We start from the raw sequence: 57047 nt of genomic DNA, 5'->3' as shown, positions 1-57047 counted from the left end.
TTGTTGATGATCTCCTGCAACTCCTCCGGCACCGAGGACGAGCCGTGCATGACGAGATGCATACTCGGCAGACGGCGGTGGATTTCCTCGATGACGTTCATGGCCAGTACAGCGCCGTCCGGCTTGCGGCTGAACTTGTAGGCGCCGTGGCTGGTGCCCATGGCGACTGCCAGCGCATCGACACGGGTGTCGCGCACGAACTGTTCGGCCTGCACGGGATCGGTCAGCAGCTGGTCGTGGCTGATGACGCCCTCGACGCCATGGCCGTCTTCCTGCTCGCCGCCGCCCATCTCAAGCGATCCAAGGACGCCGATCTCGCCTTCCACCGAGATGCCGCCCCAATGCGCCATGTCGACGACGCGGCGGGTGATGCCGGAATTATAGGCGTAGTCGGCCGGCGTCTTGCCGTCTTCCTTCAGCGATCCGTCCATCATCACCGAAGTGAAGCCGTGCTGGATCGCGGTGACGCAGGTGGCTTCGTTGTTGCCATGGTCGAGATGCATGCAGACCGGGATATCGGGATGGATTTCGACCAGCGCGTCGATCAGCTTGGCTAGCACCACGTCGTTGGCGTAGGCTCGGGCGCCGCGGCTCGCCTGCAGGATAACCGGCGATTTGGTCTCCTCGGCTGCCTCCATGATGGCGAGGCCCTGTTCCATATTGTTCATGTTGAAGGCAGGCACGCCATAGCCGTATTCGGCGGCATGATCGAGCAATTGTCTCAGTGTGATGCGAGCCACTCAGTAGTCTCCCGTATCCGGTTTCGAGCCAGTGTTTGCGGGCCGTTCGGTTGTCGACGAGCCCCTGATGCTTCTGGCCGGATTTCCGCGGCACCGCAACCGCTGGGCGCTCGGCCGGCAGCAATTCTTGTTACAGGACGCGACCAGAAGCGTCATGATATCCCAAAGAGATATAACATTATCACAAAAATTTGGTGGCTTGTGCGACGTTTGCTGTTATATCTCGGAACCGGATTGCACAAGGATGCCGCGGAAATGAAGAGCGACGGCCGCCGGCAAGGCATCATGGATTTTCTGATGGACATCGGCACCGCCAGTGTCGACGATCTTGCCTCACGCTTCGGCGTGTCAAAGATGACTGTCCACCGCGACCTCGACGAGCTCGAGGAAAGCGGCTTCCTGCGCAAGGTGCGCGGCGGCGCCTCGATCCAGCCGAGCAGCCTTTTCGAGAGCGATTTCCGCTACCGCCAGCGGCTGGCCGGCGACGAGAAGAAGCGCATCGCCGCCGCTGCCGTGACGATGATCGAACCGGGTCAGACGGTGATCATCGACGATGGCTCAACCGCGGGCGGCGTTGCTCGGCATCTTGCCGATCTGCGTCCGCTGACGGTGATCTCGAACAATCTGGCCGTCATCCAGGATTTGGCGGGCGTTGCCGGCATCAACCTGATTGCGCTCGGCGGCCAATACAACAAGAAGTTTCACGGCTTCTTCGGCCTGCTCGCCGAGGACACGCTGAAATCATTGCGCGCCGATGTCGCGTTCCTGTCGTCATCGGCCATCCATGGTGCCTCTGCCTTTCACCAGGATCAGGAAGTGGTCCAGACCAAACGGCTGATGATGGCCGCAGCAGCGCGCAAATATCTGCTGGTCGATCATGGGAAATTCGGCCGCACTGCCTTGCACTTCCTGACAGATCTCAAGGCCTTTGACACGGTCTTCACCGGCCGCGAGCCGCAGCCGCAGATGCGCGCCGCGCTGGATGGTGCCGGCGTTTCGCTGACAGTGATCGCAGAATAGGAGGGCACGTATGGTTTATTGGGTCGGCACCAGCTGGAAAATGAACAAGACGCTCGCCGAGGCGATGGCTTTCGCCGAGGCGCTGGCGGAGTTCGTCCCCGGTTTCGACGAGCGCATCCAGCCTTTCGTCATCCCGCCCTTCACGGCGATCCGCGAGGTCAAGAAAGCGCTGTCGCCGACGCGCATCAAGGTCGGCGCGCAGAACATGCATTGGGCCGACGCCGGCGCCTGGACCGGCGAGATCTCGCCGGTCATGCTGAAAGACTGCGGCCTCGACATGGTCGAGCTCGGCCACAGCGAACGGCGCGAGCATTTCGGCGAGACCGACAACGCCGTCGGTCTGAAGACTGCGGCGGCGGTGAAGCACGGTCTCGTGCCACTCATCTGCGTCGGCGAGACCCTGGCTCAACGCGACAGCGGGCAGGCCGCTGCGGTGCTGGCCTTGCAGGTGCACGGCGCGCTGCAGTTTCTCGAAGGCGCGGCGAAGGCGGCGACGATCCTGTTTGCCTATGAGCCCGTCTGGGCGATCGGCGACAAGGGCGTGCCGGCCAGTTCGGACTATGCCGACAGGCAGCAGGCGCTAATCAAGAAAATCGCACGCGACCTGCTGCCGGTGGTGCCGCCGGTGCTTTATGGCGGCAGCGTCAATCCGCAAAATGCCGCCGAACTGGTCGGCCAGCCCAACATCGACGGCTTGTTCATCGGCCGCTCGGCCTGGCAGGCGGACGGCTATATCGACATCCTCAAGCGCGCCTCGGCGGCGATCTGAATCACCAAACAGGAAGGAAACGGAACATGAAAATTGCCATTGGAGCTGATAGCGCCGGTAAGCCGCTGCTCGACGTCATTGCCGCTCACCTCGCTACCAAGCCCGGCCTCACGGTTAGCGACCTCAGCCAGTCGGGCTACTATGCCGACCTGTCACAGAAGCTCGCCCAGACCATCCTGGACGGCGAAAACGATCGCGGCATCCTGTTTTGCGGCACCGGCATCGGCGTATCCATATCCGCCAACAAGGTGCCCGGCATTCGCGCCGCACTCACCCACGACACCTATTCGGCCGAGCGCGCGGCAAAATCCAACAACGCCCAGATCATCACCATGGGCGCCCGCGTCATCGGCCCGGAACTGGCCAAGTCGATCGTCGATGCATGGCTTGCATCGGAATTCGATGAGAAGGGACCGTCGGCCGGCAATGTCCAGGCGATCGACAGGCTCGACGCGGCGAAGCGGGGTTAAGCCAGACTGTTCCACATCGCTCTGATAATCGTCACGGCCGATGCGGCGCCGGGGTCCATATGCCCGAGCGAGCGCTCGCCGAGCCGCGATGAGCGGCCCTTGGCGGCGATCATGTCCTTGGTCGCCTCGGCACCTCGTTCGGCCGCTGCAAGTGCAGCCTCCAGGCTCTCGGACAGGCTCTTGCCGGCTTCCTGCGCGGCACCCGCTGCTTGCGCAGCCGGCAGCCAGGCGTCGACCATGGTCTTTTCGCCGAGCTCGGCCTTGCCGCGATCCTGGATGCCTTGCGCCATCGCCCGGAGCATGGCGATGGTGTCAGCGTCCTCCAGAATTGCCTTGCCTTTGACGGCGGCGGCACCGCGCATGAAGGCGGTCGCATAGAGCGGGCCTGACGAGGCGCCGACCGCGTTGAGGAAGGATTTCGCCGCAGTGTTGAGCAGCGCCGTCGGCTCGGTCGCCGCGAGGTCGAGTTGCGCTAGTGCATCGCGCGCAGCTGTGAAGCCTAGTGCCATGGCGATGCCATGGTCGGCGTCGCCGATGACGCCGTCGAGTTGGCAGAGCCTGTCCTTGTCGGCGTCGATCGCCGCCGCGATCTCATCGAACATTCTTTTCAAGCCGACTGAATCGATCGAGGTCATGATGCTTTCTCAGCCGGCGCGGAACATGGCGCCGTCGCAAGGATGGTCGAGCATCGCCTGCAACTCGCCGTCGAGATGCATCAGCGTCACCGAGGCGCCGGCCATTTCGAGCGAGGTGCAGTAATTGCCGACCCAGGTCGCATGGACGGAAATACCGACGTCATCCAGCCTCTGCTTGACGCGTCGGTTCATGATGTAGAGCTCCATCAACGGCGTTGAGCCGAGCGAATTGACCAGAACGGCGACCTTATCGCCGCGCGCCGGCGCCATCTCGTCGAGGACCTTGTCCAGCATTTCGTCGGTGATCTCGTCGGCCGTTTTCAACTTTCCACGCGCGGTGCCTGGCTCGCCGTGGATGCCCATGCCGATCTCCATTTCGTCCGGGCCGATCTCGAAATTGGGCCGGCGGGTCTGCGGCAGCGAGCAGGGCGACAGCGCCACGCCCATGGTGAAGGTGTGATCGTTGGCCTTCCTGGCGATACGCTCGCATTCATCGAATGACAGCATCTGGTCGCATGCGGCACCGGCGGCCTTGAAGATGAAGAAATTGCCGGCGACGCCGCGCCGCTTCTGCCTCTGGTCGCGCGGCGCCGAGGCGACATCGTCGGTGGTCAGCACGGTGCGCACCTCGATGTCGTCCATTGCCGCCATTTCGGCGGCCATGTCGAAGTTCATCACGTCGCCGGCATAGTTGCCGTACATGAACAGCACGCCGGCGCCACCGCTGGCCGCCTTGGCGCATTCGAGGATCGGGTCCGGCGGCGGCGAGGCGAAGACATTGCCGATCGCGGCGGCGTCGGCCAGCCCCTTGCCGACGAAGCCGAGGAAGGTCGGCTCGTGGCCCGAGCCGCCACCGATGACGAGACCGACCTTGCCTGGGCGTGGGCCGTCGCGGGCGATGATGGAGCGCCGGCTGCCGTCCGCACTTCTGAGATGGCGCGGATGCGCGGCCAGGATGCCCTCCAGCATCTCATCGACGGAGCGGTTACCGTCATTGATGATCTTCTTGGTCTGCACCGGCATCCTCCCTGGTTTTCGTGAGATACTACAGCGCCTTACCGGGATTTCCACCCGCGACGGAGATTTCACGCCGCGATGCGTTCGCGTGCTGCCAGCAGTTGCACGCAGGCACTGGCCGCCTCTTTGCCTTTGACCCTGAAATGCTCGAAGAAGAAGCGGTGATGGTCCGCGCTGTCATGGTAGTTGTGTGGCGTCAGCACCGCCGAAAGCACCGGCACGCCAGTCGACAATTGCACATTCATCATACCGTCGATGACCACGCTTGCAACAAACTCGTGCCGGTAGATGCCGCCATTGACGACGAACGCGGCGCCGAGGATAGCGGCATAGCGGCCGGTCACGGCAAGCGTCTTTGCATGCAGGGGAATCTCATAAGCGCCAGGCACATCGAAGACATCGACGGCAAAGCGTTTCTCTCCGAGAACCGCCAGTTCCGCCTCGAATGCTTCAACGCATTGGTCGACGATATCGGCATGCCAACGCGCGCGAATGACGGCAACGCGGATCGCTTCATAGTCGTTGTGGGAATGCTGATTCATGGGTCCATCCTTCCGTTTCGAACCAGAATCAGGACGCACGATACGGAGTCTGAACCGCGAAAGCGGACCGTCTTCCATTTCGTTCTCTTCCATCCGGACTGTGACCGTCGGCTCCGGAATCACACCGGATCTGCTGACCTCTCCGGCTAACCGGAAAGCGCTCGCGGGCTTGGGCCGAGACCCTTACCGCCGGTGGGGACTTTCACCCCGCCCTGAGAACATTGACGGCGTTTGTATGGAAGGGTCGGAAAGCGCTGTCAACCACCGGCGTCGTCGTCGATGGCGCAGAAATAGCGATCCGTTTCGACCTGGTCACCGTTGAGGGCGAGGGAGGAGAGCGTCAAATAGCGATCACAGGTAAGGCAGGCAGCACCTTGTCCAAGGTGATGGGAAATTCACGCACTCGCACGCCGGCCGCGTTGTAAACGGCGTTGGCGACAGCAGCCCCCGCACCGCACACGCCGAGCTCGCCGAGACCCTTTGCGCCAAGCGGGTTGGCCTTGTCGTCGTCTTCCTCGAGGAAGGCGACCTCCATATCGGGGACATCGCCATTGACCGGCACATGATACTCGGCAAGATCGTGATTGACGAAGTGGCCGTAGCGCGGGTCGAGCACCGTCTGCTCCATCAGCGCTGCACCGATCCCCCAGGTCATGCCGCCGATGATTTGCGAGCGCGCGGTCTTGGCGTTGAGGATACGGCCCGCGCCGATCACAGCCAGCATCCGGCGCATGCGGATTTCACCGGTATCGCAATCGACAGCGACCTCTGCGAAATGCGCGCCATAGGAATGCTGCGAATAGGTCTTGTATGACTGGGTGGTGGCGCCCGCGGCTACGGAGCCTTCGGCTTCGAGCCCGTCGGGAGAGATCCCTCGGATAAGATCGGCCAGGCTCGCCGATCGCTGGCCGACCCTGACCTCGCCGTCGGCAAAGCTTGCCTCGGTGGCGTTCGCGCCGCGCAACGGCGAGGCTTCGTTCGACTGCGCCGCCTCCAGGATCTGTTTCTTGAGGATGTTGCACGCATCATGCAAGGCCGAACCCGCGCTTGCTGCGCCCCAGGATCCGCCGGAGCCGGCGGTACGCGGGAAGCGGCTGTCGCCGAGCTCCACCTTGACGGACGAGATCGGCAGGCCGAGGCTCTCGGCGGCAATCTGAGTCAGGATCGTATAGGTGCCGGTCCCAATATCGGTCATGTCGAGCCGCGCCGTCACCCGACCGTCCCGGTCGATCGCAACCCGCGCCGTCGCCGCGCCGATATAGTTCGGACGGATCGCCGCCGCCATGCCGTGACCGATAAGCTTGCGGCCCTCCCGAGTTCGGCCCGGTGTCGGGTTTCTCCGCTCCCAGCCGAAACGGCGGGCGCCTTCCTCCATGCAGGCGACGAGATTGCGGGTGGAGAACGGCACGCCGCGCTCGGGATCCTGTGCCGGCTCGTTGCGGATCCTGAGTTCGATCGGGTCCAGACCGGCGCGCTCGGCGAGCTCATCCATGGCGCATTCGAAAGCCAGCATGCCGGGCGCTTCGCCGGGCGAGCGCATCCATTCGCCGCGGTTGATGTCCAGCGGAACCAGGCGATGGCGGGTGAGACGGTTCGGCGCCGCGTAGAGCGAGCGCGCAAAAACTGCCGTTTGTTCGCAGTACTCCTCGAAGCTGGACGTTGCCGACCAGACATCGTGCGCGATCCCGGTGAGCCGCCCGTCAGTGTCCGCGCCGAGACGTACCTGTTGGACCATCTCTGCGCGATGACCGGCATTGGCGAACATCTGTTGTCGCGTCAGCGCGATCTTCACGGGGCGCTGCAGCACCTGCGCTGCAAGTGCGGCCAGGATCGTGTCGGCATGGGCAATCAGCTTGGAGCCGAAGCCTCCGCCGATGAAGGGGCTGACGATGCGCACTCGCTCGAGCGGGATGCGAAGCGTGCTGGCGACCCCGGCCCGGAAGTTCGCGAGGGTCTGCGCCGATGTTCGGATCGTCAGCTCGTTGCCTGACCAGGCAGCAAGCGTCGCATGCGGCTCCATCGGATTGTGATGTTCGAAGGGGGTCCCGTAAGTGGAATCGATCTTGATCGGCGCCGTCGCAAAGGCGCGCTCGAAGTCGCCGACCACGCTGTCGGTCTCGAAGCCGGCATTGGTCCGCTTTGGCGCGTAGGCGTCGGCGATATGTCCCGGTAGATCGTAGAGGCCCGGCTCCTCGTCGTAGCGTACTCTGATGAGGCCCGCAGCAGCGCGCGCCGCCTCGAACGTCTCCGCAACGACCAGCGCGACCGGCTCGTCGTAATACCGTACCTGATCGCTGTTGAGCGCGGGCCGGGGGCGCGCGAAGACCTCCGGCACCGTTGGCGTGACCGTTGGGCCGAAATCCGGCTGGGCCGGCGCATTCCGGTGCGTCATGACGAGCAGCACTGCCGGCGCCCGTTCGGCTTCGGCCGTGTCGATCTCGGCGATGCGGCCCTTGGCGACGGAGGCGCCGAGAATGTAGCCATAGGCTGTACCATCCAGCTCATTCTCGTAAGCGTATGTGGCGCCGCCCGTCACTTTGAGCGGACCGTCGATGCGGTCGATCGGCCGCCCGATGATGCCAGCATCGGCACGAGGTTTCACCCTTGAATGGGTGGCGGAGCCGGGCAGTCCGGGTATGGTCTCGTTCATAAGTCACCTAAAGATTTTTCATCTGGAGTTCGGAGGCATCGAGGCCGCGACGACGCGCTTCCTCGCACCTTTATGTTCGTCGCGCGGCGGCCGGAGCTCACGCGGCGATCTCGCCGAAATACTCGCGAAACTCGACCAGCCTCCCTGTTGGGCCGGCTCGCATGAAGATCGCATGCAGGCCAGTGTAGGGCGCGCCACCGATTGTCCCGCTCCCGCGATCGCAGACGATGACCCAGTCGGCGGCGAAGAGCTTGAGATCGACGGTCGATTTCGTGATCCTGTTCCCCTGCGCTTGATGCGCGGCGGTCCAGGCTGCGAGTGCCCGTTTGCCCTCTGGCGGTCGGTGTCGGCCTCGTTGCTCGCCGACAGGGAATTGGAAGGTCATCGTCTCATCGCAACAGTCAAGGAATGCCGTCCAGTCGCCAGAGGCCCAGCCGGCAAAGAAGGCGTCTACGGCGGCCTCGAGCCCGTGACGAGCTCCCGGGTCGGATGTGGCGCCCCAGGCTGTGGCGGCAGAGACGAGAAGGCCGCCACCCGCGGCCGCAACGGCGCGTCGCGTGAGTTTCATATCGATCTCCTGCTCGGCGCCGGCATCTGGAAACAGCGGTTCGGGGTCGTCGTCTCTGTCATCGCATCGCCTCATGCACTCTCGGCGGCAGCAGCCAGCGTGTGCCGTATCGTCCGTTTCGCCAGCGGGATCTTGAAACCATTGGCGCCATGACCGACGGCTCCGGCGAGCGCGGCTTCGGCCGCGTCGCTAAAGGCACCGTCGGATGCCGCCGCGCCTGCCAGCGCGCGCTCCGCCTCCGTCGCGCGCCAGGGTTTCGCTGCCACGCCGCCCATGGCGATCCGAGTGCTTCGGATACGGTCGCCGCTTTTCTCGACGATTGCTGCCACCGACACCAGCGCGAAGGCGTAGGAAGCACGGTCGCGCACCTTGCGGTAAACCTGTCGGCCGGGTGGCGGCGGCGGCAGGGCAACCGAGACGACTATTTCGCCGTGGCCGAGCACGGTCTCCACCTGGGGCGTCGCCTCGGGCAACCGATGGAAATCGCCGATCGGGATCGTGCGGGTCTCGCCGCCGGGCGAGACGGTCTCAATCCTGGCGTCGAGCCCGGACATGGCGACCGCCATGTCGGAGGGATGGACCGCAATGCAGGCTTCGCTCGCGCCGAGTACGGCGTGCATGCGATTGAAGCCCTGAAGTGCCGCGCAGCCCGAACCCGGCTGGCGCTTGTTGCAGGGCATGTTGCGGTCGTAGAAATAGGGACAGCGCGTGCGCTGCAGGAGATTGCCGCTGGTCGAGGCCTTGTTGCGTATCTGTCCGGACGCTCCCGCCAGCAGCGCTTGCGTGAGCATCGGATAGCGCGACCTTACCCGCGGGTCGGCGGCAAGATCGCTATTGCGGACCTGGGCACCGATCCGAAGTCCGCCTTCCGCCGTCTCCTCGATCCGATCAAGCGGCAGCCGGCTGATGTCGACGAGATGCGCTGGGCGCTCGATCTCGAGCTTCATCAGGTCGAGCAGGTTGGTGCCGCCGCTGATGAACTTGGCGTCCGGCCGGGCCGCAACCGCGGCCGCCGCCTGCTCAGCACTCGCCGCACGTTCATAAGTGAAGGACTGCATTGCTCATGCCTCCTCTGCCGCGTCGCGGATTGCAGCGACAATGTTCGGATAGGCGGCGCAACGGCAGATGTTGCCGCTCATCCGCTCGCGGATCTCGGCATCGGTGAGAGCGACGGAAGCCGCTGCCACGTCGGCGCTCGCATGGCTTGGCCAGCCGGCCCGCGCCTCGCCCAGCATGCCGACCGCCGAGCAGATCTGGCCTGGCGTACAGTAGCCGCACTGGAAACCGTCGCGGGCGACGAAGGCGGCCTGGACCGGATGCAGCCGGTCACCCTCGGCAAGGCCCTCGACCGTGGTGATCTCGTCGCCTTCATGCATTGCGGCAAGCGTCAGGCAGGAATTGATCCGGCGCCCATCGACGAGCACCGTGCATGCGCCGCACTGGCCGTGGTCGCAGCCCTTCTTCGAGCCGGTGAGGCCGAGATGGTTGCGCAGGGCGTCGAGCAGCGTCGTCCGCGGGTCGAGCTCGACGGCAAGATCCTTCGCGTTGATCCGTAACGACATCGTCATCGTCGGTAGCGGCGAGGACGATGCAGCCGCCGTGACGGTCTCGGCCGGCTCGGCGTCAACCGGTAGTCCGGTAGCCAGGAGCACCCCGGTCGCAACACCGCCTTCCAATACCATCCGACGCGTCGGCCCGCTCCTGTTGTCCGTTTTGGCCATGCATGATCTCCCAGCCGCAATGAAGCGCAGACGGCAACTTGACCCGAGCGAACCCTCGGGTTCTGTCACCCAACGACACTGGAGGTGGGAGTGCGGGCGGCGGCTTTCTTTCAAGAAACCGGCGGCACTATCAGGATTCTGGAGAAGAATTCACCCGATAGGCACGAGGCGTCATGCCCCTCAGACGTCGGAAGGTCGTGGTGAAGTGGCTCTGGCTTGAGAAGCCGAGCCGAAAGGCAATGACACCGATCGACAAACCCGTTTCGCGCAGCAGCGCCTCCGCTCGCCGCACCCGTTCCTCGATCACATAGGCGTAGGGTGCAAGGCCGGTCGTCGCCTTGAAGCGACGCGCAAAACTGTCGACGGCCATGCCCGCGGCGGCTGCCAGCTCGCTTAGCGAAATGTCGGAATTCATATGCGCATCGATGTAATCCCGAACGCGACCAAGTGCCCGGCGGCTGAGACAGCCGTGACGTACAAACCGCGGTTGCTCCCGGCTCAGGTTGGCCACGCGGAGACTGACGAGGGCGACCAGATGCTCGACATAGGCAGTGTCTGGCTTGTGGCCGAGTGCCATCTCGTCACGAAGCGAACTCAAGAGCGTGGCGACGACCGCGTCTTTCTTGTTTACCAGTATAGGCAGGTTCTTCAGGCGTTCGCATCCGGGAAGCCCGATATCGGGATCGATCCACAGGGCTGAATAGGAGAGGTTTACATCGCGATAGAAGCCCTGTCGTTCCGCGCCTGCCGGGACGAAGGTGAGGGCTCCGGGACGGTCCATTCCGTCGTAAAGGGATCGTGCCTCGTGCCGGATGGATGTATGGGACGTGCCGCCTTCTTCGGTCAGCACGATCAGATGATGAGGGGCTGTCCAGCGGAGCTCCGCCTCCCGGCACGCCCACCGCCGGTTGTCGAAGACGATCGAGGAGCTGACCCATGACGCGGTTTGCAGGGGCTCCGACTTCTCGTCCTGGCTCCGAACCCGTCCGTCACCAAGCAACGGTCTGAATGACATCGCGGTATCCCGCTGGTTCACTCGCCGAGCCGTGGGCAGCCCCGGCTTCGAGCGTTGGGCGCCGCCCCGCCGCTACGCATACGGCCGTCCATGTGGGACCGGCAACGGGCGTTTTTAACCGTGCCGTGTTCAAGAAATCGTGAGATCAGGCAAATCCGGAGCACCCTCCCGGAAAAGCCGATCATCCGCGCTCGGGAAACATCACCCTCAGGCCTTCGCGCGAGGCCGTAGCGACACCGCGTTCGGTGATCAAGCCGGTGACCAGCCGCGCCGGCGTCACGTCGAAGGCCGGATTGGCCGCCGGCGTGCCTTCCGGGGATACGCGGACCTGGGCGATCTCGCCGGAAGCGGTCTTGCCCCAGACCAGTGAGACCTCGTCGGGCGAGCGCTGTTCGATCGGGATGTCGGCCAGCCCGTCGCCCACGGTCCAGTCGATCGTCGGCGACGGCAGCGCGACATAGAACGGCACGTCGTTGTCGGCGGCCGCCAGTGCCTTGAGATAGGTACCGATCTTGTTGCACACATCGCCGTCGGCGGTGGTCCTGTCGGTGCCGACGACGACCATGTCGATCTGGCCGCGCTGCATCAGATGGCCGCCGGCGTTGTCGACGATCAGCGTATGCGGCACGCCGTGGCCGGCCATCTCCCAGGCGGTCAATTGGGCACCCTGGTTGCGGGGTCGCGTTTCGTCGACATAGACATGGACTGGAATACCGGCTTCCGTCGCCAGATAGATCGGCGCGGTGGCAGTGCCGTAGTCAACGGTGGCCAGCCAGCCGGCATTGCAGTGGGTCAGGATATTGACTGGTTCGCCCGGCTGCTTGCGCGCCGCGATCGCCTTGATGATTTCGAGCCCATGGGCGCCGATGGCGCGGTTGAGGCCGACATCCTCGTCGGCGATCTCGCCGGCACGCCGATAGGCAGCCGCGGCACGTTCTGCCAGCGGAAGCGTCAGCAGGAAGCGCTGCATTTCGTTCAGCGCCCAGCGCAAATTGATCGCCGTCGGGCGCGTTTCGTGCAAGGTTGCCCAGACGGCGTCGAGTGCTGCGTCCGACGGATCGTCGGCCATCTGCATGGCGACGCCATAGGCCGCGGTGACGCCGATCAGCGGCGCCCCGCGCACCCACATGTCGCGGATTGCCGTGGCGATGCCGACGACGGTATCGATCTTTTCGATACGGAAATCATGCGGCAGCCAGCGCTGGTCGATGATCTCCACCGAACGCCCGTCGTCACTCGGCCAGATGGTGCGGTAGTGGCGGTCGCCGACGTTCAAATCCTGCTCTCCCGTTCGATCAGCGCGGCCAACCGGTTGACCTCGTCGATACTGTGGATCTGGCGCCGGCTGACGGCGAGGTGACGGCCGAATTTCAGCGCCTTTGCCTCACATCTGGCGCGCAGATCCGGATCGGCAATGGTCTCGAAATCGGCATTGTGGGCAAGGCCGAGAATTCGCCGGTGAACCTCGACGCCGGCAAAGCCGAGCAGATCGGTCCAGATCGAATGCAGCATGTGGTCTAGCGCCTGCTCGGCGCCAAGCCTGTCGCCCTGATCTTCGAACAGGCTCTTCTGGTAGAGCATGCCGGTACGCTCGGTTCGCCACAGATGCGAGAACTCGGCGCGAAACACCGACCATGTCTCGACCGTAACGCCGATCAGATAGTCACGCATGGCGTCGCGGCTTCCGTCCTGTTCATGGCCGCGCTGCGAGAAGAACGCCATCCAGAAGTTGGCGAGCAGCATGCCGACGTCGAAGGCGATCGGCCCGTAGAAGGCGAATTCGGGGTCGATCATCCTCGTTTCGGTGTCGGTGACCATGATCGAGCCGGAATGCAGGTCGCCATGCAGCAGCGTCTCGGCATTGGCAGCGAAGATGTGCTTCATGCGCTGCGCCTCGACCTTGAGGTCGCGGTCGGCGCGCAGCTCGGCAACAATGCCGTCGAGCTGCGGGCTGGTGTGCCGGTTCATCTTGGCGTCGAAATACGGATCCGAGAAAACCAGGTTCTCGGTGATGTCGCAGAGTTCGACATTGTCGGCGAACAGCGCCAGATCGGCCTTGCGGTCCTTGGTCGCCATATGCAGGTCGGAGCCGCGAAACAACGTGCGGGCCATGAACAAGCCGATGTCTGTCGCGATGTTGGGCAATTGCCGGCCTTCGATCAGCGCCCGCCGCAGGATAATGTGCGGCGACAGATACTCCATGATGATCAGCGCCTGGCCTTCGTCGAAGTGATAGATATAGGGCACCGAACCCGGCGCCCGCGCCTGTTGCCGCGTCAGCGCATGGTATTCGAAGAAGGAGCGTTTTAGCGGCAGCGGCCAGCTGTCGCCGACCAGCCGGACGTAGGGCAGGGCCTGCTTGACGACGGCCGCACCCTCAGCACCCTCGACGATGAACACCAGGTTCAGATTGCCGTCGCCGACTTCACGAACCTTCCACTGGCTCGTATCCTTGCCGATCTGCGAACACAGGGCCTCGTTGGCACCGAGACGGCCCGCCAGTGTCTCGACCGACAGTGCTTCGAACGGCGATTTCCCAGTCATCCTCACCTCCCGCTCATGTGCTCCGATGATAGCGGAGCCAACGCGGTCGGGCCAAGCTAGGAAGCCTGCTGGCAATTGTCAATCGTGTTGACAATTGCCGATATAGCCCATAGCGTCATGTTCAGGGAGGAACGAATGGGCAATGATGCCGTGTTCCGCGTCGACGGCCTGAGGAAATCCTTTGGCCATATCGAGGTGCTTGGCGGCGTCTCGCTCGAATTGCGTGCCGGCGAAGTGACCGTGCTGATGGGCGCCAACGGCGCCGGCAAATCCACCCTCGTCAAGATCATCAGTGGTGTCTACGATCATGGCGGCGGCACGATGTCGCTTGCCGGTCACGTGTTCGACCCGAAAACGCCGGCGGGGGCGATCCGCGCCGGCGTCGTTACCGTCCACCAGAACATCAATGACGGTGTCGTCGCCGACCTCGACGTCGCCACCAACCTTACCCTCGACAGGTTGAGCGGCAGCGGCGTGCCGACCCTGTTCAATCCAGGCCGGGTGCGTCGCGAGGCAAAGGCGGTGGCCCACCGCATGGGACTGGCCATCGACCTCAAGGCCCGGATCAGCGATCTCTCTCTGGCCGACCGCCAGATGGTGGCGATCGCCCGCGCCATGGCGCACCGGCCGAAAGTGCTGATCCTCGACGAGCCGACCTCCTCGCTGTCCAGCTCTGAAGCCGACCGGCTGTTCGCGCTGCTCGACCGGCTTCGCCAGCAAGGCGTGGCCATCCTCTACATCTCGCACCGTATGTCGGATATAAGACGGCTTGCCGATCGCATCATTTCGATGCGCGACGGGGTCATCTCAGGCATCTTCGACAAGAAGCCGCTGGATTACGAAGGTGCGGTCAACGCCATGCTCGGCCGCAAGATCCAGCTCGAGCGGATCGTCGCCAGGAATTCGGCCAAAGCAATTTTCACTGCCGACGCGCTGCGGATTGCTGAAGGCGCCAGGCCGATCTCGCTGACCCTCGGCGATGGCGAGGTCGTTGCCATCACCGGCCTTGTCGGTGTCGGCAAGACCGTGCTCGCCGAGACGCTGTTCGGCCTGCGCCAGCCGCTGGCCGGGACCATGGTGCTGAACGGGAAACCCTATGCTCCGGCATCGACCGGCGAAGCGATTGCCGCCGGTGTGTTTCTCGTCGCCAAGGACCGGGGCGAAAACGGCATCGTCGGCGACTTCAACATCCAGGAGAATATCAGCCTGCCGTTCCACAGCCGCATGTCGCGTCTCGGTGTTCTCAAACGCCGTATCGAACGCGCCATTGCCCGCCAGCAGATCCAGGAGCTCGGCATCGTCTGCCGCTCGGAGAGGGACGAGATGGCGTCGCTTTCCGGCGGCAATCAGCAGAAGGTGATGGTCGCCCGCTGGATGTCGCAGGCGGCAAGGCTTTTCATCCTCGACGAGCCCTTTCAGGGCGTCGACATTTCGGCTAGGCGCGACATCGCCGCCAAGCTGCGGGCCAGCGCCCACGGCCGCGCGACGCTGCTGTTCGTCACCGAACTCGACGAAGCGCTGGAGACGGCCGATCGCATCCTGGTGATGTCGGAGCAGACGATCGTCGGCGAGCACCGCAATACCGATGTCGATCTCGAGCGTCTGCTGGCCGAAGTGGCGGGCGGGCCGTTGCACAGCGCAGCCTGACGGCGGGATGACGATGAGAATTGGAATGGAGAGGGCATGAATTCGGGTTGGATAAAGACGGTGCCGGCGTGCGGGAGCGCTGAATGATCCTGCGCGACAATGCTATTCGCTACGGCTTCATCGTTCTGTTGTTCGGGCTGATCGCCTATTTCGCCGTCGCTGCCGATGGTTTCGTCTCGCCGCAAAGTGCTGTATTCATCTTCCAGTCGGTCGCCATCACCGGCGTTCTAGCGCTCGGCGTCACCGCCACGCTGGTCGTCGGCGGCTTCGACCTGTCGATCGGCTCTGTCGCCACCAGCGCCATGATGGCGGCTGCCTATGTCATGGTGGTGCTGGGGCAGAACGCCGTCGTGGCGGTAGTCGTCTGTCTTGTGATCGGCGCCGTCGTCGGTCTGATCAATGGCTGGCTGATCGTCTATATGCGGGTTCCGGACCTTTTGGCGACGCTCGGCATGATGTTCCTGCTTGTCGGCCTGCAGCGCATCCCGACCGAAGGCCGTTCGATCGCCACCGGCATGACCATGCCCGACGGCTCGGTCGCCAACGGCAGCTTCGGCGCCGCGTTCCTGGCGCTTGGCCGCCATCGCTTCGATTTCTTCATCCCGAACCTCATTCCGGTGTCGGTCGTCGTTCTGCTCGTGCTGGCGGTGCTGATCTGGTTCTTTTTCGAATACACGCGTTTCGGGCGCATGATGTATGCGGTCGGCAGCAACGAACGCGCCGCAGAACTCGCCGGCGCGCCTGTCAAGGCATACAAAATCTGGGCCTACGTTATCTCGGGAGTTTTTGCCTCGATCGGCGGCATTTTGCTCGCTGCCCGGCTTGGACGCGGCGACATCGCCTCGGGTAATAATCTGTTGCTCGACGCGGTGGCTGCGGCACTCATCGGTTACGCGGTTCTCGGCGCCGCCAAGCCGAACGCCTTCGGCACGGCTGTCGGCGCGGTGTTTGTCGGCGTGCTGCTGCAGGGCCTGACGATGATGAACGCGCCTTACTACACGCAGGATTTCGTCAAGGGCGTGGTTCTCGTGGTCGCCCTTGTCTTTACCTTCGCCCTTTCCGGCAGGGGCAGGAGATAGGGTTCGACCGGGTCATATTTTGGGTTCAACAAGTGGAGGAAACGACGTGAACATCACAAGAAGGCTTTTGGGGAAGGCAGCGCTCGGGCTTGCCGGCGCAACATTGCTGATGCAGATGCCGGCAATAGCGCAGGACAGGCCGGCGCCGTTCGACAAGCCGGGTGCCGTCAAGATAGCGCTGGTCCGCTATCTCTCGACCGGCGACTTCTTCCAGGCCTACCTTTCCGGCGTCGAGGCGCAGGCCAAGGCGCTCGGTGTCGACCTGCGCGTGCTCGATAGCCGCCAGGACGCGGCGCTTCAGGCGGACATGGTCGACCAGGCTATCGCGCTCGGCGTCCAGGGCATCATCATCCAGCACGGACTGACGGAATCGATGAAGGATGCCGCCCAGCGTGCGGTCGACGCCGGCATCAAGGTCGTCGCCTTCGACGTCAATGTCGAAAACCCCAAGATCCCGCAGATCGAACAGTCCGACCGCGACCTCGCGCGCCTGGCGCTCGAACAGGCGGTCAAGGACAATGGCGAGAGCTGGAAGGCCGGCTATGTCTATGTCGCCGGCATCGCGCCGCTCGACCGCCGCAACGAGACCTGGGTCGAATTCAAGAAGAAATATTCGGGCATCAACGAAGCCGCCATGTTCGGCACGCTCGACAATCCGATCGCCAATTCGGTCGCCAACCAGGCCCGTTCGGTGCTATCGGCCCATCCCGACATCAAGGTGATGTTCGCGCCCTATGACGAATTCGCCAAGGGCGTGAAGATCGCGGTCGACGAGGCCGGGCTGAACAAGGACATCAAGATCTATTCGGCCGACATCTCAACCTCGGATATCGCCGCGATGCGCGAGCCGGACAGCGCCTGGGCGGCAACCGCCGCCACCAACCCGGCCGTCGTCGGCCAGGTCTCGGTGCGTGCGCTGGCGCAGCTCTTGGCCGGCGAGGATCCCGGCCACAACGTCATCGTGCCGCCGACGCTGATCACCCAGAAGGATCTGCTCGACAAGGACATTAAGAACATGGAGGACCTCTCGGCCAAGCTGCCGCAATTCGCCCATGCCGATGTCGCGATGCCGACCTGGATGCCGAACCCGAACGCGAAGTAGCGTTTCAAGCAAAAGGAAAGAGCGGACAACGCTATAAGCCTTTGGCGGACATGTGGAACTAGACGCGTACTCGGAACCAAGAGCCGCCTGCTGCAGGGTGTTGCAGGCGGCTCTTCTTGTCTTGCCGAAGATGTTTTCACCGCGGGTTTGCCGGATTTAATTGTCGCCAGTTCCGATTTTGCAACGTTGCAAAAATCATACGCGAAAGTATCGGTTTATCGGGAGTTTTGCGAAAGGCTGATGATGTCAGCGAATGAGATTGATGTTGAAGTCTTTAAGCAGATCGAACAGCAATTGCACTGGCCAGAGGTTCGTTCTTCCCGGGACGCCGTCTCCCCATTTTTGGGGGAAATTTCTTGGATTTTGGCAGTTCTGGCGGGTTTATGACAAAGCTGTAGTGATTGATTCTCTGTTCCAAGAAACGCACTCGGGCAGAGCCACTCTACCTGAAATCCGTGATTTCGCCGTCAAGCCCATCGCGGCGGATGCTGTCTTGGTTCTATATCGTAGTATCCGCCGATCAGATGGGGGGACGCCTGAGAGGAGGACTCTTCGGAGTTCGATCTGGAAGCTTTTTGATGGGCGATGGCAGATGCTCTTCCATCAAGGAACGATTGTTCCGTATGTGTCGTCAGTTTCGGATATTTGCGAACCTCGGAGAGGTAGCTTGTGAAGATTGAGGTTTTGACAGAGGCGACTCCGACCGTGACGGAAGCGATCTCCCAATTGGTGTCTCAACTATCAACGACGGCAGCCACCCCAACATTCGACAGCATCACTAGGGTCGTAAAATCGCCTGCTACTATTCTTCTCGTAGCCCGTTCGGAAGAGGGTGCCTACGTTGGCATGTTGACGCTCGTGCTCTTCGAAATCCCTACGGGGATCAGGGCTATAATTGAAGATGTCGTTGTTGACGCTGGCCGTCGAGGTCAGGGCTTCGCGGAAGCCCTGACACGAGAAGCGCTGAGGCAGGCACAAGAGGCTGGCGCAAGAACAGTGGACTTAACTTCCCGCCCGTCGCGAAAGGCTGCCAACGCTTTATATCAGAAACTTGGTTTCGAGCGGCGGGAGAGCAACGTGTATCGCTTCTCGTTCCCTTTCCAGTCGCAGAATTCCTAAGTTTCGCGACAGCTTCGGCTATTCGTTGAACAGATCGGAATGGGAGCCGGTGCGAGCTAGCTGGAGTTCATCGCCGGCAACTCGGTAGATCAAGAGCCAGTCCGGTTCTATGTGAGCGTCACGAAAGCCTTTCCAATCGCCTTTCAGCGAGTGGTCCTTATAGCTCGCCGGTAGCTCATCTCCGGCGAGCAGGAGGCCTAGCAGTTCGCGTAACTTGCCAAGATCTTTGCCCCGCTTCTCCGCACGTTTCACGTCGCGACGGAATTGCCCAGAGCGAACGGGCGTCAGCACGTCACATTCCCAAATCCTTGAACAACTCATCGGCCGAGGCGAAAGGCTTGCCCTTGCCACGTTCCAATTCGGTCATGGCCTTTCGAGTCGTTGCGTTCGGCACTTTCACCGGGAAGGGAAATTCCTTGTCGGCGGCGACGCGGACCAGCAGCAGGCGAATGGCGTCGGAAACGGACAATCCCATTGCCGCCAAGGCCTCCGTTGCCTGATCCTTTGTCGCCGTATCGATCCGAGCGCGGACCACGGTATCCGTTGCCATGTTGTGACTCCTTGAGGTCTGAGCCACAATGTAGCTACAAAATACCAATTTCGCAAGAGTGATCCCGATCAGGGGCTATCTCAACGCAGCCGCGATGTTGCCGCCGTCGACCGTCGTCACATCGGCGGTGGTCCGCTCGGCCAGCGCCTGATGCAGGAAGGCCTGGGCGACGTCTTCTGCCGTCACTTCCTGCCCGAGCAGGTTGCCCGACATGTACTCCTTCTCCGACACGCCGCGCGCGCCCGAGCGGCTGGCGATCATGGCGTCGGTCAACAGCCCCGAACGGATGCGGTCGGCGTTGACGGCATTGGAGCGGATGCCATGCGCGCCGTAGTCGAGGGCATATTGCCTGGACAAAAACAGCGTTGCCGCCTTGGGAATGCCATAGGCGCCGAATTTCGGCCCCGGATTGACCGCCTGCTTGGAGGTATTGAACAACAGCACGCCGCCGGTGCCCTGTTCCAGCATGATGCGCACGGCATTCTGCGCCGCCGACTGGTGGGCGAAGAAATTGAGTTCGAAACTCTTGCGCAAGGTGGCGTCGTCGAGCTCGCCGATCCGGCCCTCCCAGGCAGCACCGGCATTGGAGACGAGAATGTCGAGGCCGCCGTAGACGTCGACCGCTTTGTCGAAGGCGGCGCGCATCTGCACCGGATCGGTGATGTCGGCGCCAATGCCGATCGAATTGTTACCGGCCTTTTTTGCCGCCTCGGCAGCCCTTGAGCCATCGAGATCGACGACGACGGCATGGGCACCGTTGTCGGCGAACAGCTTTGCCGTGGCAGCACCGATCGCGCCGGCGCCGCCGGTGACCAGCATCACCTGGCCGGTCAGCGGCTTCGGCTTGTTGGCGGCGAGCTTGGCCTGTTCCAGCGACCAGTATTCGAGCGGGAACAGGTCGGCTTTGGAGAGCGGGCGGAAATCGCCGACGGCTTCGGCGCCGCGTACCGCCTCGATCCACATTTCGCCGACGTCGGAGGCGATCTTCGCATCCTTGAGCGTGCGACCGTGGCCGAACATGCCGAGGCCGGGCACCAGCGTCAGCCGCGGCATCGGGTCGAGCATGGTGCGCTTCACGTCGTCGAGCGCATCATTGGTTTCGAAATAGGCGCGATAGTCCTTGGCGAATTTCTCGACATGCTGGCGGATGACGGATTTGTAGTCGCCGACCTTGTCCGCGTCCGGCGCCGGCAGTGCCATCGGTCCGGTCTTGATGCGGATCGACAGGTCGGGTGTCGACACGCCGCGTCCGGCATAGTCGGCAATTTTTGCCGAATTGGTGAAATCGACGATCGCATCCGAGGTGCGGAAATCGCTGATCATGCGGTCGAAGCGGCCTTCGCCGCGTGCCACCGCCGCTGCGCCGCGCAGCATCGGCGCAATCTCCGCGGGCTTCGCCAGCCTGGCCGGCAGTGCCACCTTTTCGGTGCGCGGCTTGCCGTTCCCAGCGATGAAATCCTCGGCGACGTTCACATAATGGATCATCCGGTCATAGGCCTGCCTGGCATCGTCGCCGAAGGTGAAGATGCCGTGCTTGTCGAGGATCAGGCCTTCGACCGTCGGATCGGCGTCGAATACATCGGCGGCCGCCTTGGCCAGATCGAAGCCCGGCATGATGTAAGGCACGAATCCCATTTTCGCGCCGAACACCTTCCGGCTCAGCGCTTCGCTGTCCTCCTGGTCGACGATGGCCAGGATCGCCGTCGAATGCGTGTGGTCGACGAATTTGTGCGGCAGGAAGGCGTGCAGCAGCGTCTCGACCGAAGGGTTGGGCGAGGACGGATCGATGAGGTTCGCCCGCTGCAGCGCGACCATGTCCTCGTCGAAGAGCTTCTTGAGCGACCGCGCCTTCAACAGCGCGCCGAGCTTGACCGCCGGCAGGCCCTGCGGCTCGATGACGCCCATGTCCCAGCCGCTGCCCTTGACGCAGAGCACGTCCCATTCGTCGCCGACGAGATCAATGGCCTTGGTCTTGCACGATGTGTTGCCGCCGCCATGGAGGACGAGCCGCGGCTCGCCGCCCAGCAGCCTGGTCGTATAGACGCGCAGCGCCAGGTCGCGGGCCACACCCTTCTTTGCATAGTCGGCGACCAGCTTCTCCGCCTCGCCGTCATTCCACAGGTTCTTCATGTCAGCTTCGTCCGATTTCTCTTTTGTTGTGAACAGGAATACCGCGACGCCTTAATGACAATGCGTCGGCGGCTCTAGGTATCAGGCGACCTCTTTTGCTGCTGCTCCGGCATGGTCGAGCAGCCGTCGCGCCATGCGCGCGCCGACGACGAGATGGGTGCAGAGCCCGCCGGCGATCGCCGCGACGAGCGGTTCGAACTTGCTGTCCTCCTGCACCACCACAAGGCGCTTTTCGATGCTGCGCAGCGATGACAGCTCTGCCGAAATCAGCCGGCGGTTGTAGCTGCAGTCAAGCGCCTGGCCTCGGGCGTCGATGATCTGCCCGGCAATGACGCCGGCCGCACCCACCTTGCGCAATGCAGCCATTTCGCTCTCGGTCAGCGCGCCGCATTTGACCAGATGGCTGTCGGTGTCCACCGAGCCTACCGAATACAGCGCCAGGTCGCATTCGCCGATGCCCGACAATTGCTCGCGGATCACCGGCTCGGCGCGCAGGCCGCGTGCCAGTTCTTCCGTCGTCAGCACCAGCGGCGCGTAGAAATTCAGCCCCTTGGCATTGAGCCGGCGCGCGATTTCCATCGTGCATTGGTCCGGCCGGTACGAATAGGGGGCGCCCAGATTGCCGCAGAGCTGCACCACGGTGACGTCCTGCAGATCGGCATAGGACATGATGTCGGCGATGGTGTAGATGGTCCGCCCCCAGGCGACGCCGATGCGGTCGCCCTTCCTGACCAGCTCGAGAAAGACGCTTGCCGCCAGCACCGCGATGTCAGTGGACGGGTCGGCGACATAGCCGTTTTCCGGCGCTATCCAGACGGCGTCGAGTTGCAGTGCGTCTTCGAGCTTGCGCGCCAGCACGTCGTCGGTGAAAAGCTGGGTCGAGGTCGAGATGTTGACGATGCCGGTCTCGCGCGCCTTGCGCAGATACATCGCCACCGAGGCACGGGAAATCTTGAGTTGGCTGGCCACCTGGTCCTGGCGCAGGCCGTGTGCATAGTAAAGCCAGGCGGCCTTGTGGATAAGCTGTTCTGCCGGTCGGATCGCCATGCCATCTCCTCGCTGACATTATTCACGGCTCTCGACAAAAGTCAAACCTTAGGCTGCGCACCTGATCCGACACTTGGCATCCCGGATGTCAGTAATTGCGCATTTATTGTTATCTCGGTACAATAAACCGATCAGGAGGTCCGACAATGAACGTATCACTGGGAGAGCGTTGGGAAACCTTTGTTTCCAACATCGTCAAGCGCGGCCGCTACGGTTCTGCCAGCGAAGTCGTGCGCGAGGGCCTGCGCCTTGTCGAAGAGCGCGAGGAAAAGCTGAAGGCGCTCCGTGCCATGGTGGACAAGTCGTTTGCTGAAGGCGGCGAAGCCACCGAGCAGGATATTGACGCCGCCTTGGAAGCCAAGGCCAAGCAACTCGCAAGGGAAGGCTTTTAGGAGTGCCACGGCTGCGCATGCTGCCGTCGGCACAAGCAGATTTGGTCAATATCCTTGAATACCTCACTCGTGAAAGCGGCAGCCTGTTGATTGGCGGGCGTTTTGTGGATGCTCTGCGCCAGAAATGCCGTGATCTGGCGAGCTTGCCGGCGACGATTGGTCGTGCTCGTCCCGAACTCCGGCCGGACGTCCGAAGTTTCGCTTTCAGGGGATACGTGATTTTCTTCCGCTATAATGGCGACTTTTTCGAAGTGGCGAATATCGTGGAAGGGCATCGGGACATCGACGCTTTGTGGCCGGAGGGTGAGGGCGGGGAGGGGCGTCCCAAGTAATGGGCGAAGGGTCTGATGGCGGTGCACGAATCCAGTACGCGCTCAGGATCTGGTGGTAAGAAGGCTCGACCAGACATTCGGAGGACGGGATGGGCAATCCCTACGAACAGGATCTCGACAGGAACCCGGCCAACCACCAGCCGCTGACGCCGCTAACCTATTTTGAGCGGGCGGCAAAAACCTTTCCTGACCGGACCGCCATCATCCATGGCCGCCAGCGCACGACCTATCGCGATTTCTGGAAGCGCTCGCTGAGGCTTGCCTCGGCGCTGGCGAAGCGCGGCGTCGGCAAGGGCGACACCGTCACCGTCATGCTGTCCAACACACCGCCGATGCTAGAGGCGCATTTCGGCGTGCCGATGACCAAGGCGGTGCTCCATTCGCTCAACACCCGCCTCGACGCAGCCGTCATTGCCTTCCAGCTCGATCATGCCGAAAGCAAGGTGCTGATCGTCGACCGCGAATTCGCCGGCGTGGTTCGGCAAGCGCTGACGCTGGCCAAGGTCAGGCCGCTGCTGATCGATTACGACGATCCCGACTATGCCGCCGATGCGCCCTATGCCAAGGGCGAGCGGATCGGCACGCTGGACTACGAGGCGTTTGTCGCCGACGGCGACGAGGATTTCGCCTGGTCGATGCCGGACGATGAATGGGATGCCATTTCGCTCAACTACACCTCCGGCACGACAGGCAATCCGAAGGGCGTCGTCTGTCACCACCGCGGCGCGGCACTGATGGCCTATGCCAACACCATCCATGCCGGGATGGGCAAGCACCCGGTCTATCTGTGGACGCTGCCGATGTTCCACTGCAACGGCTGGTGCTTTCCCTGGACGCTTGCCGTGCAGGCCGGCACGCATGTCTGCCTGCGCTGGGTGCGGCCGAAGCCGATCTACGACGCCATCGCCGATCACGGCGTCACCCATCTGTGCGGTGCACCCATCGTCATGTCGGTGCTGATCAACGCCTTGGACGAGGACAAGCGGCAATTCCCGCAGACCGTCACCTTCAACACCGCCGCAGCGCCGCCGCCTGAGGCGGTGCTGTCGGGCATGGCCGATGCGGGCTTTGCCGTCACCCATCTCTACGGCCTGACCGAAACCTATGGGCCGGCCGTCGTCAACGAATGGCACGGCGAGTGGGACCTGCTGGAGAAAGGGGCGAGGGCGGCGAAGAAGGCCAGGCAAGGCGTACGCTATGCCGCGCTCGAAGGCCTGACGGTGATGGACCCGCAGACGATGCAAGAGACGCCGGCCGACGGCGAGACGATCGGCGAGGTGATGTTCCGCGGCAATATCGTCATGAAGGGCTATCTCAGGAACCGCAAGGCGAGCGATGAGGCCTTTGCCGGCGGCTGGTTCCATTCGGGCGACCTCGGCGTCATGCACCCGGACGGCTACATCCAGCTCAAGGACCGTTCCAAGGACATCATCATCTCCGGCGGCGAAAACATCTCCTCGATCGAGGTCGAGGAGGCGCTGTACAAGCATCCCGCCGTCGCTTCTTGCGGCGTTGTCGCCCGATCCGACGACAAATGGGGCGAGGTGCCGGTCGCCTATGTCGAGCTGAAGCCGGGCAAGGCGGCGACCGAGGCGGAGGTAATCGAGCACTGCCGCGCGCTGCTCGCCCGCTTCAAGGTGCCGAAAGCGGTGATCTTCGCGGAAATCCCGAAGACTTCGACGGGCAAGATCCAGAAGTTCCGGCTGCGGGAGATGGCAAAGCGGGCTTAGGGCCTGATCCGAAAACGGAACCGATTTCGGAAAGCATCTTTTCAAGATCCTTCGCAAAAAAACACGGGGCGGCGTTGCAGGCGCGCGTGGCGGAAACCACATGCGTTTCATGGGCCAACTCCGTCCAGGGATGTCACCATCTGTCATCAGCAGCCGAAATCGCGCCTTGACAGATGATGGTTTTCAATTTACGAGTGACGAAATTATAAATTCGTCAGTCGTAGATTGGCCAACGAGATGCTTGAAACCCTAGACACCACCGCCGATTCCGCCCGCCAGGAAAATGTCACGCGCATCCTGGATTGCGCGGAGCGATTGTTTCGCCACTACGGCTACGGCAAGACCAACGTCGCCGACATTGCGCGCGAACTCGGCATGTCGACTGCCAATATCTATCGCTTCTTCGCCTCCAAGGTGGAAATCCACCAGGCGGTTTGCGGCCGCATGCTCGAGACCTGCTACCGGTTGAGCTACGAGGCCTGCCATGGTTCCGGCACCGCCAGCGAGAAGCTCCGCCGCTACGTGCATACGCACTATCAGTGGACGCTGGAAACCATGATCGACCAGGAGAAGGTGCACGAGATGGTCATCGTCGCCATCGAGCGCGACTGGCACGTCATCGAAAAGCACATCGACAGCATCCATGAACTGGTCGCGGAAGTGATCCGCGAGGGAATCGCTACCGGCGAGTTCATCGATCAGGATCCGGTGATCGCTTCCCGGTGTTTCGGCGCTGCCATTATCAGCCTCTCTCATCCGCAGATAATGGCCCAGTGCCTCGCCAAGAAGAACCGGGCGACGCCGGACGAGCTTACCGAGTTTGCCATCAGAGCCTTGAAGAAATGACCATTGCCGCCCGTCGGGCGGTGATGTCGGCAATTCATCTCCACAGTTCGGGAGTACGAAAAGTGTCTTTGTCCAAGTCCATCACCTACAGGCGACCGGCCGCCGGCCTGGCACTGATTGTCGTTGCCGCTCTCGGCCTCGCCGGCTGCTCGCAGGAGAAAGCCGAGGTCACCGAGATCATCCGCCCGGTCAAGGTGGTCGAGATCGCCAAGGCGAGCGATACCCGTCAGCTTTCCTATTCCGGATCGGTGCGTGCCCGCACCGAGATGAATCTCGGCTTTCGCATCAACGGCAAGATCACCGAGCGCCTTGTCGACATCGGTGACCGCGTCAAGCCGGGTGACGTTCTCGCCCGCGTCGATCCCACCGACTACGAGCTCTCGGTGAGAAGCTCTCAGGCCAGCCTCGATGCTGCCGACCGTCAGGTCGAGACAGTCGAGCTTACGCGCAAGCGGGCCGAACAGCTCTACGCCAAGAATTTCGCCCCGAAGTCGCAGCTCGAGCAGGCGACGCTCGCCTATAATCAGGCGGTCGCCACGCGAGACTCCGCCCGCTCGCAGCTTGCCCAGGCACAGAACCAGGTCCGCTATACCGATCTCAAGGCGGACAAGAACGGCATCGTCACATCAGTTGCCGCCGATGTCGGCCAGGTGGTCGGCTCCGGCACGCCGGTGGTGACCGTTGCCATCGACGGCGAGAAGGAAGTCCTGATCGCTGTTCCGGAAACCGATATCGCCGAATTCAAGCCGGGCAAGACCGTCAAGGCTGGCTTCTGGTCCGATGAGGCGCTGACGCTCGACGGCAAGGTCCGCGAAGTCGCCGGCAGCGCCGATCCGCAGTCGCGCACCTTTGCCGTTCGCGTCAGCCTGCCCAACGATCCTCGCGTGCTGCTAGGCATGACCGCCTCCATCGAAGCCGCGGTGGACAACCGGCAGCAGCTGGTGTCGATCCCGCTGGCCGCGTTGGCGCAAAAGGACAGCCAATCGATCGTCTGGACAGTCGACCGCAACGGCGGGACCGTCCATGCGCATCCGGTCAAGGTCGCCGCCTTCACCCCCGACGGCGTCAGCGTCGCCGATGGGCTGAAGCCGGGGGACGTCGTCGTCGCCGCCGGCACGCAGTTCATGACCGAGAATCTGAAAGTCAAGCTGACCGGTGATGCAGCGCAACAGTCGGCGTCGGCCGATGACGCTGCAAGGCGCTTGCGCTGACGGCCAGGCAATTCACGGTTTCCGGGCGGCAGGCGCCCCCGATTTTCGAGATCTCAGGTCGATGTAACCCCCACGTCGATCCTCGCGTCCCACCGCGATGTAGATCTCTCAACTCGGAAAGCCACGCCGCCCGGAAGCCCACATCGGAAGTTCCTTGGGCATGCGAAAGCGCGTGCTCTGTTGATCAAATTGAAACGGACTGACGCCGATGACCATCGACACCAATGAAAAGCGGTCTTTCAATCTTTCGCGCTGGGCAATCGGCCATCCGAGCATTGCCCGCTTCCTGTTCGGGCTGATCATCGTCGCCGGTGCACTCGGCCTGATGCGCATGGGCCAGAAGGAAGACCCCGATTTCACCTTCCGCGTCATGGTCGTCCAGGCGATCTGGCCAGGCTCCTCGATCAAGGAGATGGAGGACCAGGTGGTCAACAAGATCGAGCGCAAGCTGCAGGAAACGCCGCACCTCGATTTCGTCCGCTCCTACACCCGCGCCGGCAGCGCCATCATCACCTTGCAGGTCAAGGGCGACACCAATCCAGCGCAGGTCGCCGATGCTTTCTATCAGGTGCGCAAGAAGGTCGGCGATATCGCCAATGAGCTGCCGCAGGGGCTGCTCGGGCCTTACTTCAATGACGAATTCGGCGACACGTTCATCACCCTGCATTCGATCAGCGGCGACGGCTACAGCTATCCCGAGCTGAAGAAATTCGCCATCCAGGCGCGCGACATGCTGCTGACGACGCCCGGTGTCGAGAAGGCCGTGATCATCGGCGACCAGCCGGAAAAGCTCTACATCGACGTTTCATCCAAGGTGCTTGCCGAACGCGGCCTGACGTTGACCGACCTGCAGAATGCGATCCAAGGCCAGAACAATGTCGACCCGGCAGGTTCGGTCGACACCGGCCAGCGTTCGGTGCGCATTTCGGTCGAGGGCGATGTTACCAGGGCGGCCGACATCCGCGAGCTTCGCCTGCGCGCCGGCAACCAGGTGACGCGCCTCGGCGACATCGCCACCGTGACCTCCGGCCTCGAGGATCCGTACCAGCGCAAATACCGTTTCAACGGTCACGACAGCGTCCAGCTCGGCGTCGTCATGGCCAAGGGCTTCAACGTCACCGACGTCGGCAAGGACGTCGAAGCGACCTATAAGCGCTTCGAAGAGGCGCTGCCCTATGGCGTTTCGGTCGATCAGATTTCCGACCAGCCGCATGTCGTGAAGGAGGCTGTGAGCGAGTTCATGGAAGCGCTCGGCGAAGCGCTGCTGATCGTGCTTTTCGTATCGTTCCTGTCGATCGGCTGGCGCTCGGGCCTGGTGATCGCGATCGTCATTCCGCTGGTCCTGGCCGCCACGTTCGCCATCATGTACGAGCTCGGCATCGACCTGCAGCGCATTTCGCTCGGCGCGCTGATCATCGCCCTTGGCCTCCTGGTCGACGACGCGATGATCGTCGTCGAAATGATGGAGCGAAAGCTCGAGGAAGGCTTGGTCAAGGTCGAGGCGGCGAGCTTCGCCTATTCCTCGACCGCCTTCCCGATGCTGACCGGCACGCTGATCACCACGGCCGGCTTCATCCCCGTCGGTTTCGCGGCCTCGACGGCCGGCGAATATGTGCGCACCCTGTTTTACGTCGTCGGCATCGCGCTGGTCGTGTCCTGGTTCGCGGCGGTCTATTTCACGCCATGGCTCGGCCACATGATCCTGAAGCAGCGCAAGCACGCCGGCAACCATCACGATGTCTTCGACACGCGCTTCTACCGCCGTCTTCGCTCGACCGTTGCATGGGCGGTGCGCCACCGCATCATCGTCCTGGTGATGACGCTGATGACGTTTGCCACCAGCCTGTGGGCGTTCCAGTTCATCCCGCAGAATTTCTTCCCGCAATCGTCGCGCCCGGAAATCCTTGTCGACCTCTGGCTGCCGGAAGGCACCAGCATCAAGGAAGTCGAGACCCAAGCCAAGGCGCTCGAAGCCAGGATGATGGACGACAAGGACAAGCGCTTCATCGCCACCTATGTCGGCGAAGGCGCGCCGCGCTTCTTCCTGCCGCTCGACCAGCAGCTTCGCAACCCGAATTTCGCCCAGCTTCTGGTGATGGCCAATGACGAACCGGCCCGCGAGCGGCTGATTGTCAAGCTGCGCACCATCCTGGCCAATGATTTCCCATCGATCCGCGCCAAGGTCGACCGCCTGTTCCTTGGTCCGCCGACCGGCTGGCCGGTGCAGATGCGCGTCATGGGTCCGGATCGCCAGGAGGTGCGCCGCATCGCCGACGAGGTGAAGGCGAAGTTCCAGGCAAATCCGCTGCTCGGCGCCATCCACGACGACTGGCTGGAGCCGGTGCCGACGATGAAGCTGGTGATCGACCAGGATCGCGCCCGTGCGCTCGGCGTCACCTCGCAGCGCATCCGCCAGACGCTGCAGGCGGCCATGTCGGGAGCGCCGCTCGATGACTTCCGCGACGGCGAGGAGACGGTTTCGATCGTCGCCCGTGAGCCGGAGGCAAGCCGTCACCTGCTGTCGGCGGTCGACTCCGTCTACATCCCGACCGATTTCGGCGGCTCCGTGCCGCTGTCGCAGGTCGCCAAGGTGGTCCCGGTGCTGGAGCAAGGCGTCGAATGGCGGCGCGACCGCTTGCCGACCATCAGCGTACGCGCCACGCTTCCGGACGGCGTGCAGCCGAACGATGTCGCCATGAAGATGTACAGCGACATGCAGGGCCTGCGCGCCAGCCTCGCACCCGGCTACAAGATCGAGATCCAGGGCGGCGCCGAGGATGCGGCCGAAAGCCAGGCCTCGATTGCGGCGAAAGCGCCGATCATGCTGGCCGTCATCGTCGTGCTGCTGATGATCCAGCTGCAGCATTTCGGCAAGGCCATGCTGGTGCTGGCGACCGGTCCGCTCGGCATCATCGGCGCGGCGGCGGCACTTTTGATCAGCGGCGCGCCGTTCGGCTTCGTCGCCATCCTCGGTGTCATCGCCCTGCTCGGCATCATCATGCGCAACTCGATCATCCTGGTCGATCAGATCGACCAGGACATCGCCGCCGGCGTGGAGCGTTCCGAGGCCATCATCGGCTCGGCGGTGCGCCGCTTCCGGCCGATCGTGCTGACGGCGCTGACGGCGGTGCTGGCGCTGATCCCGATCTCGCGTGGCGTCTTCTGGGGGCCGCTCGCCTACGCCATGATGGGCGGCATTCTCGTCGCCACGGTGCTGACCATCCTTGTCCTGCCGGCAGCCTATGCGCTGTTCTTCGGCAGGGAGCCCAAGAAGGTGGTGGAGCAGCCGGCCGAGACGGAAGAAAAGAACGAAAGGCCGCAACTGGCCCTGGCGGCCGAATAGCGGTCGAGCGAACGTCTTCCATAGATAACCCCGCCGAGGCGGGGTTATCAGGGTCGGGTCAGGCCGCAATCAGTTCGTACGGCCGAGCATCGTTATTCATTTTCTGTATTTTGATCGGTTGCTCGTCCGCGGTAGGAACGCTCCGACGCGACAACTCATCGATTCCCGCGTCAACAGGCAGCCCCAGCTTTTCGATTGCCAAACGACGCACCAGGGCCTCAGCCGAGCTGTCAATGTCGATTTCGTTGCGCTCCCATCGGCCAATCGACTGCTTGTCACGGTGGACCATGGCGGCCAATTCAGCTTGGGTCAGACCCATTTCGGAGCGCAGGAAACGAAGCTCGTCCCCGCTCATGCCCTTGGCATGGCTTACGATCCCAAGCGCGATTACTTGATGCAGTTCATTCACAGCAGGAATCGTGATGATGTCGTCGCCATCGTCATCCACCTCAACGGCGATGCCTTCGATGTAAACGTTGAGCAGACCGCTTTCTGTGTAGTGGTGTGCGTTATTCATCAGCTTCAACTCCAATTATCGAGCCCGCTTTTCGCTCGAACTCATCGATCCACATGACCGAAATAACTTTGACGAGACATCCGTTCTTGGAAGGGATGATAACGACCCCGATGGATCGACTCCCGCTGTTCGGTGTCTTGCACTCCACGCGATAACGGAAATGACCCGGCCGGGTTGCGGGCACAGGTGGTTGGTACACATTTCCAAACTTGAGCGCATGCAGCACATCAGACATGATCAAGCCGCGTTCGGAAAGCCGATCCTGCGCATGCAGCTTGTACGAGATGTTTAGTTTCAGATTTCTCGCGATAGATCTTATTTCAATCGTCGCACGGCCGGCATCCCAAGGTTGCGTGATCGTCACAAATCCCCCTTCTATGGCATTCCTTCCGGTGCATCATCTATCATGGTGATACCTTACATAAGTGCTGAACGTCAATAAACAAGCGGCATGCCATTGACGCCCGTTGGGTGGTGACAAATTCGCTACCGAACACAGGACGACACCGCTATTAAGACTAGCGCGTGGTTGGAGGACAGTCATGACCATAGCTCAGACAAAGGCACCGCTGCGGCTGCCGATCGACGGGCGCCATCGCCGGATGTTCATCGGCGGCGGCTGGGTCGATGCCCGCTCCGGTCGGACCACGGAGAGCCGCAATCCCGCCACCGGCGCGGTCATCGCCACGGTGCCGCGCGCCGACCGCCAGGACATCGACTTGGCGGTGACTGCTGCGCGCAAGGCGTTCGAGGGCCCGTGGAGCCGGTTCAAGCCTTACGAGCGGCAGGTGCTGCTGCTGAGGATCGCCGACCTCTTCGAAAAGCACTGGGAAGAGATCAGCCGCTCCGACACCACCGACATGGGCATGCCGATCATACGCACCCGCGCCAATCGCAACCGGGTCATCGGCATGCTGCGCTACTATGCCGGCGTGGCGACGGCGCTGCACGGCGAGACGATCGACAACTCGCTGCCCGGCGAAATCGTCTCTTTCACCCGCAAGGAGCCGGTCGGCGTCGTCGGCGCCATCATTCCCTGGAACGCGCCAACGGCGGCGTCGATCTGGAAGATCGGCCCGGCGCTGGCGACCGGCTGCACCATCGTGCTGAAACCATCGGAAGAGGCGCCGCTGACGCCGCTTTTGATCGCCGACATCATGAACGAGGCCGGCGTTCCGGAAGGCGTCGTCAACATCGTCACCGGCACCGGCACCGAGGCAGGTGCCGCACTCGCCGAGCATATGGGCGTCGACAAGATCGTCTTCACCGGCTCGACGGCGACCGGCCAGTCGATCGTGCGGGCCTCGGCCGGCAACCTCAAGCGCGTCTCGCTGGAGCTCGGCGGCAAGTCGCCGGTCATCGTCTGCGCCGATGCCGATCTCGACAAGGCGGTGCCGGTGGCGGCGATGTCGGTGTTCGCCAATTCCGGCCAGATCTGCATCGCCGGTTCGCGCCTTTTCGTCGAACGCGCCGTCCATGACGAGTTCGTCGAGCGGCTCGCGGCATACGCCAAGGGTCTCAGGGTCGGCGACGGCATCGACCCGGCGACCGAGATCGGTCCGCTCGTCTCCGAAAAGCAGCTGCAACGGGTCACCGGTTACCTCGAGGCCGGCACCGCGGAAGGGGCGAAACTCGTCACCGGAGGCACCCGGCTTGTGGAAGGCGCGCTTGGCGCCGGCAATTTCGTCGCGCCGACTGTCTTTGCCGGCGTCTCGGACGACATGAAGATCGCCCGTGAGGAGATCTTCGGGCCGGTGATTTCAGCCTTGCCGTTCGATACGCTGGACGAGGCGGTCGAGCGGGCCAACAACACGCCTTACGGCCTGGCTGCAGGGGTCTTCACCCAAAATCTCGCCACCGCCCACCAGCTGTCGCGCAAGATCCGCGCCGGCTCGGTCTGGGTCAATACCTATCACGCCATCGATCCGGCCGTGCCCTTCGGCGGCTACAAGATGAGCGGCTACGGCCGCGAGGGCGGCGCCGAGCACCTCGCCGAATATCTCAACACCAAGGGCGTGTTCATCAAGATCGATTGATTTGTCCGCCGCCCGCACAAAAAATGCTCCCCGACGCCGGTTTTGCAAAACAGAATTCCTTCCCATGGCCGCAAAGCCATCCCATGCTCGAGCAATTGGAGCGTTACGCTCGTCGTCATCGGTGCGTTTTTCCATGGCAGAAAATCGACAATTGCGGCTTGGCGCTTTCATGCGGCCCGTCAGCCTTCATACCGGCGCCTGGCGCTACCCGGGCGCCTATCCCGACGCCAACTTCAATTTCGCGCATCTCAAGCACTTCGCGCAAAGGCTGGAAGCGGCAAAGTTCGACGCCTTCTTCATGGCCGACCACCTGGCCGTGCTCAACATGCCGATCGAGGCGCTGCGGCGCAGCCACACGGTCACGTCCTTCGAGCCGTTCACGCTGTTGTCGGCGCTTGCCGCCGTCACCGATCGTATCGGGCTGATCGCAACCGCCTCGACGACGTTCGACGCGCCGTACCACATCGCCCGTCGTTTCGCCTCTCTCGACCATATCAGCGGCGGGCGCGCCGGCTGGAATATCGTCACCACATCCAATCCCGACGCCGCGCTGAATTTCGGCCTCGACGAGCATGTCGAGCACGACGAGCGCTATCGCCGGGCGCGGGAGTTTTACGATGTCGTCACCGGCCTGTGGGACAGTTTTGCCGACGATGCCTTCATCCGCGACGCCGAAAGCGGGCTCTATTTCGATCCGGCGAAGCTGCATGTGCTCGACCATAAGGGCGAATATCTTTCGGTGCGGGGACCGCTCAATATCGCGCGGCCGGTGCAGGGCTGGCCGGTCATCGTGCAGGCCGGCGCGTCGGAGGCCGGACGGCAGCTCGCGGCGGAAACGGCCGAGGTGATCTTCGCCGCCCATGCCGATCTCGCCTCGGGGCAGCGCTTCTTTGCCGACGTCAAGGGACGTGCGCAAAAACTTGGCCGGTCGCGCGACGACATCAAGATCCTGCCCGGCGCCTTCGTCATTGTCGGCGAGACCGTCGAGGAGGCGCAGACGAAGCGGGCCAAGCTCGACAGCCTCGTCTACTACGAGAGCGGCGTCGCCTCGCTGTCGATCGCGCTCGGCCACGACGCGTCGCGGTTCGATCCGGATTCAGTCTTGCCCGAAATCCCGGAAAGCAACGCCAGCAAGAGCGGCCGCGAGCGCGTCATCGAACTGGCGCGCAAGGAAAACCTGACCGTCAGGCAGCTTGCGCAGCGGCTGGGCGGCTATTCCGGTCTTGCCTTCGTCGGCACTTCGAAAACCATCGCCGACGAGATGGAGGAATGGCTGGTCACCGAAGGCTCGGACGGGTTCAACGTCATGTTCCCCTATCTTCCCGCCGGATTGGATGACTTCGTCGAGAAAATCGTGCCCGAATTGCAGCGGCGCGGCATTTTCAGGAGCGAATACGAAGGATCGACCCTGCGCGAAAATCTTGGCCTGAAGCGGCCGCCAAACCGGTTCTTCCAACCTGAGACGGCAGCGATCCGCAAAGCTGGCTAGAACCGGTAATGATTTTAGACCGTGGCAAGCATCCGTTCTTTTCGTTCGGCCCGAATGTCCATAGGGTCAGCAGCGGGCTGGCAGCCCGAAATCATCGCGAGGGCTTTGCATCATGACCAATCCGGCCGTTGTCGGTTTCTCAGGCAATTTCACCCGGCCGTCCAAGACGCGCGGCTTCGTCGATCGTATCGTGAACGAGGTAGCCGGCAGATATGGCCTGGCCGCCAGCACGCATGACGTCGTCGACCTCGGCCCCAGCCTCGGTGGCGCCAAATGGGCGCGTGAACTGGATGCGCAAGCGGGCGATATCCTCAAGCGCGTCGTCGCGGCGGACGTGCTCGTCGTTGGCTCGCCCACCTACAAGGGCAGCTATACCGGCCTGTTCAAACACTTCTTCGATCTTGTCGACCCAACGGCGCTCAGGGGCAAGCCGGTGGTGCTGCTGGCGACCGGCGGCGGCGACCGGCATGCGCTGATCATCGAGCACCAGCTGAGACCGCTGTTCGGCTTCTTCGAGGCCTTTACGCTGCCGACCGCGATCTACGCTTCGGACAGGGATTTCATCGACGGCGTGCTTGCGTCCGAGACGATCCAGGCGCGCGTCGGACAGGTCCTCGAGGATATCGGTGCAGCGCTTGGCGGTCGCTCCCGCGCCGGCACCGCTGCCGAATAGCCCCTAAAAAGAAAAACCCGCCTCAGCGGCGGGTCTCGGGGCGAATCAGCACCATGCCACAATTAGTAGCATAGCTGCCGGCACAAAGCAAGAACAAAATGCAGGAATCGAGCGCGCCTTGCGTGCCCGATCCCTCAACGCAGCCGTCAGATGACGAACAGCCAGTTGGCGAGCAGCATCACCACGACGCCGGCGACCAGCGTCAGATAGGGCAGCATCCCCGCCTTTTTCACCGCAAGGTCGGACGAGCTCATGCCGAGATCGGCCAGCATGTGGTCGGGGAATTTGCCCTTGTCCTGGATGTAGTGCCGGAAGCAGAACACCGGGATGATCAAGGCTGCCGTGATCAGCCCGGCCCACAATGCCATCGGGTTCCAGACCTTGGCGCCGGCGCCCATGAAGACCGCGTTGACGTAGGCAAAGATGGCGCCGAGGCCGAGCAGCCAGCTCGGCGCCCTCCATGGCCGCGCGATGTGGCCATTGTCGATGCGGTGGATCCAGCCGGCATTGAGGTTAAGGAAGTTGAAGATGATGTAGCCGCAATTCGACACGGCGAGGATGAAGAAGAAGCTTGTTGCGTCGGCCGAGGCGATGGCCAGCACGATCAGGTTGAAGATCAGGTCGGTCCACATCGCCCGCGTCGGGGCGCCGTGCTCGTTGACATGGCTGAGATAGCGCGGCAGCCAGCCGTCGACCGAGCCTTGATAGAGCGTGCGCGAGGAGCCGGCCATCGCCGTCATGATGCAGAGCACCAGCGCCAGGATCATCAGCATCACCAGCAGGCTGTGGATCAGCTGTCCGCCGCCGACCATACCGGCCAGCGCATCGGCAACGCCGGAGCCGTCGACGATCGGCGTCGCCAGCATGCCGTTCAAGCCGAGCACGCCCTGGAAGGTGAACGGCACCAGGATGAACAGCAGCATGCACAACAGGCCGGAATAGAAGATCGCCTTGAAGGTATCGGTGCCCGGGTTTTTGAACTCGGAGGTGTAGCAGACCGCGGTCTCGAAGCCGTAGGTCGACCACGCCGCGATGAACATGCCGCCGAGCACCAGCGTCCAGCCGGCGATGTTCCACGCGCCGGGCTCCGGCGCATAGGCTGCCGCGAGCGGCACCAGCGGCGAGAAGTTTGCCCAGTTGATCTGGCCGGTGACGATCGGCACCACGCCGACGATCAGCATCGGGATGATGACCAGCAGGCCGATATATTTCTGCACGTTGGCCGTGCCCAGGATGCCGCGATGCTGGATCGAGAAGATGATCAGCATCAGCACCGCGCCGATGAAGAAGGTGGCGTTGAAGGTGAAGGAAACCGGGCCAAGCGTGTGACCGTAGAGCGTCCAGTTACGGATCGCCGGCGTCGCCGCCGCGGTGACCGCGGTGATGGCGTCGGCGGCGCTGGTTCCGGCATGGGCCGCGATATAGGCGGCGACCTCCGGCGACGTGTCGGTGAACAGCGGCACCGGCGCCAGTGCGTTGAGGATATAGGCGGCGGCGATCGAGCAGCCGAGCGACAGCACCGGCGACCAGGCGAACCAGTTGCACCACACCGAAAGCGGCGCGATGAATTTCGAATAGCGCAGCCACGCGGTGGCGCCGTAGACCGAGGCGCCGCCGGATTTGTTCGGGAACAGCCCGGCGATCTCCGCATAGGTGAAGGACTGCAGGAAGCCCATGACCATGGATACGGCCCAGATCAGGAAGGCCAGTGTTCCGGTGGTGCCGGCGATGCCGCCGATCGAAAACAAGACAAGGGCCGGAACGCCGCTTGCCACCCAGAAGGCGCCGCGCCAATCGATGTTCCGGTGCAGCTGCCCTTCGGCAGGCGGCACCAAGGTGGTGACTATCGTGCTCATTTACGTGGATTCCCCATTTTTGATGTTCCCATCGGCAACAGCCGCAATCTCGCGAGGCGTCATCGACGCTCACGTTGAACGGCCTCAGGCGTTTTCCGCTCAGTAGTATTTTTTTCTTAGCAGTGAAGATTGACCCAAGGCGCTTTCACGTCAAGTGGTTTGTGACGCTGTGCACATTGCGTTTGTGAAACAGTCGAGCTTCGCTGGCGCTGCCAACGGGTGCGGTCTTTCCTTCTCCCCTTCTTGTGGGAGAAGGTGGCCGAGCGAAGCTCGGTCGGATGAGGGGTGTTCCAGATTGGCAAAACCGCACTTCGTCCAGCACCCTCAACCGTCTCGGCGCTGCGTGCCAATCCACCTTCTCCCACAAGGGAGAAGGGAAGAACCAGGCAGCGTCGGTCAGGAGCGCGGCCTGGTCTTTTGCGGGTCGTAATGGGCGAAGGCGACGACGCGCGCCGGCAGCCGCTTGCTGTGACCATCGAGCTTGCCTATCTCGACCTCGGTGCCGATCGCCGAATGCGTGACGTCGAGCCTGGCCAACGCGATGGTCTTGTTCAGCACCGGCGAACGCATGCCGGAGGTGACGACGCCGATCTGCGCCCGGCCGATATGCACGCAATCGCCGTGGCCGACGGCGACATTGGCGTCGACGTCGAGGCCGACCAGCTTCTTCTGCGGGTTTTCCTTGCGCCGGATCAGTGCCTCGCGGCCGATGAAATCGTCGCTCTTGGTCTTCAGCGGTACGGTGAAGCCGATGCCGGCCTCGAACGGATCCGTCCGGTCGGAAAACTCGTGAGCAGCAAAGATCAGCCCGGCCTCGATGCGCACCATATCGAGCGCCTGCAGCCCCATCGGCTTCAGGCCGTGCGGTTGGCCGGCCTGCCAGATCGCGTCGAACACCTTTTCGGCGTCGCGCGGATGGCACCAGATCTCGTAGCCGAGCTCGCCGGTGTAACCGGTGCGCGAGACAACGACCGGAATGCCGTTGCCGCCGCCGACGCGGGCGACGGCGAAACGGAACCATTCGAGTTCGTCGAACGACGGCTGCAGCGGCGAGGTCCAGATGATCTGCCGCAGGACGTCGCGGCTTTTCGGTCCCTGCACGGCAACATTGTGCATCTGGTCGGTCGAGGAGCGCACCAGCACGGTGAGGCCGAGTTTTTGCGCCGTTTCCCGCAGCCATTGGCCGGATAGATCGTCGCCGCCGACCCAGCGGAAATTATCCTTGCCGAGCCTGAGCAGCGTGCCGTCGTCGATCATGCCGCCATGCTCGTAGCACATGGCGGAATAGACGACCTGGCCGACGCCGAGCTTCTTGATGTCGCGGGTCAGCGTGTATTGCAGCAGCGCCTCGGAGTCCGGCCCGGTGACCTCGAACTTGCGCAGCGGCGACAGGTCCATGATCACGGCGTCCTGCCGGCAGGCCCAGTATTCATCGATCGGGCCTTGCCTGGCGAAGGAATTGGCGAGCCAATAGCCCTTGTACTCGACGAAGTTGCGGGTGTGCTTGGCAAAGCTCGAATGAAAGGCGGTCTCGCGGGTCATTTTCGGTTCCGAATCGGGCGTCATGCGTCTGGCGATCGCTCGCGAGAATTTGTGCTGGCCGGGATAGGTTCGCACATGGATGTCGGTCAGGTTCCAGCCATTGGCCGGCGTCGTATCGTCGGGGCAGGCGGACGAGACGCAGACGATGTCCGTGAGCGCCTTGAGTAGCACATAGTCGCCCGGCCGCGACCACGGCTCGTCCGATACCACGACGCCATGCGCGTCGATGGCCGTGTTGAAGAAGAAGTTGATCGCCATCCAGCCGGCGCGAGGCGTGACACCCTTGTCGGCCAGCGCGCGGTTGAAATTCTCCGAGCAGTTGGGATGGCCGGGATAACCGATGTCGTCGTAATATTTGGCCGCGCAGGCGAGCGCGAATGCATCGTGGCGGCCGCAAGTGTCCTGCACAACCTCGACCAGCGGCTCCATGTCCTGGTCGTAGTATTTTGAGTGCAGACCGGGCATCGGATAGCTCGAACCCATCAGCGTGCGCGTCGTCGTCACGTCGAGCGGATGATCGCGGCCCTTGTCCAGCTTGCGCGCCGAAAAGCACTGGAAGTCGGTGCATTGGCGCCCGTCGACATCGATGATCTGCAGATAGTCGCCCGCCTTGACGAAGTAGGCCTCCGCCGTCGCCGAATGGACGCGCAGGTCGAGCACGGGATCGGCCAGCGGGTCGACAAGCCTGGATTTCGCTGCCGGGCGGATGGTGGCGCGGCGGACGATGACGCTAAGCGGCGTCGCCGTATCGTGGCCGTCGACCAGCATCGGCCCGCCGGGCGCGGCAATCAGCATCGACCCATCGCGGGCGACGGTAAAAGCCTGTTCGGTACCGGCAGGGGTGGCGCCGCCGAAAACGCGAACCGCCTTCGCCTGGTCGAGCTGCACCTGGCGCCGCTCGAGCCCCCGGCGCAAGGATGCGAGGCTGTCGTCGCCTTCGGCCAGCAGCGCCTTGATGCCGGCGGCATTGCTGTTCGATTTCTGGCCGAGAATGCCGGGATCGGTCGCGTCGCTGCTGTCCCATGCCAGCAGCTCGCAGGCCTGCCCGCCCTCGACATCGCGCACGGTGACAATGTCGCCGGCCTCGACCTCGATCAGCACCGCGCCATTGCCCTGAACCGAGTAGCGCTCCATCCCGGCCGGCAGCGTAATCTGGCCTGGCCGCAGGATCAGGCTCGGCCGGGGCGGTCCGGCGACGACGGCGGGGTAGGGCGACTGGCTCATCTCAACCTTGGTTTCGAGAAACAAGTTTGCCTGTGTGTGAAATTATTTTAGCGGGAAGAATAGCAGGGGGATCGGATTTGGCAAGGTGAAGGTGGCACAAGCTCCCCCTTCTCCCCTTGTGGGAGAAGGTGTCGCCGAAGGCGACGGATGAGGGGTGTTCCAGGGCACGCCAGCCTCTCACTCCGCTGGAACACCCCTCATCCGTCTCGGCGCTGCGCGCCGATCCACCTTCTCCCACAAGGGGAGAAGGGAAGGTGGCGCACAATCCTACCCCAATTCCTCGGAATGCCCGATCTCGACGCCATACTCGGCGGCAGTGTCCAGCATCGTATGCGACAGGCTTTCCGCGAAGGTGGCGAACACCAGAAGATTGAACACCGCCTGTCCGTCCGGCCGGTCATTGGCGCGCCAGAGATTGATGCTGGTGTGATCGAGCGAGGTCGCCGCAGCGGTGCCGGCCGGGAACACCGCGGGGTGCAGGTCTAGCGACGACAGGTTGGCCAGCATCGCGCGCGCCTTTTCTCCGGAAACGCTGATCAGCGCGCGGGCATGCGACTGGTCGGACAACGAGGCGGATTGCGCAAACGCCTGGCTCAGCGGTTCGCTTGCGTGCTTGCCGCCATTGGACAGGACCAGGAACTGATCCGGTCCCGACCAGATCAGCGTAGCGTCGGGAGTTCGGGTCGCCTTGGGCGTTTCCGGGGCGGCAACGCCGAAGCGGGTTTCGGCGGCCTTCGCCAGTTCTGCCGCTTTGCCGCGCCGCGCCATCACCTGGATCAGGTCAAAATTGCGGATCTCGGTGAGCGATACGCCGGCCGCCGTGCCGCGCGCGCCATACGCGCCGACAACAAGCGCTTTCTCCAGCGGACTGCGGGCAATCCAGGAAAACTCAGCCACGCTGGCGCCCTCCATCCGGATCGTAGAAGACCGGGCTGCACAGCTCGACGTCGTAGTCTTCGCCGCGGAGCGGGTCATGCGCATGGACGATCTCGCCAATGCGCTCGCGGCCACGCTCAACAAGCGCCAGCCCGATCCACTGGTCGAGCATGGGCGAGAAGCAGACCGAAGTGACATAGCCCTGGTCGTTGCCGGGACCGGGCGTCTCGCCCTTCGGGATAATATGCGCGCCGGAACGCAGGCGGCGCGTCTTGTCGACCGGCTTGATGCCGACCACGACCTGCCGGTCTGGGGCAATCAGCGCCTCGCGCCCGGCCATGACGCGGCCGATGAAATCTTTTTTGGTCGACATCATCTTGCCGAGGCCGAGGTCGGCGGCGGTCGTCGTGCCGTTCAACTCCGGGCCGGCGACATGGCCCTTTTCGATGCGCATGACGCCGAGCGCCTCGGTACCGTAGGGCGTAACGCCGAACGGCTTGCCGGCCAGCATCAAATTGCGCAACAGCGCCTCGCCATAGCGGGCGGGAACCGAAATTTCGAACGCCATTTCGCCCGAAAACGAGATGCGGAACAGCCGCGCCTTGATGCCACCGCGAAGCGCGACTTCCCGCGCCCCCATGAAGGGAAAGCCCTCGTTCGACAAATCCTCCGCCGGATCGACGATTTCCCGAAGCAGGTCCCGGGTCTTCGGCCCGGCGATCGAGAACTGCGCCCATTGATCGGAGACGGATGTCAGCTGCACGTCGAATTCGGGGAACAGCACCTGCCGGCAGAATTCGAGATGCTGCATCACCAGCCCGGCCTTGGCGGTGGTGGTGGTCAGGAAATAGTGGTCCTCGGCCAGCCGCGACGTCGTGCCGTCGTCATAGACGATGCCGTCCTCGCGCAGCATCAGCCCGTAGCGGGCTTTGCCGACGGCGAGACTGGAGAAGGTGTTGATGTAGACGCGGTCGAGAAAGGCGCCGGCATCCGGGCCGTGCACGTCGATCTTGCCGAGCGTCGAGACATCGCAGAAGCCCACGCCGGAGCGCACCGCCTTGACCTCGCGGGTGACCGATTCCAGCCAGTCCTTTTCGCCGGCGCGCGGATACCATTGCGCGCGCTTCCACAGGCCGGTGTCGACGAACACCGCGCCCTGTTCGGCTGCCCAGTGATGCGACGGCGTCAGCCTCGTCGCATGGAAGTCTTCGTCGCGATGATGGCCGGCGAAGGCGCCGATGGCGACCGGCACATAGGGCGGGCGGTAGATCGTCGTGCCGGTTTCGGGGATCGATTTGCCGCTGATTGCCGCCATGATGGCGAGACCGGCGACGTTCGAGGTCTTGCCCTGGTCGGTGGCCATGCCGAGCGTCGTATAGCGCTTGAGATGCTCGACCGATTCGAAACCTTCGCGCTGCGCCAGCTCGATGTCGGACGCGGTCACGTCATGCTGGTAATCGACGAAGGCTTTCCCTTTGCCGGCCACATACCAAAGCGGCGTCAGCGAAAACGCCTCGCTGTCGGCGACCGGCGATGTGCCGGCATTGCCGCCGCGTCCAGCACTCTGCGCTGCCGCAGCACCCGCGGCAAAGCCCTGGCGCAGGCAGTCGCCCAGCCCGAAGGCGCCGTTGGCGGCGCCGACGGCCATCATGCCGGGCGGCGCACCATCCGGCACGAAGGCTGCGATATCGTCCTGCCATTTCGGCCGGCCGCGATGATAGGAGGTCAGCCCGACCGCCGGATTCCAGCCGCCGGACACGGCAAGCCCGTCGGCTTCGACTTCCGCCCGTGCGCCGCCGGTCAGCGCCACCACGATTTTCCGGACCCCGTCCTTGCCGCCTTCGACCCCGCTGACCGAGCCGTTGAGCACGGCAAAGCCGCCCTTGGCGGCAAGCGCGCGATGCGCGGCGGAGACGTCCGGGCGCGCATCGACGACCGCCGCGATCTGCAAACCGGCGCCAAGCGCGGTCTCGACCGTGCGCCAGCCATCCTCATTGTTGGTGAACAGCGCGATCCTCCTGGCAGGGGTAACCGCGTAGCGCGCGACATAGGTCCGCATCGCCGAAGCCATCATCACGCCCGGCGTGTCGTTACCGGCAAAGACGATCGGCCGCTCGATGGCGCCGGCGGCGACGACGCAGCGCTTCGCCACGATCCGCCACAGCCGCTGGCGCACCTGGTGCTCGGGCGGCGACGGCAGGTGGTCGTTGACCCGCTCGATCGCGCCATAGGTGCCGCCATCATAGACGCCGAACAATGTCGTGCGGGTCATGATGCGGACATCGGGCAGTGTGGCGAGTTCGGCCAGCGTGCGCGTAATCCATTCGGCCGCCGGCGCGCCGTCGATCATGCCGCCGTCGGCGAGCAGGCGGCCGCCAAGCGCAAAATCTTCCTCGCACAGGATGACGCGGGCGCCGCCGCGCCCGGCCGCCAATGCCGCCGCAAGCCCGGCCGGGCCGGAGCCGGCAATCAGCACGTCGCAATGCGCCCACGCCTTGTCGTAATGGTCGGGATCGGCGACGCCTGCAGCGCGGCCGAGGCCGGCGGCGCGGCGAATCGTTGGCTCGTAGATCGTTTCCCAGAATTTCGCCGGCCACATGAAGGTCTTGTAGTAGAAGCCGGCGACGAAGATCGGCGCGAACAGCTGGTTGACCGCCATCAGATCGTGGCGCAGCGACGGCCAGCGGTTCTGGCTGGCGGCTTCGAGCCCGTCATAGAGTTCGGCCGTGGTCGCCTTGGTGTTCGGCTCGCGCCGCGCTCCGCTGCGCAGTTCGACCAGCGCGTTGGGCTCCTCCGAACCAGCGGTCAGGATGCCGCGCGGCCGGTGGTATTTGAACGAGCGGCCGACCAGCTTGACGCCATTGGCGATCAGCGCCGAGGCCAGCGTGTCGCCTTGGAAGCCGGCAAAGCTCTTGCCGTCGAAGTGGAAGGCCAGCGGCGCGGCGCGATCGATGAGACCGCCGCTCTCCAGCCGGTGTGTTTGCGCGGGGCCAACCATCAGGCCCCAACCTCGGCGGCACCAACGCCTGCAGCCGGTTCGACCGCCGAAATCTCATGCGTCAGCGTGTTGCGGGCGACCTTCAGCCAGGCCCGGCAGCCGCCGCCATGGTACCAGTATTCGCTCATCGGCCCGGCGATGTTGTCGCGTAGATAGACGTAGTCGAAGACCTCGTCTTCGGTGGCGCCGGCCGCCGGACGCGTCGGCTTGGCGTCGCCCAGATAGGTGAACTCGCCGAGTTCGCGTTCGCCGCAGAAGGGACAGACAATGCGCATGCTTCTTCAGCCAGCCTTTAATGCAGGTTCGGTTGGGCGCCTTGGCCCTTTTCGTCGATCATCGCACCTCGCCGGAAGCGGTCGAGACGAAAGCGGGCAGCCTCCTTGTGCGGCTCGTCGCGCGCCAGCAGATGGGCAAAGACCAGGCCGGAGCCGGGCGTCGCCTTGAAGCCGCCATAGCACCAGCCGGCGTTGAGATAGAGCCCGTTGACCGGTGTTTTGTCGATGATCGGCGAGCCGTCCATCGACATGTCCATGATGCCGCCCCACTGACGCAGCAGCCGTATCCGGCCGATCATCGGCATCAGCGCCATTCCGCCCTCGCACACGTCTTCCATGACAGGCAGATTGCCGCGCTGGGCATAGGAATTGTAACCGTCTATGTCGCCGCCGAAGACCAGGCCGCCCTTGTCGGACTGGCTGACGTAGAAATGCCCGGCGCCGAACGTCATGACGTTGGTGATCAGCGGCTTGATCGCCTCGGAGACGAAGGCCTGCAGCACATGGCTTTCGATCGGCAGCCGCATGCCGGCCATCGCCGCGACGCGCGACGAGGAGCCGGCGACCGCCATGCCGACCTTGGCCGCGCCGATCCTGCCGCGGCTCGTCTCGACGCCGGTCACCTTGCCGCTGCCATCGCGGACAAAACCGGTCACCTCGCAGTTCTGGATGATGTCGACGCCGAGCGCGCTCGCCGCATGCGCATAGCCCCAGACCACGGCGTCGTGCCGCGCCGTGCCGCCGCGCCGCTGCAAAAGCCCGCCCTGCACCGGGAAACGTGCGTTGTCGAAGTTCAGGAACGGCATCATCTTCCTGACCGCCGTCAGATCGAGCAGTTCGGCATCGATGCCGTTGATGCGCATGGTGTTGCCGCGCCGCGCATAGGCATCGCGCTGCGCGTCGGAATGGTAGAGGTTGATGACACCGCGCTGGCTGACCATGGTGTTGTAGTTGAGGTCCTGCTCCATCCGCTCCCACAGCTTCATCGACAGCTCGTAGAAGCCGGTATTGCCGGGCAGCCCGTAATTGGAGCGGATGATGGTTGTGTTGCGGCCGGCATTGCCGGAGCCGATCCAGCCTTTTTCCAGCACGGCGACATTCCTGATGCCGTATTCGCTGGCGAGGAACCATGCCGTCGCCAGGCCATGGCCGCCGCCGCCGATGATCACCACGTCGTAGTGGCTCTTCGGGCTGGCGTCGCGCCAGGTGCGCTGCCAGTTCTTATGGCCGGAAAATGCCGCCCGGGCGAGGGAGAAGATCGAGTATTTCATGAACCTGTTTCGCGCCGGGCGTGCAACAATTCCGGATCAGATGTCGAGCGTGTGGTCGCGCTCCCACTGGGTGAAGTGGGAAGCATAGGAATTCCATTCCTGCTGCTTGAGCTTTAGATAGGCCGACGAGAATTCCTCACCCAGCGCCGCCTTGAGCGATTTGTCGTTGTCAAACTCGCGCAACGCGTCGAGCAGGTTGAGCGGCAGCTTCGGCGCGCCCTCGACCGTATGGCCGAACTGGTACATGTCGATATCGTAGCGCCGGCCGGGGTCGGCCTTCGAGCGGACGCCGTCAAGGCCGGCGGCGATGATCACCGCCTGCAGCAGATACGGGTTTGCCGCGCCGTCCGGCAGGCGCAGCTCGAAGCGGCCGGGGCCGGGCACGCGCACCATGTGGGTGCGGTTGTTGCCGGTCCAGGTCACCGTGTTCGGCGCCCAGGTGGCGCCGGAGATGGTGCGCGGTGCGTTGATGCGCTTGTAGGAATTGACCGTCGGGTTGGTGATGGCGGCAAGCGCGGACGCATGTTTCATAATGCCGCCGAGGAAATTCCTGCCCTTGGCCGACAGGCCGAGCTCCATCGCATTGTCGGCAAAGACATTGGTCTTGCCGTCTTTGTCCCACACCGAGATATGCGCATGGCAGCCATTGCCGGTCAGGCCCTGGAAGGGTTTAGGCATGAAGGTTGCGCGCAGGCCGTGCTTTTCGGCGACCGATTTCACCATGAATTTGAAGAAGGAATGCTTGTCGGCGGTCGCCAGCGCATCGTCGAAGGCCCAGTTCATCTCGAACTGGCCGTTGGCGTCCTCGTGGTCGTTCTGGTAGGCGCCCCAGCCGAGCGCCAGCATGTGGTCGCAGATCTCGGCGATCACATCGTAGCGGCGCATCACCGCCTGCTGGTCGTAGCAGGGCTTCGACGCCGTGTCATATTCGTCGGAAATCGTCTTGCCATCCGGCGAGATCAGGAAGAATTCGGCCTCAACGCCGGTCTTGATGTGCATGCCGTCGCCAGCGGCCTCCGCGATCAACCGCTTCAGCGTGTTGCGCGGCGCCTGCTCGACCGATTTGTCGTCCATGATGCAGTTGGCGGCGACCCAGGCGACTTCCGGCTTCCAAGGCAACTGAATCACCGAGGCCGGATCCGGCACCGCCAGCATGTCGGGATGCGCCGGCGTCAGGTCGAGCCAGGTGGCAAAGCCGGCAAAGCCGGCACCGTCCCGCTGCATGTCGGCGATCGCCTGCGCCGGCACCAGCTTGGCGCGTTGCCCACCGAACAGGTCGGTGTAGGATATCATGAAATATTTGACGCCCTTTTCCTTGGCGAAGGCGGCGAGATCGTTCCCCATTATAGTTCCTCGCTTACTGGCATTTGGTTTGTTTTAGAAGCCGTTCTTGCCCGGTATCCAGTTGGTGCCGGCCAGCGGCACGCCGGCCATGGCGGCGGCTTCGATCGTCAAGGCCACAAGATCCTCGGGCTCGAGATTGTGCAGGCTGTTCTTGCCGCAGGCGCGGGCGATTGTCTGCGCCTCAAGTGTCATCACCTTAAGATAATTCGCCAGCCGTCGGCCGGCCGCAATCGGATCGACCCGTTTCATTAGCTCGGGATCCTGCGTGGTGATGCCGGCCGGGTCGCGACCCTCATGCCAGTCGTCATAGGCGCCGGCGGTGGTGCCGAGTTCGTTGTATTCCGCCTCCCAGCGCGGGTCGTTGTCGCCGAGCGCGACAAGCGCTGCCGTGCCGATCGACACCGCATCGACGCCGAGCGCCAGCGCCTTGGCGACGTCGGCGCCGTTGCGTATGCCGCCGGAGACGATCAGCTGCACCTTGCGATGCATGCCGAGATCCTGCAGCGCCTGCACCGCCGGCCTGATGCAGGCAAGCGTCGGCTGGCCGACATTTTCAATGAACACTTCCTGGGTCGCCGCCGTGCCGCCCTGCATGCCGTCGACGACGACGACATCGGCGCCCGATTTCACCGCAAGCGCGGTGTCGTAATACGGCCGCGCGCCGCCGACCTTGACGTAGATCGGCTTTTCCCAATCGGTGATTTCGCGCAATTCGAGGATCTTGATCTCGAGGTCGTCCGGCCCGGTCCAGTCGGGGTGGCGCGAGGCCGAGCGCTGGTCGATGCCTTTCGGCAGCGTGCGCATTTCGGCGACGCGGTCGGAGATTTTCTGGCCGAGCAGCATGCCGCCGCCGCCGGGCTTGGCGCCCTGGCCGACGACAACCTCGATCGCGTCGGCACGGCGCAGATCGCGCGGGTTCATGCCGTAGCGCGACGGCAGATACTGGTAGACCAGCGTCTTCGAATGGCCGCGCTCTTCCTCGGTCATGCCGCCGTCGCCGGTGGTCGTCGAGGTGCCCGACAGCGTCGCGCCACGGCCGAGCGCTTCCTTCGCCGGGCCGGACAGCGAGCCGAAGCTCATGCCGGCAATGGTGATCGGGATTTTCAATTCGATCGGTTTTCTCGCATAGCGCGAGCCGAGCACGACGCTGGTGTCACAGCGCTCGCGATAGCCTTCGAGCGGATAGCGCGAGATCGAAGCACCGAGGAACAGAAGGTCGTCGAAATGCGGCAGCTTGCGCTTGGCGCCGGCGCCGCGGATGTCATAGATGCCGGTCGCCGCCGCGCGGCGGATCTCGGAAAGCGTGTAGTCGTCGAAGGTCGCGGATTTGCGCGGCGTCGTCGGCGGGTTGCGATAGGTCATTGAGCCTCAATACGCGTCGGCGTTGTCGATATTGAAATTGTAGAGGGTACGAGCCGAGCCATAACGCTTGAACTCCGCCGCCTTGACGCCGGTCACGCCGGCGCGGTCGAGCAAGCCTTGCAGCAATTCGAGATGCTCGGGCCGCATCTCCTTGGCGATGCAGTCGGCGCCGAGGCTTTCGACCTTGCCGCGCACGAAAAGCCGCGCCTCGTAGATGGAATCGCCGAGCGCATCGCCGGCGTCGCCCAGCACCACTAGGTTGCCGGACTGCGCCATGAAGGCCGACATGTGGCCGATATTGCCATGGACGACGATGTCGATGCCTTTCATCGAGATGCCGCAGCGCGACGACGCGTTGCCTTCGATGACGAGCAACCCGCCCCGGCCGGTGGCGCCGGCATACTGGCTGGCATCGCCTTTGACGACGATCTGGCCGGACATCATGTTCTCGCCGACGCCGGGCCCGGCCGAGCCATGCACGGTGATGGTGCCGCCGTCGTTCATGCCGCCGCAATAATAGCCGACGCTGCCGCGCACATCGATGGCGACCGGCTGGTCGACGCCGACGGCGACCGAATGGCTGCCTCGCGGGTGGAGCACCTCCCAGGCGGTCTCGTTCGAACCGGGCGCCAGATCGTGCAGCGCCTGGTTGAGCTCGCGCAGCGACATTTCGGCCAGATCGAAGACCCGTGACGCATGGCCCGGCTCGCGCGCGGCCTTGGAGAGGTTGCCCGTATTGAAGGCATTGCTTGCCGGCATTGGTTCAATGCTCCCAGAAATAGACGGTTGCGGGCTCGGGTTCCCAGACCTTCGCATTGTCTATGCCGGGCAGTTTGGTGAGCGCACGATATTCCGAGCCGAAGGCGACATACTGGTCGGTTTCGGCCATTACTGCGGGCTTGCAGGCGATCGGGTCGCGCACCACGCCGAAGCCGTTCTTGGTGCCGACGACGAAGGTGAAAAACCCGTCGAGATCGCTCAGCGTGCCTTCCAGCGCCTCGCCGAGGTTCTTGCCATGCGCCATCTGCGAGGAGAGATAGGCGGCAGCGACCTCGGTGTCGTTCTCGGTCTCGAATGTCATGCCTTCGCGGATCAGCTCGCGGCGGACATTGTTGTGGTTGGACAGCGAGCCATTATGCACCAGGCACTGGTCGGCGCCGGTCGAGAACGGATGCGCGCCCATCGTCGTCACCGCCGATTCGGTCGCCATGCGGGTATGGCCGATGCCGTGCGTGCCGGTCATCTCGCGGACGCCGAAACGGTCGACGACCGCTTCGGGCAGCCCGACTTCCTTGTAGATTTCGACGACGTCGCCGGCGCCCATGATGCGGATGTCGGGGCGCAGCGCCTGGATCGTCTCGCGTGCTTCGTCGATCTTGGCAGGCGTCGTCCGGACCACGGCATGCGTCGACTTCGCAGCAATGCTCACCGGCGCGCCGATTGCCTTGGCGAGTTCGGCGTCGAGGCTGCGGAAATCGCGCTCCGGCTTGGCCGACTGGATGGTGATCTTGGCTTCATTGGAGGGCGCGCCATAGATGGCGATGCCGGCGCTGTCGGGACCGCGATCGCTGAGCGAGATCAGCATCTCCGACAGCATCGCGCCAAGCTGGGGCTCGAGCGACTTGTCCTTCAAAAACAGTCCGACGATTCCGCACATGTCAGCCTCCGCGAGTTTGTTCCCTCCGAGATGTATCGAATGAGTCCCGGGAATTCAATTGGTATGAAAAAAATTTTCCTGTCGTTATATATCGGCTGAGGCGCCGCCGGCCGCACTATCGCTGCGCTGGCCGCCATTGTGAACCCATTTGGCATAGCGGATGCGAGCGACCTTGTAGGCATCCAGGATCGACAGGGCATAGATCAGGAAGCCGCCGGCATGGCGTCCGACGAAGCTGGCGTCGGGCGGCGCGATCTTGGCGGTGACCCAGGCAAGGATCACCATGAAGAACAGGAATTGCAGGCCGCGCACCGGCACGCCGAGCACGACATGCCCGCTCGCCGGCAAAACGATCGCAGCGCCCAGAACCAGATAGGGGCTCGGTGGTGCGGGGGAGGTGGTGATCTGGCTGATCATGCCGCTTGCCGTTCGCTTTGATTGATGGCATCGCGCAGCGCCGAAGCCGACGACAGCAGCCTCTCGATCAGCACCGGATCGAGCCTGACCGCGCCGAATTCGGCCTGCCGGAATACGCCGTAGCGCGCCCGCTCGGCCTCGGCCAGCAGCCAGACGATGCGCACGCCGTTCGGCGTGATCAGCAATTCCTTGGCGCGCTCCTCGGCAAAGACATCGAGGTGGCCGGCGATGATGGCTTCGGGGAAGCGCACGCCCTTGCGGTCGCTCCGCAGCACCGCCTCGGCCGGAAACCCCGCCGCCTTCGGCAGCGGATGGACGAGATGATCGAAATTGGAAAAAGTCGTCGGCGATCCGGGCCGCATCATCATATCGAAAGTGCCTGGTATCGCGACCTTTTCGGTGATCGAAACACTCAGCCAGCGCGCCGGCAGCTTCCTTATCGCCAGCGTGTCGACGATGGTCCGCACCTGGACCCGCCGGCCGTTCCACGAGCCGGCGAAGGTGACGACGCCGGCAGTGCCGTCCGAGACGTTGGCCGCGTCGGGGACGACGACGCGGACGCCAGCTTCGTCGGCGGCAAGCCCGGTCGAAGCCTTGGCGCGGCTGGCCCGCGCAAGCCAGGCTATATGGAGGACGAGAGCCAGGGCAACCGCCCCGGCGAGCAATGCTGAGATCACCTAACGCACCTCGTCACGCAAATGCCCGCCCAGACCGGGCGCGCCGTCAGTAGCCCTGCGGCTTCGGCCACGGCATGGTGAACTGGGCACCACGGCGCACGAATTTGTAGCGGTAGAAGTGGAACCACAGCGAGATCAGGAAGTAGAAGGCGACCATGGCGATCAGCTGCGAGCCGAAGCCGAGGAAGATCGCAAAGAAGGTGACCACGCAAAGGCAGAACAAGACGATCGCCGGCAGCGGATGGAACGGATGGGTGTAGCCGCGGCGGATCGAGCCGAGCGGCCACTTTTTCCTGAACATGATGATGTTGATGCTCATGAAAGTGTATTGCAGCACGCCCGACAGGATCGAGAAGGTGATCGCCTGGTTGAGGTCGGCGATGAAGGCGAAGGCGAGCGCGATCGGCAGCAGAAACAGGATCGAGCGATAGGGCGTGCGGTATTTCGGATGCACCGCCGAGAACCAGGTCGGCAGATAGCGGTCGCGGCCGAGCGAAAACCAGGCGCGCGCGGCGTCGTTGATGCAGCCATTGGCGGAGGCGAGCGCGGCAAGCAGCGTCGCGATGAACAACAGGTTCTCCAGCAGCGCACTGCCGGTCAGTTTGCCTGCATCCCACAGCGGATAATAGGTGATGCCGAGATATTCCCAGGGCATCATCGAGGCGCAGACATACCAGGTCATGGCGGCGGCGATCAGAAGCGTGATCATGCCGGCCATCGTGCCGTAGGGCAGCGAGCGCGCCGGCGAGCGCACTTCCTCGGCGGCCTGCGTGGTGCCCTCGATGCCGAGATAATACCAGATGCCGAACTGGAAGGCGGCGATGACGCCGATCCAGCCGTAGGGCAGGGCGTTGCCCGGGGTCACCAACTCGTTGAGCTTGAGCACGGCGCCTTGCGTCCACGGGCTGACCGAGAAGAACAGGATGACGATCGAGACATAGGCGATGGCGGTGATGACGAAGTTGACGTTGAGCGTCATCAGCACGCCGCGATAGTTCAGCCATGCCAGCACGACGATTGTCGCGGCGATGAAGGAATTGTGGTTGAGGCCCTCGACGCCGGCTTTGGCGACGATGGTGTCGCCGAGCAGGATCGCGTCCGACACTTCGAGCATGGTGTAGGCAAAGACCAGGAACAGCGCGACGTTGAAGGCCATCAGCGGCCCGACAATGTGCTTGGCCTGCGCATATTGGCCGCCGGCGGCGGCAACCGTCGAGGTCACTTCGGAATCGATCATCGCGACCGAGGTGTAGAGCAGCCCGACGATCCAGCAGACGATCAGCGCCGCCAGCGCGCCGCCTTTGTCCGCCGCGAAATTCCAGCCGGTGAATTCGCCGACCAGAACGATCCCGACGCCGAGCGCCCAGACATGGGCGGGGCCGAGCACCCTGAGCAGTGAAACCCTGTCGCCCTGCACTTGCACCGCTGGTTCAGCCGTGATCGTCATCGTTCAATCCCCACTCAGATCCGGTGTTTTTCGGACACGGCTTCAAGTTCGCCTTCCCTGGACGAGGTCAGCATCTCTTCGGAATAGGTCGTGTCGATCTTGAACCAGTCGTAGAGCATCCACAGCGCGAGCACGATCGAGATGCCCCAGCATGCGTAAGAGAGTGCCACCCACATGACGATGCTTCCTATCTATTTGTCGCCGAACTTTTCGTCGATGACGTCGCGGTATTCGCGGTCCGATGCGCGGAACAGAAAGATGAAATAGCCGATCAGCACCGCCGCCATGATGATCAGCGTCGGCCAGTCGATGATGTAGTGGAACCGGTTCTGGATGATGTCGTGCGCGGTTTCCGGCGTGTAGCCGAGCTTTTCCCAGATCGAGGCCATGGTCGGGTTCTGGCCGAGCGCTTCCCACGTCTTGGCGTCGAGCGCGTCGATGGATTTTGCCGCCCCTGCCAGGCCTAGTTTCAGCGGCAGCCACAGCGCGACGAAAATCGCGACCACGACGACGGCGATATCGAAAACCTGTCCGGCCTTGCTCTGTTCGGGCGGTGTATAGCGGGCCATGCGTCTCCCCCCTCAGGACTTGCGGTTGCGGTAGGCGTCGGCGTTCTTGATGTCGAGGCCGTAGATGAAGTCCTTGTCTTCCTTGTAGTGGTTGACCATCGCCAGAATGGCGGCCGTGTTGAAGATCAGCACCGCGGCGGCGGCGACCGCGACGACGAGCTTGATGCCGGCGTCGGGGACGTATGGCCATGTCATGAACAGGACAAAGAGGATCGTCGCCCACAGGCAGACGATCAGGAGCACGGATCCACGCACGTCGGAACGGTACAACGCTTCCACGCGCTGTTGCAGGTCGGACATCGGCTTTCCCCTTTTTCAACGCCGGTCCGGATTGGCCGGTCATTGCCCTCTTTCAAGAGAGTGAAATTTTTTTCATAAAATCCGGCCGAATTCTGGAATTGTCAAGACGATTTTACGCGACGTTAACCGTTTGTTTCGGCGCACCGGATTTGCCTGACAATGAAATTATTTGCTTACGGGTATTGCAGGCTCCCGGCGTTTGCGATCAATATTCAAGCCAACGCTCCCGCCTGTGTGCAGGGAGCAGGGGAAAGCAAAAAAGTTTCTTTCGAACGGAGGACAGCGGATGACGGCATCCTGGAGATTTTCGACGCTTGCGGACCGCCATCGCGCGCTCGGCTCGAAGCTCGAGGACTGGAGCGGCATGGGCACCGCCTGGACCTACGACAAGGACGCCGACGAAGAGTATATCGCCATCCGCACCAAGGCCGGCCTGATGGACGTGTCCGGCTTGAAGAAGGTCCACATCACCGGGCCGCACGCCTCGCACCTGATCGATCTGGCGACGACGCGCGACGTCGAAAAGATCTATCCCGGCAAGTCGGCCTATGCCTGCATGCTCAACGAGGCCGGCAAGTTCACCGACGACTGCATCCTCTACCGCACCGGCCCGAATTCCTGGATGGTCGTGCATGGCTCGGGCACCGGGCATGAACAGTTGCAGCGCGCTTCCGTCGGTCGCGACGTGTCGCTGCGCTTCGACGACAATCTGCACGATCTTTCGCTGCAGGGCCCGACCGCCGTCGATTATCTGGCAAAGCATGTGCCCGGCATTCGCGACCTCAATTATTTCCACCACATGCAGACCCAGTTGTTCGGCTTTCCGGTGATGATCTCGCGCACCGGCTACACCGGCGAGCGCGGCTACGAGATCTTCTGCCGTGGCCAGGACGCCGGAACGATCTGGGACAGGATCCTCGACGACGGCAAGAGTGCCGGCATCATCCCGTGCCGCTTCACCACGCTCGACATGCTGCGCGTCGAGAGCTACCTGCTGTTTTACCCCTACGACAATTCTCAGAAATACCCGTTCGAGAACGAAGGCCCCGGCGACACACTGTGGGAGCTTGGTCTCGACTTCACCGTCAGCCCCGGCAAGACGGGCTTTCGCGGCGCCGAGGAGCACTACCGCCTCAAGGGCAAGGAGCGCTTCAAGATCTTCGGCGTGCTGCTCGAAGGCAAGGAGCCGGCCGACGAGGGCGCGCCGGTCTATCGCGACGGCAAAAAGGTCGGCGTGGTGACCTGCGCCATGTATTCGCCGCTGGTCAAAAGATCGATGGGCATTGCCCGGCTCGACGTCGACTGCGCGGTGCAGGGCACCAGGCTCGAGATCCGCAACAAGAGCGGCGCCATCAGCGCAACCGCCGAGCCGCTTCCTTTCGATGATCCGAAGAAGACCAAGCGCACGGCGAAAGGCTGAGGCATACTGCGGGTATGGCAGCGAAAAGCATCATCAGTCGCCCGGTCTATGGGACCCTGTCTCCGCAGCCCGGCAAGCATCATCTTTTCATAGCGGATGCAGAGGGAGCGCTGGCGATTGCCGATCTGGCCGCCAAGGCACCGGCGGATCTCTTCGGTGGCGCCCACATCATCTTCATTCCCGGACGCGATGGTAAATATGCCGATGCGCTCGAAGCCCTGAAGCCGGCACAGTTCTACCTCGGCCATTCCTTTGCCAGCGCCCTGCCGCGGCTGAAGCAGACGCTGGCCAACGCCCATATGGGCCTCAGGCTCTACCTTGCCGGCACCGAGGGGCTGATCGGCCAGGCCATGCAGGCGGCGCTGGAAGCCGGCATCGACCACACCTCGATCCAGACCGAGCATCGCGGCTCGCTGGCGCGCCGCATGCAATGCGTCCACTGCAAGGGCATCACCGAGAACGTGACGACGCAGCCGGCAACCTGTTCGCATTGCGGCCTCTTGCTTCTGGTGCGCGACCACTATTCGCGGCGCCTCGCCGCCTTCCAGGGCGTCTGCATCAACGCCGAGGACCGCAGCGAAATTCCTCCGATCGAGGAGGTCTTTCGATGAGCACCGGCACCACCAAGCTCGATGTCGTCGTCAGCGATGTCGTCCCGGTCAACGAGCTGGTGACGCGCTTTCATTTCCGCCGGCGCGACGGCGAGCTTTTGCCGACCTTTTCCGGCGGCGCCCATGTCGTCGTCGAGATGCGCGATGGCGAACGCACCAGGCTCAATCCCTATTCGCTGATGGGCTCGCCGCTCGACACCCGCGAATACACCATCTCGGTGCGCCGCGACGACGCCGGCCGCGGCGGCTCGCTGTTCATGCACAGGCATGTCAGGCCGGGCACGGAGATGGTGGTCAGCTACCCCGTCAACCTGTTCTCGCTCGATCTGCGCGCCAGGAAGCACCTGATGCTGGCCGGCGGCATCGGCATCACCCCGTTCATGGCGCAGACCGCGCAGCTGGCGGCGGAAGGCGGCAATTTCGAATTGCACTACACCTGCCGCACCGCCTCGCTCGGCACCTATGCCGACCTGTTGAGAGAGCGCTACGACCGCCGGGTCAGGCTCTATCACGACGATCGCGACGAGCGCGTCGATCTCGACCGGCTGCTGTCGTCGCAGCCGCTCGGCACGCATCTCTATGTCTGCGGCCCGTCCGGCATGATCGGCTGGGTGCGCGAGCGTGCCGCGGCCCTCGGCTGGCCTCCGGAGACCGTGCATTTCGAGCATTTCGCCGCACCCCAGCCCGGCGCGCCCTTCGACGTGACGCTGGCGCTCAGCGGCAAGACAATCCGTGTCGACGAGCAGCAGAGCCTGCTCGAGGCGATCGAGGCGGCCGGCGTCGATCCGCCCTATCTCTGCCGCGGCGGCGTCTGCGGCCAGTGCGAGACCAACGTCATTTCGCATGACGGCAAATTCATCCACAACGACCACTGGCTGAGCGAGGAAGACCACCGTTCGGGCTGCAAGATCATGCCCTGCGTCTCGCGCTTCGAGGGCAGGTCGCTGGTGCTGGAAAGATAGGAGGCGAGCTTGGGCATCACCTTTCGTAAGGAAACGTTCCGCGACGACTTCACCTTCAGGAACAGCCCCGAGCACATCAGGCGGTTCCCGTTCCCGTTCCACGAAGACAGCTACATGTATGCCGTCAACATCGAGCCGCATATCGCCGGGCCGAAGGGCAGCGTGCTGGAGAATTTGATCGACGTCGACGAGCACTATGTCGCCGAGATGCAGGACCGCGCTTTGGTGCTGGCCGAGGATCCGCTGCGCTGCCAGTCGCTGCCGCACATGACGCTGGCCGGCTGGGATCTGCTCGAGCTTTTGATGGAGCAGCAGGCGCTGGGCTATCCCGAGCATTTCACGCTGACGCGCCATGGCGACCGCTGGCGCTGGATCAACCGACCGCTCGGCATCGACGACAGCTTCACCTTCGGCGACGTCTCGACGCTGCCCTATGGGCCGATGGAATACATCACCCGCCAGAGCCAGGGCGATTTCTGCATTCTCGACCAGCGCGACGGCAATCTGTGGATGGATGCCGGCATGGTCACCACCCAGGCCGACTGGTCGCTCGATTTCGACATCGGCATGAACTTCTTCGAATGGCATGCGCCGGTGCCGCTGGCGCATGAGAAGGGCATCTTCGTCCGGGCGCTAAAATTCCTCACCAACATCCAGCAGGGCAAGCCGGCGCGCCGGCTGAACTGGACGATGACAATCAATCCTCGCCTCGATACCAGCCCGGAAAATTATCACAAATGGGGTCCGGACCGGACCACGGTGACGCCCAAAAACGTCGGCGACAAGGTCCATCTGCGCGTCGAGCTGCAGAGCTTCTGGCGGCTGCCGCGCTCGAATGCGATCGTCTTCCCGATCCGCTGCTACCTGATCAAGATGGACGAGCTGGTGACGCAGCCGAAATGGGCAAGGCGCCTGCACCGCGTCATCCGCGACCTGCCCGAGGAACTCGCCAACTACAAAGGCCTGACGCGCTACCGCGCGACGCTGGTCGAATGGCTGTCGAAGCTGGATGACGGCAGTGCGACATCGCCGGGGTTCGGGCCGGATTGAGGTTCTGTTTGCGAGGTTCGCGCTGCCCGTCAAGCTGCCAATCTCCCCCCAAGAGGGGGAGATGCCCGGCAGGGCAGAGGGGGGCGCCGTAGAGCGCCGGCCTTTAGCCCCCCTGCGACCAATCGAGGACGAGCTTGCCCTGCAGTTCAACGTAGCAGCGCGTGGAGGTTACGGCATGATGGGGTGGACGGCGCCCGACGGCATCGGATGTGCCAGAATGAGTTCGTTGAGATCTCAAACAAGGGAGCCGTCCGT

At 63.3% G+C, this 57047-nt stretch carries 55 protein-coding genes and 1 riboswitch (1 of these 56 running past the window's edge); of the genes, 22 read left to right on the top strand and 33 right to left on the bottom strand.

Features of this window, described 5'->3' with window-relative positions; all coding sequences use genetic code 11:
- Positions 1–740: the 5' portion of a class II fructose-bisphosphate aldolase gene (gene fba, locus NKH04_RS08040; protein ID WP_353044198.1), read on the bottom strand. 325 nt of this gene lie to the left of the window's left edge; the window shows 740 of its 1065 coding nt (coding positions 1–740); the start codon lies at positions 738–740; its stop codon lies off the left edge, out of view.
- 255 nt (positions 741–995) lie between these two features.
- Here fba and NKH04_RS08035 point away from each other — a divergent pair, with 255 nt between their 5' ends.
- From NKH04_RS08035 to derI, 3 genes are read left to right on the top strand one after another with little or no spacing between them, the layout of a single operon-like run.
- A complete protein-coding gene (locus NKH04_RS08035; protein ID WP_023676017.1) occupies positions 996–1760 on the top strand; it encodes a DeoR/GlpR family DNA-binding transcription regulator in 765 nt (254 codons plus the stop codon).
- Positions 1761–1770: 10 nt separating this feature from the next.
- The gene (locus NKH04_RS08030; RefSeq protein ID WP_352472271.1) at positions 1771–2529 is read left to right on the top strand and encodes a triose-phosphate isomerase; all 759 of its coding nucleotides are present in this window, start codon (positions 1771–1773) and stop codon (positions 2527–2529) included.
- Positions 2530–2555: 26 nt separating this feature from the next.
- Positions 2556–2999, top strand: coding sequence for a D-erythrulose-4-phosphate isomerase (derI, locus tag NKH04_RS08025; protein WP_023676015.1), 444 nt, complete (start codon positions 2556–2558; stop codon positions 2997–2999).
- Here the strand turns inward: derI and dhaL are convergent.
- From dhaL to mtnK, 10 genes are all read right to left on the bottom strand, one after another.
- A complete protein-coding gene (dhaL, locus tag NKH04_RS08020) occupies positions 2996–3634 on the bottom strand; it encodes a dihydroxyacetone kinase subunit DhaL (protein ID WP_352472272.1) in 639 nt (212 codons plus the stop codon). The two genes, derI and dhaL, sit on opposite strands and share 4 nt — an antisense overlap.
- Positions 3635–3643: 9 nt before the next feature.
- Positions 3644–4651, bottom strand: coding sequence for a dihydroxyacetone kinase subunit DhaK (locus NKH04_RS08015; protein WP_352612252.1), 1008 nt, complete (start codon positions 4649–4651; stop codon positions 3644–3646).
- A 68-nt stretch (positions 4652–4719) separates the two neighbouring features.
- Positions 4720–5193, bottom strand: coding sequence for a 6,7-dimethyl-8-ribityllumazine synthase (locus NKH04_RS08010; protein WP_353044197.1), 474 nt, complete (start codon positions 5191–5193; stop codon positions 4720–4722).
- Between the two features lie 77 nt (positions 5194–5270).
- Positions 5271–5417, bottom strand: a riboswitch (FMN riboswitch).
- 116 nt (positions 5418–5533) lie between these two features.
- Positions 5534–7843 carry a xanthine dehydrogenase family protein molybdopterin-binding subunit gene (locus tag NKH04_RS08005; RefSeq protein WP_352542230.1) on the bottom strand — a complete coding sequence of 770 codons (2310 nt, stop codon included), beginning with the start codon at positions 7841–7843 and terminating at the stop codon, positions 5534–5536.
- Between the two features lie 97 nt (positions 7844–7940).
- Positions 7941–8411, bottom strand: a complete 471-nt coding sequence (locus tag NKH04_RS08000; RefSeq protein ID WP_353044196.1) for a nuclear transport factor 2 family protein — start codon at positions 8409–8411, stop codon at positions 7941–7943.
- A 71-nt stretch (positions 8412–8482) separates the two neighbouring features.
- On the bottom strand, positions 8483–9469 hold the full coding sequence (locus NKH04_RS07995) for an FAD binding domain-containing protein (RefSeq protein WP_352743510.1): 987 nt from the start codon (positions 9467–9469) through the stop codon (positions 8483–8485).
- Positions 9470–9472: 3 nt separating this feature from the next.
- Positions 9473–10132, bottom strand: a complete 660-nt coding sequence (locus NKH04_RS07990; RefSeq protein ID WP_352503008.1) for a 2Fe-2S iron-sulfur cluster-binding protein — start codon at positions 10130–10132, stop codon at positions 9473–9475.
- A gap of 130 nt (positions 10133–10262) precedes the next feature.
- Complete coding sequence (locus tag NKH04_RS07985) at positions 10263–11147, bottom strand: helix-turn-helix domain-containing protein (protein WP_353044195.1); 885 nt, start codon at positions 11145–11147, stop codon at positions 10263–10265.
- A 181-nt stretch (positions 11148–11328) separates the two neighbouring features.
- A complete protein-coding gene (mtnA, locus tag NKH04_RS07980; protein ID WP_352503010.1) occupies positions 11329–12423 on the bottom strand; it encodes an S-methyl-5-thioribose-1-phosphate isomerase in 1095 nt (364 codons plus the stop codon).
- Positions 12420–13691 (bottom strand): S-methyl-5-thioribose kinase, encoded by a 1272-nt coding sequence (gene mtnK / locus NKH04_RS07975; RefSeq protein ID WP_353044194.1) that lies wholly within the window; start codon positions 13689–13691, stop codon positions 12420–12422. Before mtnK ends, mtnA begins: the two co-directional genes overlap by 4 nt.
- A gap of 135 nt (positions 13692–13826) precedes the next feature.
- On the opposite strand from mtnK, the gene NKH04_RS07970 reads away from it, so the two are divergent.
- The 6 genes from NKH04_RS07970 to NKH04_RS07945 all read left to right on the top strand — a co-directional run bounded on the left by NKH04_RS07970 (position 13827) and on the right by NKH04_RS07945 (position 18638).
- On the top strand, positions 13827–15338 hold the full coding sequence (locus NKH04_RS07970; RefSeq protein ID WP_353044193.1) for a sugar ABC transporter ATP-binding protein: 1512 nt from the start codon (positions 13827–13829) through the stop codon (positions 15336–15338).
- An 83-nt stretch (positions 15339–15421) separates the two neighbouring features.
- On the top strand, positions 15422–16417 hold the full coding sequence (locus NKH04_RS07965; protein WP_352590252.1) for an ABC transporter permease: 996 nt from the start codon (positions 15422–15424) through the stop codon (positions 16415–16417).
- Between the two features lie 46 nt (positions 16418–16463).
- Positions 16464–17519: a substrate-binding domain-containing protein gene (locus NKH04_RS07960; protein ID WP_352472282.1), complete on the top strand. Its 1056-nt coding sequence runs from the start codon at positions 16464–16466 to the stop codon at positions 17517–17519.
- Between the two features lie 147 nt (positions 17520–17666).
- Entirely contained in the window at positions 17667–17906 is a 240-nt protein-coding gene (locus NKH04_RS07955; RefSeq protein ID WP_353044192.1) for a hypothetical protein, read from the top strand.
- A gap of 10 nt (positions 17907–17916) precedes the next feature.
- Complete coding sequence (locus NKH04_RS07950; protein WP_352472318.1) at positions 17917–18192, top strand: DUF4440 domain-containing protein; 276 nt, start codon at positions 17917–17919, stop codon at positions 18190–18192.
- Positions 18189–18638, top strand: coding sequence for a GNAT family N-acetyltransferase (locus tag NKH04_RS07945; protein ID WP_352681013.1), 450 nt, complete (start codon positions 18189–18191; stop codon positions 18636–18638). The genes NKH04_RS07950 and NKH04_RS07945 overlap by 4 nt, the downstream gene beginning before the upstream one ends.
- A gap of 18 nt (positions 18639–18656) precedes the next feature.
- Here the strand turns inward: NKH04_RS07945 and NKH04_RS07940 are convergent, their stop codons facing one another.
- From NKH04_RS07940 to NKH04_RS07925, 4 genes are all read right to left on the bottom strand, one after another.
- Positions 18657–18929: a type II toxin-antitoxin system YafQ family toxin gene (locus NKH04_RS07940; RefSeq protein ID WP_352502059.1), complete on the bottom strand. Its 273-nt coding sequence runs from the start codon at positions 18927–18929 to the stop codon at positions 18657–18659.
- 1 nt (position 18930) lies between these two features.
- On the bottom strand, positions 18931–19188 hold the full coding sequence (locus NKH04_RS07935) for a type II toxin-antitoxin system RelB/DinJ family antitoxin (RefSeq protein WP_352472285.1): 258 nt from the start codon (positions 19186–19188) through the stop codon (positions 18931–18933).
- Between the two features lie 75 nt (positions 19189–19263).
- Positions 19264–21318 (bottom strand): bifunctional aldolase/short-chain dehydrogenase, encoded by a 2055-nt coding sequence (locus tag NKH04_RS07930; RefSeq protein WP_352990048.1) that lies wholly within the window; start codon positions 21316–21318, stop codon positions 19264–19266.
- A gap of 81 nt (positions 21319–21399) precedes the next feature.
- On the bottom strand, positions 21400–22365 hold the full coding sequence (locus tag NKH04_RS07925; RefSeq protein WP_352990045.1) for a sugar-binding transcriptional regulator: 966 nt from the start codon (positions 22363–22365) through the stop codon (positions 21400–21402).
- A gap of 146 nt (positions 22366–22511) precedes the next feature.
- Here NKH04_RS07925 and NKH04_RS07920 point away from each other — a divergent pair, with 146 nt between their 5' ends.
- The 6 genes from NKH04_RS07920 to NKH04_RS07895 all read left to right on the top strand — a co-directional run bounded on the left by NKH04_RS07920 (position 22512) and on the right by NKH04_RS07895 (position 30219).
- Entirely contained in the window at positions 22512–22757 is a 246-nt protein-coding gene (locus NKH04_RS07920) for a type II toxin-antitoxin system ParD family antitoxin (RefSeq protein ID WP_352453248.1), read from the top strand.
- A 17-nt stretch (positions 22758–22774) separates the two neighbouring features.
- Positions 22775–23089: a type II toxin-antitoxin system RelE/ParE family toxin gene (locus NKH04_RS07915; RefSeq protein WP_352970966.1), complete on the top strand. Its 315-nt coding sequence runs from the start codon at positions 22775–22777 to the stop codon at positions 23087–23089.
- An 89-nt stretch (positions 23090–23178) separates the two neighbouring features.
- The gene (locus NKH04_RS07910; protein ID WP_352990042.1) at positions 23179–24819 is read left to right on the top strand and encodes an acyl-CoA synthetase; all 1641 of its coding nucleotides are present in this window, start codon (positions 23179–23181) and stop codon (positions 24817–24819) included.
- Between the two features lie 237 nt (positions 24820–25056).
- Positions 25057–25665, top strand: coding sequence for a TetR/AcrR family transcriptional regulator (locus NKH04_RS07905; protein WP_352502064.1), 609 nt, complete (start codon positions 25057–25059; stop codon positions 25663–25665).
- Between the two features lie 62 nt (positions 25666–25727).
- Positions 25728–26876 carry an efflux RND transporter periplasmic adaptor subunit gene (locus tag NKH04_RS07900; protein ID WP_352542218.1) on the top strand — a complete coding sequence of 383 codons (1149 nt, stop codon included), beginning with the start codon at positions 25728–25730 and terminating at the stop codon, positions 26874–26876.
- A 208-nt stretch (positions 26877–27084) separates the two neighbouring features.
- On the top strand, positions 27085–30219 hold the full coding sequence (locus NKH04_RS07895; RefSeq protein WP_352472294.1) for an efflux RND transporter permease subunit: 3135 nt from the start codon (positions 27085–27087) through the stop codon (positions 30217–30219).
- A 58-nt stretch (positions 30220–30277) separates the two neighbouring features.
- Here the strand turns inward: NKH04_RS07895 and NKH04_RS07890 are convergent, their stop codons facing one another.
- The gene (locus tag NKH04_RS07890; protein ID WP_352455217.1) at positions 30278–30736 is read right to left on the bottom strand and encodes a helix-turn-helix domain-containing protein; all 459 of its coding nucleotides are present in this window, start codon (positions 30734–30736) and stop codon (positions 30278–30280) included.
- On the bottom strand, positions 30729–31100 hold the full coding sequence (locus tag NKH04_RS07885; RefSeq protein ID WP_352472295.1) for a DUF4258 domain-containing protein: 372 nt from the start codon (positions 31098–31100) through the stop codon (positions 30729–30731). Before NKH04_RS07885 ends, NKH04_RS07890 begins: the two co-directional genes overlap by 8 nt.
- 178 nt (positions 31101–31278) lie before the next feature.
- On the opposite strand from NKH04_RS07885, the gene NKH04_RS07880 reads away from it, so the two are divergent.
- From NKH04_RS07880 to msuE, 3 genes are all read left to right on the top strand, one after another.
- Positions 31279–32772 carry an aldehyde dehydrogenase family protein gene (locus NKH04_RS07880; RefSeq protein WP_353044191.1) on the top strand — a complete coding sequence of 498 codons (1494 nt, stop codon included), beginning with the start codon at positions 31279–31281 and terminating at the stop codon, positions 32770–32772.
- Positions 32773–32905: 133 nt separating this feature from the next.
- Positions 32906–34261 carry an LLM class flavin-dependent oxidoreductase gene (locus NKH04_RS07875; protein ID WP_352502051.1) on the top strand — a complete coding sequence of 452 codons (1356 nt, stop codon included), beginning with the start codon at positions 32906–32908 and terminating at the stop codon, positions 34259–34261.
- Between the two features lie 112 nt (positions 34262–34373).
- Positions 34374–34934 carry an FMN reductase gene (gene msuE / locus NKH04_RS07870; RefSeq protein ID WP_352455213.1) on the top strand — a complete coding sequence of 187 codons (561 nt, stop codon included), beginning with the start codon at positions 34374–34376 and terminating at the stop codon, positions 34932–34934.
- A 146-nt stretch (positions 34935–35080) separates the two neighbouring features.
- On the opposite strand, the gene NKH04_RS07865 is transcribed toward msuE, so the two are convergent.
- The 16 genes from NKH04_RS07865 to NKH04_RS07790 form a co-directional block, all read right to left on the bottom strand.
- Entirely contained in the window at positions 35081–36790 is a 1710-nt protein-coding gene (locus NKH04_RS07865; RefSeq protein ID WP_352542214.1) for a trimethylamine N-oxide permease, read from the bottom strand.
- Between the two features lie 396 nt (positions 36791–37186).
- Positions 37187–39556, bottom strand: a complete 2370-nt coding sequence (locus NKH04_RS07860; protein ID WP_353044190.1) for a trimethylamine N-oxide demethylase — start codon at positions 39554–39556, stop codon at positions 37187–37189.
- Between the two features lie 267 nt (positions 39557–39823).
- Complete coding sequence (locus tag NKH04_RS07855) at positions 39824–40453, bottom strand: sarcosine oxidase subunit gamma (protein WP_353044189.1); 630 nt, start codon at positions 40451–40453, stop codon at positions 39824–39826.
- Complete coding sequence (locus NKH04_RS07850) at positions 40446–43430, bottom strand: sarcosine oxidase subunit alpha (protein ID WP_352612289.1); 2985 nt, start codon at positions 43428–43430, stop codon at positions 40446–40448. Before NKH04_RS07850 ends, NKH04_RS07855 begins: the two co-directional genes overlap by 8 nt.
- Positions 43430–43705 (bottom strand): sarcosine oxidase subunit delta, encoded by a 276-nt coding sequence (locus tag NKH04_RS07845; RefSeq protein ID WP_352455208.1) that lies wholly within the window; start codon positions 43703–43705, stop codon positions 43430–43432. Before NKH04_RS07845 ends, NKH04_RS07850 begins: the two co-directional genes overlap by 1 nt.
- Before the next feature lie 17 nt (positions 43706–43722).
- Positions 43723–44976 carry a sarcosine oxidase subunit beta family protein gene (locus NKH04_RS07840; RefSeq protein ID WP_353044188.1) on the bottom strand — a complete coding sequence of 418 codons (1254 nt, stop codon included), beginning with the start codon at positions 44974–44976 and terminating at the stop codon, positions 43723–43725.
- Between the two features lie 36 nt (positions 44977–45012).
- On the bottom strand, positions 45013–46320 hold the full coding sequence (gene glnT / locus NKH04_RS07835) for a type III glutamate--ammonia ligase (RefSeq protein WP_023673983.1): 1308 nt from the start codon (positions 46318–46320) through the stop codon (positions 45013–45015).
- A gap of 33 nt (positions 46321–46353) precedes the next feature.
- The gene (locus tag NKH04_RS07830; protein ID WP_352634391.1) at positions 46354–47682 is read right to left on the bottom strand and encodes an FMN-binding glutamate synthase family protein; all 1329 of its coding nucleotides are present in this window, start codon (positions 47680–47682) and stop codon (positions 46354–46356) included.
- A gap of 6 nt (positions 47683–47688) precedes the next feature.
- A complete protein-coding gene (locus NKH04_RS07825) occupies positions 47689–48351 on the bottom strand; it encodes a GltB/FmdC/FwdC-like GXGXG domain-containing protein (protein ID WP_245274607.1) in 663 nt (220 codons plus the stop codon).
- Positions 48352–48445: 94 nt separating this feature from the next.
- Entirely contained in the window at positions 48446–49339 is an 894-nt protein-coding gene (locus NKH04_RS07820) for a class II glutamine amidotransferase (protein ID WP_352542208.1), read from the bottom strand.
- Positions 49340–49423: 84 nt separating this feature from the next.
- Positions 49424–49756: a hypothetical protein gene (locus NKH04_RS07815; protein ID WP_353014207.1), complete on the bottom strand. Its 333-nt coding sequence runs from the start codon at positions 49754–49756 to the stop codon at positions 49424–49426.
- Positions 49753–50433, bottom strand: coding sequence for a hypothetical protein (locus tag NKH04_RS07810; RefSeq protein ID WP_353030617.1), 681 nt, complete (start codon positions 50431–50433; stop codon positions 49753–49755). The genes NKH04_RS07815 and NKH04_RS07810 overlap by 4 nt, the downstream gene beginning before the upstream one ends.
- A 46-nt stretch (positions 50434–50479) precedes the next feature.
- The gene (locus tag NKH04_RS07805) at positions 50480–51880 is read right to left on the bottom strand and encodes an APC family permease (RefSeq protein ID WP_352472309.1); all 1401 of its coding nucleotides are present in this window, start codon (positions 51878–51880) and stop codon (positions 50480–50482) included.
- A 14-nt stretch (positions 51881–51894) separates the two neighbouring features.
- On the bottom strand, positions 51895–52056 hold the full coding sequence (locus NKH04_RS07800) for a hypothetical protein (protein ID WP_023673991.1): 162 nt from the start codon (positions 52054–52056) through the stop codon (positions 51895–51897).
- A gap of 15 nt (positions 52057–52071) precedes the next feature.
- Positions 52072–52449, bottom strand: coding sequence for a hypothetical protein (locus NKH04_RS07795; protein ID WP_023673992.1), 378 nt, complete (start codon positions 52447–52449; stop codon positions 52072–52074).
- 12 nt (positions 52450–52461) lie between these two features.
- Positions 52462–52749, bottom strand: a complete 288-nt coding sequence (locus tag NKH04_RS07790) for a hypothetical protein (protein WP_352472310.1) — start codon at positions 52747–52749, stop codon at positions 52462–52464.
- A gap of 286 nt (positions 52750–53035) precedes the next feature.
- On the opposite strand from NKH04_RS07790, the gene NKH04_RS07785 reads away from it, so the two are divergent.
- The 4 genes from NKH04_RS07785 to NKH04_RS07770 are packed head-to-tail and all read left to right on the top strand — an operon-like array spanning position 53036 to position 56792.
- A complete protein-coding gene (locus tag NKH04_RS07785; RefSeq protein WP_353044187.1) occupies positions 53036–54169 on the top strand; it encodes an aminomethyl transferase family protein in 1134 nt (377 codons plus the stop codon).
- 14 nt (positions 54170–54183) lie between these two features.
- The gene (locus NKH04_RS07780; RefSeq protein WP_353044186.1) at positions 54184–54780 is read left to right on the top strand and encodes a dimethylamine monooxygenase subunit DmmA family protein; all 597 of its coding nucleotides are present in this window, start codon (positions 54184–54186) and stop codon (positions 54778–54780) included.
- Positions 54777–55742, top strand: coding sequence for a PDR/VanB family oxidoreductase (locus NKH04_RS07775; protein WP_352878495.1), 966 nt, complete (start codon positions 54777–54779; stop codon positions 55740–55742). Before NKH04_RS07780 ends, NKH04_RS07775 begins: the two co-directional genes overlap by 4 nt.
- A 9-nt stretch (positions 55743–55751) precedes the next feature.
- The gene (locus tag NKH04_RS07770) at positions 55752–56792 is read left to right on the top strand and encodes a heme-dependent oxidative N-demethylase family protein (protein ID WP_353044185.1); all 1041 of its coding nucleotides are present in this window, start codon (positions 55752–55754) and stop codon (positions 56790–56792) included.
- The last annotated feature ends 255 nt before the right edge of the window (positions 56793–57047 follow it).

Source organism: Mesorhizobium sp. M1365, assembly GCF_040317865.1.
Lineage (GTDB): Bacteria > Pseudomonadota > Alphaproteobacteria > Rhizobiales > Rhizobiaceae > Mesorhizobium.
Note: the sequence above shows the minus strand (reverse complement) of the source record. Positions and strands in the feature narration are given on the sequence as shown.

Bases quoted from the DNA above. Each gene is read 5' to 3' on its own strand.
- NKH04_RS07995 (WP_352743510.1), bottom strand. From the start codon at position 9,469: ATGCAGTCCTTCACTTATGAACGTGCGGCGAGTGCTGAGCAGGCGGCG.
- NKH04_RS07860 (WP_353044190.1), bottom strand. From the start codon at position 39,556: ATGAGCCAGTCGCCCTACCCCGCCGTCGTCGCCGGACCGCCCCGGCCG.
- NKH04_RS07820 (WP_352542208.1), bottom strand. From the start codon at position 49,339: ATGTGCGGAATCGTCGGACTGTTTTTGAAGGACAAGTCGCTCGAGCCC.
- msuE (WP_352455213.1), top strand. From the start codon at position 34,374: ATGACCAATCCGGCCGTTGTCGGTTTCTCAGGCAATTTCACCCGGCCG.
- NKH04_RS07850 (WP_352612289.1), bottom strand. From the start codon at position 43,430: ATGGTTGGCCCCGCGCAAACACACCGGCTGGAGAGCGGCGGTCTCATC.
- NKH04_RS08030 (WP_352472271.1), top strand. From the start codon at position 1,771: ATGGTTTATTGGGTCGGCACCAGCTGGAAAATGAACAAGACGCTCGCC.
- NKH04_RS08000 (WP_353044196.1), bottom strand. From the start codon at position 8,411: ATGAAACTCACGCGACGCGCCGTTGCGGCCGCGGGTGGCGGCCTTCTC.
- NKH04_RS08005 (WP_352542230.1), bottom strand. From the start codon at position 7,843: ATGAACGAGACCATACCCGGACTGCCCGGCTCCGCCACCCATTCAAGG.
- NKH04_RS07845 (WP_352455208.1), bottom strand. From the start codon at position 43,705: ATGCGCATTGTCTGTCCCTTCTGCGGCGAACGCGAACTCGGCGAGTTC.
- NKH04_RS07920 (WP_352453248.1), top strand. From the start codon at position 22,512: ATGAACGTATCACTGGGAGAGCGTTGGGAAACCTTTGTTTCCAACATC.
- NKH04_RS07800 (WP_023673991.1), bottom strand. From the start codon at position 52,056: ATGTGGGTGGCACTCTCTTACGCATGCTGGGGCATCTCGATCGTGCTC.
- NKH04_RS07775 (WP_352878495.1), top strand. From the start codon at position 54,777: ATGAGCACCGGCACCACCAAGCTCGATGTCGTCGTCAGCGATGTCGTC.
- NKH04_RS08035 (WP_023676017.1), top strand. From the start codon at position 996: ATGAAGAGCGACGGCCGCCGGCAAGGCATCATGGATTTTCTGATGGAC.
- derI (WP_023676015.1), top strand. From the start codon at position 2,556: ATGAAAATTGCCATTGGAGCTGATAGCGCCGGTAAGCCGCTGCTCGAC.
- NKH04_RS07815 (WP_353014207.1), bottom strand. From the start codon at position 49,756: ATGATCAGCCAGATCACCACCTCCCCCGCACCACCGAGCCCCTATCTG.
- dhaL (WP_352472272.1), bottom strand. From the start codon at position 3,634: ATGACCTCGATCGATTCAGTCGGCTTGAAAAGAATGTTCGATGAGATC.
- NKH04_RS07825 (WP_245274607.1), bottom strand. From the start codon at position 48,351: ATGTCGCTGCGCGAGCTCAACCAGGCGCTGCACGATCTGGCGCCCGGT.
- NKH04_RS07990 (WP_352503008.1), bottom strand. From the start codon at position 10,132: ATGGCCAAAACGGACAACAGGAGCGGGCCGACGCGTCGGATGGTATTG.
- NKH04_RS07795 (WP_023673992.1), bottom strand. From the start codon at position 52,449: ATGGCCCGCTATACACCGCCCGAACAGAGCAAGGCCGGACAGGTTTTC.
- NKH04_RS07925 (WP_352990045.1), bottom strand. From the start codon at position 22,365: ATGGCGATCCGACCGGCAGAACAGCTTATCCACAAGGCCGCCTGGCTT.
- NKH04_RS07865 (WP_352542214.1), bottom strand. From the start codon at position 36,790: ATGAGCACGATAGTCACCACCTTGGTGCCGCCTGCCGAAGGGCAGCTG.
- NKH04_RS08010 (WP_353044197.1), bottom strand. From the start codon at position 5,193: ATGAATCAGCATTCCCACAACGACTATGAAGCGATCCGCGTTGCCGTC.
- NKH04_RS07915 (WP_352970966.1), top strand. From the start codon at position 22,775: ATGCTGCCGTCGGCACAAGCAGATTTGGTCAATATCCTTGAATACCTC.
- NKH04_RS07965 (WP_352590252.1), top strand. From the start codon at position 15,422: ATGATCCTGCGCGACAATGCTATTCGCTACGGCTTCATCGTTCTGTTG.
- NKH04_RS07830 (WP_352634391.1), bottom strand. From the start codon at position 47,682: ATGACCTATCGCAACCCGCCGACGACGCCGCGCAAATCCGCGACCTTC.
- NKH04_RS07895 (WP_352472294.1), top strand. From the start codon at position 27,085: ATGACCATCGACACCAATGAAAAGCGGTCTTTCAATCTTTCGCGCTGG.
- NKH04_RS07880 (WP_353044191.1), top strand. From the start codon at position 31,279: ATGACCATAGCTCAGACAAAGGCACCGCTGCGGCTGCCGATCGACGGG.
- NKH04_RS07785 (WP_353044187.1), top strand. From the start codon at position 53,036: ATGACGGCATCCTGGAGATTTTCGACGCTTGCGGACCGCCATCGCGCG.
- NKH04_RS07890 (WP_352455217.1), bottom strand. From the start codon at position 30,736: ATGAATAACGCACACCACTACACAGAAAGCGGTCTGCTCAACGTTTAC.
- NKH04_RS07805 (WP_352472309.1), bottom strand. From the start codon at position 51,880: ATGACGATCACGGCTGAACCAGCGGTGCAAGTGCAGGGCGACAGGGTT.
- NKH04_RS07905 (WP_352502064.1), top strand. From the start codon at position 25,057: ATGCTTGAAACCCTAGACACCACCGCCGATTCCGCCCGCCAGGAAAAT.
- NKH04_RS07910 (WP_352990042.1), top strand. From the start codon at position 23,179: ATGGGCAATCCCTACGAACAGGATCTCGACAGGAACCCGGCCAACCAC.
- NKH04_RS07840 (WP_353044188.1), bottom strand. From the start codon at position 44,976: ATGAAATACTCGATCTTCTCCCTCGCCCGGGCGGCATTTTCCGGCCAT.
- NKH04_RS07875 (WP_352502051.1), top strand. From the start codon at position 32,906: ATGGCAGAAAATCGACAATTGCGGCTTGGCGCTTTCATGCGGCCCGTC.
- mtnK (WP_353044194.1), bottom strand. From the start codon at position 13,691: ATGACTGGGAAATCGCCGTTCGAAGCACTGTCGGTCGAGACACTGGCG.
- NKH04_RS07790 (WP_352472310.1), bottom strand. From the start codon at position 52,749: ATGTCCGACCTGCAACAGCGCGTGGAAGCGTTGTACCGTTCCGACGTG.
- glnT (WP_023673983.1), bottom strand. From the start codon at position 46,320: ATGGGGAACGATCTCGCCGCCTTCGCCAAGGAAAAGGGCGTCAAATAT.
- NKH04_RS07935 (WP_352472285.1), bottom strand. From the start codon at position 19,188: ATGGCAACGGATACCGTGGTCCGCGCTCGGATCGATACGGCGACAAAG.
- NKH04_RS07930 (WP_352990048.1), bottom strand. From the start codon at position 21,318: ATGAAGAACCTGTGGAATGACGGCGAGGCGGAGAAGCTGGTCGCCGAC.
- NKH04_RS07780 (WP_353044186.1), top strand. From the start codon at position 54,184: ATGGCAGCGAAAAGCATCATCAGTCGCCCGGTCTATGGGACCCTGTCT.
- NKH04_RS07970 (WP_353044193.1), top strand. From the start codon at position 13,827: ATGGGCAATGATGCCGTGTTCCGCGTCGACGGCCTGAGGAAATCCTTT.
- NKH04_RS07985 (WP_353044195.1), bottom strand. From the start codon at position 11,147: ATGTCATTCAGACCGTTGCTTGGTGACGGACGGGTTCGGAGCCAGGAC.